The organism is Kitasatospora sp. NPDC001159, from assembly GCF_053598235.1.
In genome coordinates this window covers 57,672-112,034 of record NZ_JBSFJV010000008.1, presented here as the reverse complement: position 1 = coordinate 112,034, position 54,363 = coordinate 57,672, and the positions used below count along the sequence as shown (strand labels likewise).

Genomic DNA, 54,363 nt, shown 5'->3' with positions numbered 1-54,363 from the left:
CCGGGCGTCATCCCAGGGCGTAGACGGCGGTGGCGTGGGCGGCGGGTTCCTCGGTGTCCTCGGCGGTGAGGGTGACGTCGAGGAAGGCGATCCGCCGGCCGAGCTTGGTGACCCGGGCGAGTACCAGGACGTCCTGGCCGACGACCGCACGTTGGAAGCTGGTGGACTGCTGGACGGTGGTCATCGGGCCGAAGCCGCCGCGCGCCGCCGAGACCGCGACCACGCACGCGGTGTCGGCCGCGGCCATCATCGCCTGACCGGACAATCCGCCACCCTCCCGGGCGAGTTGGCCGGACCAGGGCAGTCGCAGCACGGCGTGCCGCTCGCCGGTCTCGACGGCGGACAGGCCGAGCGCCTGCACCCAGGGGGCGAAGTTGTCGGTCAGGAGCTCGTCCGCCTCGGCGGTGGTGAGGGTCATCCAGCCATTGTGTCAAGAGCGTTGGCGCGGTGTCAGGAACCAGGACTTCGGGATCGAGTCGGGCTCGGACCGGACCGGCCGGTAACTTTGGTTGTCGAAATCGTCATAGGTAACTAAAGTTGTCGCCATGACGATCGTGGAGATCACCCCTGAGGAACAGGCGGAGCTGGCCGTGGCCCTGCTCGACGCGCTCAACCCTCTCGCCGCCGCCGTGCGCTCCCGCGCGACCGGGCTGCCCGAGGAGCGGATGTGGCACGCGGACCCGGCCGAGGTGGCACTCTCGGTGCTGTCCGCCTGGAAGCTGGTGGACACCGAGGTCAAGCGGCTCACCGCGATCGCGGCCGGCACCGCCGGTTCCTACGGCGCCAGCTACGAACAGCTGGGCACCGCCTGGGGCATCACCCGGCAGGGTGCCCGGAAGAAGTGGCCGGAGGCCGTCAGCCGTCCGTCGGCGCGGCCTGACTCGCTCGAACTGTTCGGTGGAACCGCGGAGTTGCTGCGGGACGAGGCTGCCGAGAGCTGGCGCTGGACGGCCGTCGGCGCCGACGGGACGACCGGCGCGGCGGCCGCCGGCCACCCGACCCGGGAGGAGGCCGCAGCGCACGCCGGGGCCTTCCTCGCCGGGCACGCGTAGCTAATCCGAGGCCGGCAACTCCCGGGCGATCAGCTCCGCCAGGTGCAGGGCCCTTCGGCCGTCGGCGAGTTGGGCGATCTGGGTGCGGCAGCTGAAACCGTCCGCCAGCACCACCGTCTCCGGCCCGGCCGCCCGGACCTCCGGCAGCAGGACCCGCTCGGCGATCGCCTCGGACACCTCGAAGTGGCCCTCCTCGAAGCCGAAGTTGCCCGCCAGCCCGCAGCAGCCGGAGTCCAGCACCCGGTTGTGCAGGCCCAGTCGGGCCCCGACCCGGCGGTCGGCGGCGCTGCCGAGCACCGCGTGCTGGTGGCAGTGGGTCTGGGTGACGGCGTCCAGCGGGATCCGGGGGAGCGGCGCGTCGGGGGCGTACTCGTCGATGAACTCGGCGAAGGTGCGGGTGCGTTCGGCCAGCGGGCGGCCGTCCGCCCCGAGCAGCCGGGGCAGGTCCTCGCGCAGGGTGGCGGTGCAGCTGGGGTCCAGACCGACCACGGGGGTGTCGGCCGGGAGCCCGGCGGCCGCCAGCGTCCTCAGGCTGCGCCGCAACACCCGGCGGGCGGTGCCGAGTTGGCCGGTGGAGTACCAGGTGAGGCCGCAGCAGACCGGGCCCTCGGGCAGCCGGACGTCGAAGCCCAGGTGCTCCAGCACCACCATGGCCGAGCGCAGCACGTTCGGCTGCAAGTGGTCGGAGAAGGTGTCCGGCCACAGCAGCACCGGCCGGGCGCCCACCGGGGCCGGCCCGTCCGGATTGATGCTGCCGGCTCGGCGGCGCCGGTACCAGCGGGTGAAGGTCTCGGGCGGGAAGACCGGCAGCACCCGGCGCCGGTCGATCCCGCCGAGTCGCTTGAGCAGGGCGCCGGCCGGGGAACGGGCCAGGGCGTTGGCGGCGCCGGGCGCGAGCGCCACCGCGCGCAGCCACAGCGGCAGCCAGCCCATCGAGTAGTGCGACAGCGGGCGCGGCCGGTGCCGGTAGTGCTGGTACAGGAACTCGGTCTTGTAGGTCGCCATGTCGACGTGCACCGGGCAGTCGCTCGCGCAGCCCTTGCAGCTCAGGCAGAGGTCCAGCGCCTCCCGGACCTCCGCCGAGCGCCAGCCGTCCGGGATCGCATCGCCCCGGAGCATCTCGGCGAGCAGCCGCGCCCGGCCCCGGGTGGAGTGCCGCTCCTCGCCGGTGGCCATGTAGCTCGGGCACATCACCCCGGTGGTCGGGTCCACGCACTTGCCGACCCCCACGCAGCGGTGCACCGCCTTGGCCAGGCTGCCGTCGTCCTGCTCGTACGGCAGGGCCAGCGGCAGCGGGCGGTGCGGGGCGGTGACGAAGCGCAGGTCGGCGTCGAGCGGGCGAGGGTCGACCAGTGCGCCCGGGTTGAGCAGGTTCTCCGGGTCCCAGATCCGCTTGAACCCGCCGAAGAGATCGATGACCTCGGGCGGGTACATGCGCGGCAGCAGCTCGGAGCGGGCCTGCCCGTCGCCGTGCTCGCCGGAGAGCGAACCGCCGTACGAGACCACCAGATCGGCCGCCTGCTCCAGGAACTCCCGGAACACCAGCACCCCTTGGGGCTCGTCCAGCGGGAAGTCGATCCGCAGGTGCACGCAGCCGTCGCCGAAGTGCCCGTACGGGACGCCGCGCAGGCTGTGCCGGCGCAGCAAGGCACGCAGGTCCCGCAGGTAGTCGCCGAGCCGCTCCGGCGGGACGGCGGAGTCCTCCCAGCCGGGCCAGGCCTCGCCGCCTCCCGGCAGCCGGGTGACGATCCCGGCGCCCGCCTCCCGGACGGCCCACAGCTGGCGCTGCTCGACGGGGTCGGTGACCAGGGCGACGGCGGCCGAGCGCTCCCGGCGCACCGCGTCGGCGAGCTGGCGGGCCGCCCGGTAGGCCTCCACGGCCGTGGCGCCGCCGGTCTCCAGGAACAGCCAGCACTCGCCGGCGGGCAGCCGGTCCAGCGCGGGCGGGCGCGGGCCGGCCGCGAGCAGCGCGGCGATCAGGTCGGCCGCCATGCCCTCGGCGGTCAGCGGGCCCAGCGGCAGCAGCGCCGGGATCGCGTCCGCGGCCGCGCCCTCGTCGGGGTAGCCGGCCACCACCAGGGCGCGCGCGGGCGGGTCCTCGACCAGGCGGACGGTGGCGCCGAGCAGCAGCGCGCAGGTGCCCTCGGTGCCGGTCAGCGCCCGGGCGAGGTCGTGGCCGTGCTCGGGCAGCAGCGCGTCCAGCGGGTAGCCGGAGGTGCGGCGCGGCAGCTGTGGCATGCCCTGCCGGATGGTGGCGAGGTTGCGGTCGGTGAACTCCTGGAGTTCACGGTTCAGTTGGCCCGCCCGGCCGGGCAGGGCGCGCAGCGCCGCGCGCTCCTGCGCGCTGAGCCGGCCGCCGACGGTCAGCTCGGTGCCGTCCGCGAGCAGCAGCTCCAGCCGCTCGACGTTGTCCGCGGTGCGCCCCCAGGCGAGCGAGTGCGAGCCGCAGGAGTCGTTGCCGATCATGCCGCCGATCGTGCAGCGGCTGTGCGTTGACGGGTCCGGGCCGAAGCGCAGTCCGTGCGGCCTGGCGGCGCGCTGGAGGTCGTCCAGCACGGTGCCGGGCTGGACGCGCGCGGTGCGGGCCTGCGGGTCGATCTCCAGCACCGAGCCCAGGTGGCGGCGGAAGTCCAGCACCACCGCGCCCGGGCCGATCGCCTGCCCGCCGATGCTGGTCCCGGCCCCGCGCGGCACCACCGGCACCCGGTACTTGCGGCACAGCGCCAGCGCGGTGCGCACATCGTCCAGGTCCGCGGGCTTGACCACGCCGAGCGGCAACTGCCGGTAGTTGGAGGCGTCGTGGCTGTAGACGGTCCGCTCGGCGGCACCGAAGCGGACCTCCCCGAGCAGCACGGCGGCCAGCTCACGGGCCAGCTCGGCCCCGGGGACGGCGGACGGACGGCTCACCAGGGACCTCCCGGGCGGGTGCGACAGCGGCTCCGCCGATGATCGCAGCCCGGGTGCCGTACCGGTACCGGGCGCGACGGGGGTTCCGCCGACGGGGTGTCATGTGACATTCTCGGCAGACATGATCAACGACTCCACAACCGCGGACCCGGCTGGCGCCGACGCCTACCTCGCCCGCCTGCCGATCGGCGAGCGCCCGCCCGTCCCGACGGACGGCGCGCCGTCCTGGGACATCTTCCCGTACGAGGGCGAGCTGACCGTCCGGGTGCTGCAGCCGCCCGTCCTGCCCGAGCCGCCCCGCCAGGGCGAGGACGGCCCGGAGAGCTGCAAGCAGTGCGCCCGGCCGGACTCCGACTTCCTCTGGACCGACGAGCACTGGCGCCTGAGCAGCGCCGACGTGCCGAGCGGCCTGCCCGCCACCCTGCTGCTCCAGCCGCGCGCCCACCACGATTTGCTGGACCTGCCGGTCGAGCTGTCGGCGCAGCTCGGCCCGATGCTGCAGCGCGTCGAGCGCGCGGTGCTGTCGCTCGGCGGCATCGGCCGGGTCCACGTGAACCGCTGGAGCGACGGCGGCGCGCACCTGCACCTGTGGCTGATCGCCCGGCCCGAGGGCCTCACGCAGCTGCGCGGCTCCACCTTGCCGCTATGGATGGACGTGCTGCCGCCGCTGCCCGCCGAGGTGTGGGCCGAGCGCGCCCGCAGGATCGCCGCCGTGATGGCCGCGGCCGGCGGCACCGCGCATGTCTGAGGCCGGCTACTTCCGGCCGGTGAGGGTGCCGCGCGCGATGTGAGAGAGCTTGGCCACCTCGAAGGCCGGGTAGGCGCCGCCGGCCAGCAGCGAGAACTTGATCCCCTCCCGCCCGCCCGGCTTGCGGTGGCCGGGCGGCTGGAAGCGGCGGTGGTGCTCGGCGGCCCGGTGGAAGAACTGCGGGCGCTCGGCCCGGGAGACGCAGCCGGCGAGGTCGAAGACGAAAAGGTAGTGCCGGATCATCCGGACGAACAGCGCGTCGCGCACCGCGTACAGGTGCGGCTGGTCCTCCAGCAGCGCGAAGCTGCGCTCGTACTGCTCGAACAGGTCGAAGACGCTGCTGCCCGGGCCGCTGGCCGGGTGGACGGTCTCCCGGCGGCGCAGCTGGACGCACTCGCGCGGCACTACGGCGACCTTCCGGGCGCCGAGCAGCGCCGCGTGGACGACTGGCACCTCCTCGTACCTGCCGTCCGGGAAGGCGAGCTCCAGCTCCTCCCAGTGCCCGCGGCGGATCAGCCGGTCCCAGATCAGCGGCGGCGCGCCGAACAGCGCGGGCTGGTCGAAGGGGGCGAACACCTCGGGGCCGGTCTCGGCGAGCAGCGCCTCGGCCCCGCCGGGCCAGTCGCGGCCGTTGTGGCGCCGGGTGTGGCCGAACAGCAGCACGTCCACCGGACCGGTCTGCTGGAGCCGGTCGGCGAACGTCTGGAGTGCGTCCGGGGGCAGCAGGTGGTCGGCGTCGAGGAACAGCAGGTACTCGCCCTTGGCCCGGGCCGCACCCGCGTTCCGGGCCACCCCGACCCCGACCGCCGCGTTCAGGTGCAGCGCCGACACCCGCGGATGCTGCGCCGCGTACGCGTCGGCGAGCCCGCCCGGGGTCCCGGGGGAGGGGTCGGCGACCACGATCACCTCGACGTTCGCCAGGGTCTGGGCGAGCAGCGAGTCCAGGCAGTCGGCGAGCTGTCCGTGCTGGTCGTAGGCGGGGAGCACGACGCTGATCAGGGGTGAGGGCATGACGCCGGAGCGTAAGAGGGCGCGCGAACCGTGGCAAAGCCCTGACGGCGCGTAACTCGGGGCAATAGTGGCAAATCGTACTACCGTGCGCCATATCTTCACGCGGCCTTCTGGGCGTGCACACGCCGATCGGCAACGCGACCGGCCCGCGACGCGGGGTGCGTCGCGGGCCGGAACGTGTACGGAGGGGCGCCGAGCGGGTTCGACTCAGTACCAGTGGTGCGCCTGCCAGAACGACCACGCGGCGCAGGGGCTGCCGTAGCGGCTGTTCATGTAGTCCAGGCCCCACTTGATCTGGGTGACCGGGTTGGTGCGCCAGTCGGAGCCAGCCGAGGCCATCTTGGAGCCCGGCAGGGCCTGGACCAGGCCGTAGGCGCCGGAGGAGGCGTTGACGGCCAGCGGGTTCCAGCTGCTCTCGCGGAACACGATGTTGCTGAAGCACTGCAGCTGGCCGGCCGGCACGATCTGCGCGGCGATCTGCTGCGGGGTGCCGGAGTGGCTGTTGAGGTCCTGGCGCTGCTGGGAGCGCGAGGCGGCGGCGTCGGCCTGGGCCTTGGCGTCCGCCTGGGCCTTCGCCTCGGCCTCGGCCTGGGCCTTCGCGGCGGCCTGGGCCTTCGCCTCGGCCTCGGCCTGGGCCTTCGCGGCGGCCTGGGCCTGCGCCTGGGCGGCGGCGTCCGCCTCGGCCTTGGCCTGGGCGGCCTGCTGGGCAGCGGCAGCGGTGTCAGCCTGGGCCTGAACGCCAGCCGGCTTGCCGTCCACCGAGACGGCGGCTACCGGGGCGGCGGCCTCGGCGTTGTGCGCGGTCTGCGGGATGGCGAGGGCGGCGGTGGCGGCGCTGGCGACCACGAGGGTGGCGACGCCGGTGATCAGGGAGTTGCGGCGGGCATGGCTGAGCTGCATGAAGCGGACAATCCTTCCGTCGGGGACCGTGCCGGTGGCACCGGGCGGGCTTCGCGTGGGCTCCGGGTGAGCGAGCCCGCGCGGCCGTCCGGGACGGCCGTGGCGCCCCGGCGGCGACGGCGGGGCGGCCGGGCTGCGCGGCGGACTGGGCCGGCCGGCGCTGCCTGGCGACGGGCCATTCTTGGCAGGGCCGAGGATGGGTGGCAAAGGTGCTCGCTACTACGCCGAGTAGTGGCCGTGGGGCGGCTGCAGCGCAGTTCGGAGGGTGATTTATGGATATACGTCCGAATTGCGAATCTGTGGGATGAGCACATGAACAGGGGTGGCGGAACGCTAGCGGCAGAGGGCCGGTGGCCTGCGTTCTTCGGGCTGGAGGCGAGGGCAGGCGGAAGGGTGATGCCTGGCGGCGGAGGGCCTGTGGAAGTCGGAAGCGGGCCAACCACTATCCCGGGCCGTAGATGCGGAAACCCCTGTGGGCGGCCTCACATGTTCGGCTCGCCGACTTCGGCGCAGCGTGACTGGTTCGTCACGTGATCGCGGCGGCCGGGTCGATCGGAGCAGCCCGGTGGCTCGCCTTGGCGTGGGGGTTCGCTGATGCCGCGCCGCCTGAACACAGAACGTGACTGAAGGTCGCCTGCTGTGAGTGAGAGGCGGTCGCTGATCAAGCGAACGGACGGTGTCGACGGCATCGAGCCCGTCCCCTCCTCCGCCACGAGCTCCAAGGAGGCGAAGCGGACGCCGCCACCGCGGACGGCGGGCGGGCGGTGGCGTCTCCGTCGGCGGCGGCCACGGGTCCGACATCGGCAGCACCATCAGGGGCGGCTCCCCGAACCGGTGCGCGCCCGCCGGCTCCGTGCCGGGCTGCACCGCTGAGCCGCCGGGAAGCCTCAAGCCTCCCCGAACGGCACCGGGCCCGGGAGCCTCCGCAACGGCTCCCGGGCCCGGCGTTCCCGCGCGGTGCGGGCGGGTCAGGAGCCCGCCGCCACCGCAGCCCGCCGCCGTCGGCCCACCAGGGCCGAGGCGCCGATCACGATCGCCGCGGCGACCAGCGACAGGTACATCTGCTTGCGCCCGTCGGCGTCGGTGAACATGTACGCCATCACGAAGCCGATCATGCCGATGGCGACCCAGGTCAGGTACGGGTACAGCCACATCCGGACGGTGTGCCGCTCGGGCATCTCGCGCTCGATGATCTTGCGCATCCGCAGCTGCGTGGCGCAGATCACCAGCCAGACGAACAGCGCGACTGCCCCGGAGGAGTTGAGCAGGAAGGCGAACACGGTGTCCGGCGAGGTGTAGTTGAAGAAGACGGCGATGAAGCCGAAGACCACCGAGGAGAGGATGGCCACCCGCGGCACGCCGCGGTCGGTCACGGTCGCGAAGATCTTCGGGGCGTCGCCGCGCTGGCCGAGCGAGAAGGCCATCCGGGAGGCGGTGTACATCCCGGAGTTGAGGCAGGAGAGCACGGCCGTCAGCACGATCACGTCCATCACCTGGCCGGCGTGCGGGATGCCCACGTGGTCCAGCACGGCCACGTACGGGCTGGCCTTGACCTCGGCCGAGTCCCAGGGCAGCAGGGTGACCACGAGCAGGATCGAGCCCAGGTAGAAGATGCCGATGCGCCAGATCACGCTGTTGGTGGCCTTGGTGACCGCCTTCTCCGGGTCCTCCGACTCGCCGGCGGCCAGGGTGACGATCTCGCTGCCCATGAAGGCGAAGACCACGGTGAGCATGCCGGTGAACACCGCGCCCACCCCGTGCGGCAGGAAGCCGCCGTGGCCGGTCAGGTTGCTGGTGCCGACCGCGTGGGTGTCAGGCAGCACGCCGAAGGCGGCGAGGACGCCGATCACCAGGAACGCGGCGATGGCGACCACCTTGATGCCGGCGAACCAGAACTCGAACTCGCCGTAGGAGGCGACCGAGAACAGGTTGGTGGCGGTCAGCACCGCCATCACGATCAGCGCCCAGCCCCACTGCGGCACACCGGGCACCCAGTTGTTGAGGATCTTGGCGCCGGCGGTCGCCTCGACCGCGAGCACGACGACCCAGAAGAACCAGTACAGCCAGCCGATGGTGAACCCGGCCCAGCGGCCCAGCGCGCGGTCCGCGTACGCCGAGAAGGAGCCGCTCTGCGGGTCGGCCGCCGCCATCTCGCCGAGCATCCGCATCACCAGCACGACCAGCACGCCGGCCAGGGTGTAGGAGAGCAGGATGCCGGGGCCGGTGGCCGCGATGCCCGCGCCGGAGCCCACGAACAGGCCGGCGCCGATCACGCCGCCGATGGCGATCATCGACAGGTGGCGGTTCTTGAGCCCGGCCTTCAGGTGGCCGTCGCCGCCGTGTCCGACCGGTTCCGACCGGTGGGAGACCTTCGCGGCCATCGCAGACTTGGTGGTGTCCGCACTCATAAGGGGGTGCCCTGTGCCTTTCCGGCGCGGTGTGACCCTCGGCTCGTCGTGCCGGAGGGTGGGGGACAGACCCGCGCATTGCGGTGAAACCTAACTTCTACGCCCGGGTATCGGAACAATCGTTTGATAACTGTTCGCTCACCGGACACAAAGGGCCAGGTCAGAGTGGGTGTAGAGATGGCGGGAAAAGCTCAAATCTGACCATTCGTCAGGGTGGCGGAAGGTCGCCAAGCCCTGCGGGGATCCGGAACTCAGACCGGGTGGAGCTCCAGGACGGTGATCAGTTCGGCGTCCGCCGGTCGCCCGGTGAGACGGGCGGCCAGGATCCGGGGGATGTCGGACTCCTGGGAGTACCCGGGCAGCAGCGTCACCTCGGCCCGCCGCACCCCGGCCTCGCCGCGCACGGAGTACACCGCCCGGTACGAGGTCCGCTCCGGCGGCGGGACCTGGCCCCGGCCGTGACTCCTCCGGCTCCGGACGGTCATGGGCATCGACCTCCTCGGCCCATTGTGGGCACGGTGTGGCCGATCCCGGCAAACCCAGGCAGAGTGGGATTCTCGGGGCAAACTCGATGCCGCTCGGCCGTTTCAGGAGCGACCCCATGCAGACCACCTGGAAGGGGGCGATCAGCTTCGGGCTGGTCAGCATCCCCGTCCACCTCTACTCCGCGACCCAGGAGCACGACGTCCCGCTGCACCAGGTGCACGCCAAGGACGGCGGACGGGTGCGGATGAAGCGGTACTGCGAACGGGAGGAGCAGGAGGTCCCGTACGCCGAGATCGCCAAGGGCTACGAGTCGCCGGACGGCCGGACCGTCACCCTCACCGACGAGGACCTCGCCGACCTGCCGCTGCCCAGCAAGAAGATCATCGACGTGCTGGCCTTCGTGGACGCGGACGAGATCGACCCGCTGATGTTCTCCAAGGCGTACTACGTGGGCGCCGCCGACAAGGCGGCCGCCAAGCCGTACGCGCTGCTGCGCGACGCGCTGGTGGAGTCCGGACAGATCGCGGTCACCAAGATCGCGCTGCGCACCCGGGAATCGCCGGCCGTGCTGCGGGTGCACGACGGGACCCTGGTGCTGCAGACCTGCATCTGGCCCGACGAGGTCCGTCCGGCGGCCGGGATCGCGCCCGAGGAGAACGTCACCGTCCGGCCGCAGGAGCTCAAGATGGCGCGGTCGCTGATGGACACCCTCTCCGAGGACTTCGACCTGTCCCAGCTGCACGACGACTACCAGCAGGCGCTCCAGCAGGTGATCACCGCCCGGCTGGAGGGCGTCGAGCTCCCGCACGAGGAGGAGCCCGGCCCGGCGCCGGACAACGTGATCGACCTGATGGAGGCGCTGCGCAGCAGCCTCAAGCAGGCGAAGGGCGGACGCGCGCCGGCCGCGGAGCCGGAGGAGGAGCCGGCGCCCCGAAAGCGCGCCCCGGCGAAGAAGACCGCCGGGGCCGCCAAGAAGACCGCCTCGGCGAAGAAGACACCCACCCGTAAGTCCACGGCTCCGCGCAAGGCCTCCTGACCCCCGGGCCAGGCGTTCCGTCCCGTCCAGCATTGGAGGCGATCCCGATGGACCTGCTCACCTACAAGGAAGCCGAAACCGGCCCCGACGCCCCGCCGAATCCGAGCCTCGGGCACCGGGCCTGGCGCTGGCTGCTCAGCCTCAGCCCCACCGTCGTGACGTTCATGGTCGCGTTCTCGATCGGCCTGGGCATGGTCGGTGCTCAGACGAGCAGCATGACGGCGCTGGTGCTGATGGCGATCTTCTGGGGCCTGACGGTCATCGCGCTGGTCGGCGTCGTCGCCCGCTGGATGACGCCCGGCCGGGGCAGGCACCGGATGGCGGCCTCCTGACCCGGCCGGTGGTGCGGCGTCCGGGAGGGTTCAGCCGATCCACACCGTGGTGACGTTGCAGAACTCCCGGATGCCGTGCCCGGACAGCTCCCGGCCGAAGCCCGAGCGCTTGACGCCGCCGAAGGGCAGCGCCGGGTGGGAGGCCGTCATGCCATTGAAGAACACCCCGCCGGCCTGGATGTCGCGGACGAAGCGCTCCTGCTCGGTCTGGTCGTTCGTCCAGACGTTGGAGCTGAGCCCGAACGGGGTGTCGTTGGCGACCGCCACCGCCTCGTCCAGGTCGGCGACCCGGTAGACGGTGGCGACCGGGCCGAAGGTCTCCTCGTGGTGGATCCGCATCGCCGGGGTGATGCCGGTCAATACGGTCGGCTCGTAGAAGTAGCCGGTGTCCCAGCCCATCGGGCGGTCGCCGCCGCACTCGACCCGGGCGCCGTGGGTGCGGGCATCTTCGACCAGCTCCTCCAGGTCGTCCCGGCCCTGGCGGCTGGCCAGCGGGCCGACGTCGGTGCTCTCGTCCATCGGGTCGCCGACCCGCAGGGAGCGCATCGCCTCGGTGAAGGCGGCGGTGAAGCGGTCATAGACGTCGGTGTGCACGATGAAGCGCTTGGCCGCGATGCACGACTGGCCGTTGTTCTGCACCCGGGCGCGGACGGCGGTTCCCACAGCCGCGTCCAGGTCGGCGCTCGGCATCACCACGTACGGGTCGCTGCCGCCCAGCTCCAGCACCGCCTTCTTCACCTCGTCAGCCGCGGCGGAGGCGACCGCCCGCCCGGCCGGCTCGCTGCCGGTGAGGGTGACGGCGGCGACCCGGTGGTCCCGGACCACGCCCTCGACCGCGCCCGAGCCGATCAGCAGGGTCTGGAAGCAGCCCTCGGGGAAGCCGGCCCGCTGGAACAGCTCCTCGATCGCGAGCGCCGTCCGCGGGACGTTCGAGGCGTGCTTGAGCAGGCCCACGTTGCCCGCCATCAGGGCGGGCGCGGCGAAGCGGATCACCTGCCAGAACGGGAAGTTCCACGGCATCACGGCGAGGACCGGGCCGATCGGGCGGTAGCGGACGTAGGCGCGGGCGGCCCCGGAGTCGGCCACGTCGGCCAGGGCCGGGTGCTCGTCGGCGAGCAACTCCTCGGCGTTCTCGGCGTACCAGCGCATCGCCTTGGCGCACTTGGCGGCCTCGGCCCGGGCGGCGGCGAGCGGCTTGCCCATCTCCTCGGTCATGGTGCGGGCGACGGCCTCCTGGGCCTGGTCCAGCAGGTCGGCGGCCCGGCGCATCAGCTCGGCGCGGGCGGCGAAGGAGGTGTGGCGGTAGCTCTGGAAGGCGGCCTCGGCGCTGGCCAGCCGTCGCTCGATCCCGGCTGCGTCGAGCGGTTCGAAGGTCTGGACGGTCTCGCCGGTCGCGGGGTTGACGCTGGCGATGGGCATGCGGGGCTCCCTGGGGTCCGGGTCCGGTGCGTCTGCCCTCACACCCTCCCCGACGGCCCGCCCCCGGGCACGCCACCGTCGCCCGGCGTGTCCCGCCGGGGCGCGTTCGGGTGGCGGCGTCACTCCGGCAGCGACTCCACCCGGGCCGCCGCTTCCCGGGCCCGGGCCCCGGCCCTGGTCCGGGCGGCGGTCACCTGCCGGTTGGGGAAGCGGTGCAGGTACTCGGCCTCCAGCTGGCCGGTGCGCAGCGTGTGCCGCTTCAGCGCATCCTCCGAGCCGTACAGGAACGTCTCGTGGCGCGTGCGGTGCAGCTGCTCCAGCTCGTGCAGGAGGGTGTCGTTGCCCAGAGCGTGCGGGGAGATGCCCTCGGGCCGGATGTGCGTGTCGTCGGCGTGCCGCATCTTGGTACCTCCTCGGCGGAAGTCCCCTCCTACCGGGTGCCCGGTGCCCGGCGCCGGTACACCCGTTCGAGCGGGGTGGCGATGGAGGCCGGCGAGACCGTCAGCCGGCTCGGCAGCAGTATCACCTCCATCGCGCTGCCGCTGGTCGCGGTGCTGGCCCTGGGTGCCGGGCCGATCGCGGCCGGCCTGCTGACCGGTGCCGTCTGGCTGCCGTGGCTGCTGTTCGGCCTGCCTGCCGGGACGGCGGAGTGCTCGGCGCACTGGTGGCCCGGCCGCTCTGCAGGCGCCTGGGCACCGCGCGCGGAGTGCGGATCGTGCTGGTCACCGCCGCGCCCTTCGGTCTGCTGATACCGCTGGCCGGCCCCGGCCTCGGCGCCGCGCTCTACCTGGTCGGGCTGCTCGCGGTGGTCGCGGCGGTGGTGTTCGTCAACGTCGGTCTCAACAGCTTCCGGCAGTCCTACACCCCGCCCGCGCTGCTCAGCCGGGTGGGCGCCACCTCGATGTTCGCCAACCACGCCACCATCCCGCTCGGCGCCCTGGTGGGCGGCGGGCTGGGCGCCGCGATCGGACTGCGGGCCACCATGTGGGTGATGACCGGCCTGCTGGCGCTGTGCGGCGCGCTCCCGCTGCTGTCGCCGCTGCACAGCGTCCGGGAGCTGCCGACCACGCCCCCGCAGCCGGGAACGATCGTAGGATGAATTCCTCCGAATCTTCGGGTTCGCCCAACTACCTCCGGACAGGTCGCTGATGCCGCTTCCCAAGGCCGAACTCCACCTGCACATCGAAGGCACCCTGGAGCCCGAACTCGCCTTCGCGCTCGCCGAGCGCAACGCCGTCCAGCTCCCGTACGCCGACACCGAGGAGCTGCGGAAGGCGTACTCCTTCAGCGGCCTGCAGTCCTTCCTGGACCTCTACTACGCGCTGATGGCCGTGCTGCGCACCGAGCGGGACTTCACCGACCTCGCCGACGCGTACCTGGCTCGGGCCGCCGAGCAGGGCGTGCGGCACGCCGAGATCTTCTTCGACCCGCAGGCGCACACCGCCCGCGGCGTGCCGCTCGGTGTGGTGATGGACGGGCTGACGCGGGCACTGTCACGCAGCGAGGAGCGGTACGGCATCAGCACCCAGCTGATCATGTGCTTCCTGCGCGACGAGTCCGCCGACTCGGCGCTGGAGACCTTCGAGGCCGCCCGCCCGTACTTCGACCGGATCACCGGCATCGGCCTGGACTCGGCCGAGGTCGGCAACCCGCCGGCGAAGTTCCGCGAGGTCTACCGCCGCGCCGCCGAGGCCGGCCTGCGGCGCGTCGCCCACGCGGGCGAGGAGGGCCCGGCCTCGTACATCACCGAGGCGCTGGACGTCCTCGGCGTGGAGCGGATCGACCACGGCCTGCGCTGCCTGGAGGACGACGAACTCGTCGCCCGCCTGCTCCGCGAGCAGATCCCGCTCACCCTCTGCCCGCTCTCCAACGTCCGCCTGCGCTGCATCGACACCCTCGCCGACCACCCGCTGCGCGAGATGCTCGACGCCGGCCTGCTGGTCACCGTCAACTCCGACGACCCGGCCTACTTCGGCGGCTACGTCGAGGACAACTTCCGGGCCGTCCGCCAGGCCCTCGCCCTCGACCAGGAGACCACGCGCCGACTGGCCGCCAACTCCTTCCGGGCCTCCTTCATCGACGACCGGCGCCGGGCCGAACTCCTCGCCGAGGTCGAGCGGTTCAGCTTCGCCCCGGCCGAGGGCTGACGGAACCGACGGAACCGACGGGCGTGGCGGAGCCCGCCGCCGCGCCCGACCGTTCGAGGAGGGGCCGCCGCCCCCGGCACCAGGACGGAGGCGGCGAACGGGAATCAGATCAGGGTGCTCCAGTAGTACCAGAACCGGTTGAGGATCAGCAGCGCGATCACCGCGTACCAGAGCGCCGGGACCACCCAGTGGTAGCGCGCGGCCTCCCGGACCACCGCCCGCATCCGCCGGCCCACCGGGATCACACCGCTGCGCAGGTCGTGCAGGGTGGTGTACCAGAACAGCGGGACCATCGCCGCCCAGACCACCATGCAGTACGGGCAGAGCGCGCCGATCCGGTACAGCGCCTGGTACATCAGCCAGGTCACGAAGCCGATCCCGAAGACCGTCCCGGCCTGCAGGCCGAGCCAGAACCAGCGCCGGTACGCCGCCCCGGCGAGCAGCCCGGCGCCGACCGCGACGACGACCCCGAAGCCGACCAGGCCGATCAGTGAGTTGGGGAAGCCGAAGGCCTCCGCCTGGTCGCTGCGCATGATCGAGCCGCAGCTGATGATCGGATTGATGTTGCAGCTGGGGACGTACGACGGGTCCTGCAGCAGCCGGATCTTGTCCAGGGTGAGGACCGTCGAGGCGAACAGCCCGACCGCACCGCCGATCACCAGCAGCCACGCGAACGGACGGCCCGCGCCGTGGGTCCGCGCGGCGGGCGCGGCGGCCGTCACCCGGTCACCTGCTTGACCAGCGCGGTGAACTGCTCGGGGGAGGCGGCCTTGCCGTTGGTGAGGACGTCCAGCTTCTTGCCGTCCAGCCTGACGGTCGGGGTGCCGGTCACGTCGCTCTTGTTGAACTCCTCGTTGACCTTGGCCGCCCACGGAGCGTAGGTGCCGTCCTGGACGGCCTTGACGAAGGCGTCGGTCTTCAGGCCCGGCACCTGGCCGGCCAGGTCGAGGATGCGGTTGACGTCGCCGAAGGCGTCGCTGCGCTCGTCCGGCTGGTTGGCGTAGAGCACGTCGTGGAACTGCTTGAACTTGTCCACGCCCTCGTTGAGCGCGGCGCCGGCGGCGGCCAGCGCGGTGCGCGAACCCTTGCCGCCGAGGTTCTTGTCCAGGAACGTCGCCAGGTGGTACTCGACCTTGTAGGTGCCGTTGTCGGCGAGTTGCTGGACGGTCTTGCCGGTGGTGGTCTCCAGCTGCTCGCAGAACGGGCAGCGGAAGTCCTCGTAGACCTCCAGGGTGTGCGGGGCGTCGGCCTTGCCGTAGGTGATCACGGTGCCGTCGGTGCCGGTCGCGTTGGCCGGGACGACCAGCGGGCCGTTCGCGCCGGCGTCCGACGAGGCGCCGGAGGAGCCGCCGACGGCGAAGGCCACGCCCGCCGCGAGGGCGAGCACGGCGGCGGAGGCGGCGCCGACCACCACCCGGCGGCGGATCCGGTCGGAGCGCTCGGCCTGGGCGCGGGCGGTGTGCATGCGCTCGGTGGCGGTGGTCTTCTTTCCGGTGTTGCGGGTGTTGCTCATGAGGTGTCGTCCTGTGCTCTCGTGTGCTCTCGGGCATGCGGAGGTGCGGGCGCGACGGATCAGGGTCAGCGCCGGGGAGAGAGGACCGGCCGAGCGAAGGGTCTGCTCAGACGGCCAGGGCGAACACCGGCGGACCGCGCCGGACAGCCGGACGGACGACCACGTCCTCGGCCGGGACCAGCGGGCGGCTGGCCGGGGGGAACGGCACCCGCGCCACCGGCCGGGCCGGGACGGGCGCGGCGAGCAGCAGCAGCAGCCAGCGGGCGGCCGCCGGGGAGTGCCGGTGCAGGAACTCGCCCAGCACCCGGACGGCATCGACGAGGCTGGCCAGCGCCGCGTCCGCGCGGCGCAGCCAGAACGCACCGGCCAGCGCGATCACCGTGTGCAGCAGCAGGAGCAGCAGGACGCCGGTCTGCGGGGAGACCCCGTGGCCGAGCAGGAACCCGCCGAGCGAGCCACCGCCGCACAGCAACGGCTGGAAGCCGTGCGCGGCGCCGGGCGGCAGGGAGGGACAGGTGCTCTGCGCCAGGTCGAACAGCCCGCTGACTCCCAGCTCCAGCGGCAGGAACACCGCCGCGATGGCCGGGTAGCCGCGCTCACGGCCGGCCAGCGCGAAGGCGACGGCGAACACCGCGACCGAGGCCAGACACATCGTGCCGACCGGCAGCGCCCGGCCGGTGACCAGCACCTGGCCGAGCCCGGCGAGCAGCACGACGAGCGCGGCGAAGACCGCCGCGCGGAGCGTCCTGGTGACCCGTCCGATGTCCATGGCATCCGAGTCTGCCACAGGTCGAACGCGGAACGGTCCGGTGGAGGGCGGGCTGTGAAGAGCCTCACCACCCTTGCTGAGCTGGGCTTATGTGACTCTTACGGGTGCTCGTGAGAGTCGCGCAGGTGGCCGTCGGCGGCGCTCACCCGGGCCTCGACCAGCTCCCGGAAGTGCTCCAGATCCCCGCGCACCGCCCGCTCGATAGCCCCGGCCTGGGCGAAGCCGCGCGGTCCGCCGAACTCGTGCTGCACCGCCTCCGGGTCGTACTCCACCCGGATCTGCAGCCGGGTGCGCCGGGCGTCGAGCGGCAGCAGCGCGAAGGCACCGCTCAGATGGGCGGAGCTCAGCGTCCGCCAGGCCATCACCCGGCCCCGCCCGCGATCGGTGATCTCGGTGTCGACGGAGAGCTCGGCGTCGCCGACCCGCACCCCGAGGTGCGCGAGGTTGCGGCCGTGCGGGTGGGCGCTGCGGACGCCGTCGACGAACTGCGGGTACTCGTGCACCCGGTGCAGCTGATCCCAGGCGACGAGGACGGGGGCGGCGATGTCGATCTGTTCCTCAAGCGTGCTCATACGCCCTCCTCGCTGCGCTAGGTAGGCGCTTCGCACAACGCGCGCCCTCGATGACTCGCTCGCTGCGCTCGCTCATTGCGGCGCCTCCTCGCGTCCCAGCCTGCTCTTCGGGGGAGGGGGAGGCAAAGCGGGGAGCTGGGTGGGGGACGCGGCGTCGGGGAGGACGGCCGACGGAGGGAGGAGGGGGTGGCGCGAGGCGGGGAGGCAAGAGGCGGGGAGGCGAAGGGGCCGGGCGGTGCGCGGGGCGGGCGGGTGGGGCGGGGGTGCGGGAGACTGGACGCATGCCGGAGCTGCCCGAGGTGGAGGCGTTGAGCGCCTTCCTGTCCGAGCGGCTGACCGGGCGGGTGATCGCCCGGGTGCAGCCGGTGGCGGTCAGCGCGCTGAAGACGTACGACCCGCCGGCGACGGCGCTGGAGGGGCGGACGGTCGGGCCGGTGAAGCGGCGAGGGAAGTTCCTGGACATCGAGGCCGGCGGGCTGCACCTGGTGGTCCACCTCGCCCGGGCCGGCTGGCTGCGCTGGAAGGACAGCCTGCCCGCCGAGCCGCCGCGCCCGAGCCCGAAGAACCCGCTGGCGCTGCGGCTGCGGCTGGAGGGTGAGGCCGGGGACGGCTTCGACCTGACCGAGGCGGGGACGAAGAAGGGGCTCGCGGTCTATGTGGTGAAGGATCCGGCCGAGGTGCCGGGCGTCGCCGGGCTGGGCCCGGACCCGTTGGACCCGGGCTTCACGCTCGACGACTTCGCCGCCCTGATGCGGGGCGACCGGCGCCGGCTCAAGGGCGTGCTGCGGGACCAGAGCGTGCTGGCGGGCGTGGGCAACGCCTACTCGGACGAGGTGCTGCACGCGGCCCGGATGTCGCCGTACAAGCTGGCCGCCAGCCTGACCGAGGAGGAGACGGCGCGGCTGTACGAGGCGCTCGGCAGCACGCTGCGCGACGCGGTGGAGCGCTCGCACGGGCTGGCGGCGGGGGAACTGAAGGCGGAGAAGAAGCTCGGGCTGCGGGTGCACGGCCGGACCGGCCAGCCCTGCCCGGTCTGCGGGGACACCGTGCGTGAGGTGTCCTTCTCGGACTCCTCGCTGCAGTACTGCCCGACCTGCCAGACCGGGGGCAAGCCGCTGGCGGACCGGCGGCTGTCGCGGTTGCTGAAGTGACACCCCGGGCGGGACGGTCCGCGGACCGCCCCGCCCGGGCGAGCTCAGCGCTTGATGGCGACGCCGCCCCAGTAGTACGCCGCCTTCGGGTCCGCCGGCGGCTCGCCGTCCGGGCGCCAGGCCAGGACCGGGGCGACGCCCGGCTCGACCAGCTCCCAGCCGTCGAAGAAGCGGAGCACGTCGTCGTAGCCGCGCGGCACCAGGGTCATCCCGCCGGCCCGGGCGGCCTCGGCGACCTTGCCGACCGCCTCCGGGTCGAAGTCCGGGGTGGGGGTGGTGAGGGCGATGCCGCTGCCGACGGGCAGGGCGTCGCGCAGCGCGGCGACGCGGCCCCCCGGGTCGTCCTCGTCGGCGATCAGCATCAGCACGGCGATCATCAGCAGGCCGACCGGCTGGGTGAGGTCCAGGGTGGAGGTGAGCGCCGGGTCGGCGAACAGCTCCTCGGGCTTGCGCAGGTCGGCGTGGATGTAGGTGGTGCGGCTGGCCGGGCCGGAGACCATCAGGGCGCGGGCGTGGGCGAGCACGATCGGGTCGTTGTCGACGTAGACCACCCGGGTGCCGGGGCTGACGGCCTCGGCGATCTCATGGGTGTTCGGCGAGGTGGGGATGCCGGTGCCGAGGTCGAGGAACTGGCGGATGCCGTGCTCCCGGGCCAGGTAACGGACGGCTCGGCCCTGGAAGGCGCGGTTGGCCCTGGCCATCTCCTTGACGCTCGGCACGGCCTCCTTGATGGCCTGCCCCATGGCGCGGTCCGGCGGGAAGTTGGTCTTGCCGCCCAGCCAGTAGTCGTAGACGCGCGCCGAGTGCGGGGTGGTGGTGTCGACACCGAAACGTTCCCACTGGCTCGGCCCGGCGGGGTCCTCGTCCTGTGGGCCCTGCTGGGGGAAGTCCTGACTTGTCGTCATGGCCACGTCCTCTGATGGCAGATCATCACACTGAGGAAGGCACAGCGTAGCGGCCCTGACGGGAGGCCGGGCGTCCGGTCGGGGAAGAGTCGGGGCGGCGCCGGGCACGGGGGTGTGCGACAGGTCGTCCTTGGGCTGTCGGAGTGGTGATCGGGGCCGTCGGAGTTGCGCTCGGAGAGCGGCGGTGACTCGCGGGGCAAGCATCCAGCATGCTGTCTGATCGTCAGATTAATGCTCCGAATACGTCTCGGATCACTTCGCGCAGGTTGCTGCTGGTCGCCGCCGGGATGTCCCTGCTGGGTGCGGCCACCGGCTGCGAGAGTCCCTGGAGCGACGGGGACGCCGCCTCGCCCTTGGCCGTGCCCTCACCGGCGCCGCCCTCCGCCCCCGCCCCTGCCCCTGCTTCCGCCTCCCCGTCCGGCTCTTCGTCCGCCGCCGCGGACGAAGAGCCCGTGCGCCGGGTGCTCACCGACGCGGAGAGCAAGCCGGTGTACGAGCTGGACGCGGGGCGACGGGTGGTGGCGCTCACCATCGACGACGGCCCGGACCCCCGGTACACGCCGGCCGTGCTGGCGCTGCTCCAGCAGTACGGGATCCGGGCGACCTTCTTCCTGGTCGGCGAGAACGTCGTCGAGCACGCGGCCCTGGTGAAGGAGATCGCCGACCGCGGCCACCACGTCGGCAACCACACCTGGACCCATCCGGACCTGCGGCACATGCCCGAGGACGCGGTCCGGGACGAACTGGAGCGCACCTCCGACCTGCTGCACCGGACCACCGGTCGGCAGCCCACCTGGTTCCGCGCGCCGGGCGGGGACTGGTCGCCGGTGTCGCTCAAGGTGGCCGCCGACCTCGGGATGCGGAACATGGCCTGGTCGGTGGACCCGCGGGACTGGGCCCGGCCGGGCACCTCGGCGATCACCGACCGGATCCTCAAGGGCACCCGGCCCGGGGCGATCGTGCTCAACCACGACGGCGGCGGGGACCGCTCGCAGACGGTGGCGGCGCTGAAGGCGTATCTCCCGGTGCTGATCGACTCGGGGTACCTCTTCACGGCGCCGCCGAACTGACATGCGAATTCAGGCTGTCGGGCGCCTGATATCGGCAGGCATTGGCCGGTGGCGCGGGTAGCGGCTTTGCCGTCTAAACCACTCGAAAGGGTGGTTTGGGAGAACCGTTTCTGCGGATTCTGGGCCTCTAGGGTGATCTCGCACCAATCCCTCAGGTACCGCGCGTACCACCTGAAAGGCCCTCACCCATGCGTCTCCGCAACGCCGCGCTCGCCGTCGCCAGTGCCGTCGCCCTCGTCCTCGCCGTTCCGATGTCCGCCAACGCCGCCACCGGTGATTTCCTCTACAAGGTCGGCCCGTTCCCGGGCGTTCCGGCCGGGATCGCCGACCCGGGGAGCGGCAAGTGCATCGACCTTCCGTTCACCACTGAACAGGACCCGGGCTTCGCTCCGGAGAACTTCACCAACTCCACGGCGACGGTGTTCCTCGACTTCGCCTGCTCGGGTGACGTCTTCTACGTGATGAACCCCGGCAAGAGGCTCGGCGACCGACTGAAGCTGCGCTCCGTGGTCTTCTCCTGACCCTCGGACCCCTCTCCGATCCGGCCGCCCCCTTCTCCGACCCGGGCCGGCGACGCGCGGGGCGGTTCGGCGACGGCCTGGAACCGTCGAGCTGCCCGCCAGGACGGCATGCGCGTAGCGTGACAGGGAGGGGGACGCCGTCCCGGCCACGGAGGAGGAGCGATGTCCGTACCGGAACTGGATGTGGGGAAACAGGAGGACTTCGCCGGACGCGTGGTGGAAGTTCTGAACGATGCCTGCCTGGGACTCCTGACCAGCATCGGGCACCAGACCGGGCTCTTCGACGTGATGGCCGGGCTCGCGCCGTCGACCAGCGAGGAGATCGCACGCGCCGCCGGGTTGAACGAGCGCTACGTGCGCGAGTGGCTGGGCGGCATGGTGGTCGCCGGGTTCGTCGAGTACGACCCGGGGCAGCGCACCTACTCGCTGCCGCCCGAGCACGCGGCGTCACTGACCAGAGCGGCCGGCCCGGAGAACATGGCGGGCATGATGCCGTTCCTCGCCATGATGGGTGAGGTCGAGCAGGAGCTGCTCGGCCACTTCCGCACCGGCGGCGGAATGCCGTACTCGGCGTACCCGCGCTTCCGGCGGCTGCAGGCGGAGGAGACCGCCCAGGTGTACGACCAGGCGCTGGTGGACGCGATCGTGCCGCTCGCGCCCGGGCTGACCGAGCGGCTGCGGGCCGGGATCGACGCGCTGGACGTCGGCACCGGGCAGGGGCACGCCGTCACCGTGCTCGCCAGGGCCTTCCCCGAGAGCCGGTTCACCGGCATCGACATCTCCGCCGAGGGCGTCGCCGCCGCCCGCGAATCGGCGACCGGCCTCGGCCTCCACAACGCCTGGTTCGAAGTCGCCGACTCCGCCGAGCTGACCGGCCGGTACGACCTGGTGACCGCCTTCGACGTGATCCACGACCTGGCCCGGCCGACCCGCACGCTGGCAGCGATCGCGGGCGCGCTGCGGCCCGACGGCGTCTTCCTGATGGGCGACATCTCGGCCAGCAGCAAGCTGGAGGAGAACATCGACCATCCGCTGGCGCCCGCGCTGTACACCTTCTCGACCTTCTACTGCATGCCGGTCTCGCTCGGCGAGGGCGGCGAGGGGCTCGGGACCGTCTGGGGCGAGCAGACGGCCCGGCGGATGCTGGCGGAGGCCGGGTTCCGGTCGGTGGACGTGAAGCGCGTCGAGAATGACGTGCTGAACCTGTACTACGTGGCGCGGCCGGACGGTGCGGCGGGCGGCTGAGCGGACCGTCCCGGTTCCGGTTGGGCCGGGGGTGGCCGGGGGCGGGCCGGGTGGCGGGGTGGCCGCGGTCGGGCGGTCGGCGTAGCTTCGAACTGTCCGGCCCGGTCGCCGGCGCCCCGCCGTGCCCAGTGCGGCCCGTCAGTGCCCGTGGTCGGGCGCCGCAGCCTGGGCAGAGCGAAGGAGGGCCTGGGATGACCGGCAACGGTTACGCACACCCCGAGGCGCTGGTCCGCACCGAGTGGCTGGCCCACCACCTGGACGACGGGACGATCCGGATCGTCGAGGTGGACGAGGACACCACCGCCTACGACCGGGACCACATCCCCGGCGCGGTCGGCTGGAACTGGACCACCGACCTGCACAGCCAGGTCGGCCGGGACTACGTCGACCGCGAGGGCGTCCAGCACCTGCTGCGGGCGGCCGGGGTGGAGGACGACACCACCGTGGTGCTGTACGGCGGCAACAACAACTGGTTCGCCGCGTACGCCTACTGGCTGCTGCGACTGCGCGGCTTCGGGCCGGTGCGGCTTCTGGACGGCGGGCGCAAGAAGTGGGAGCTGGAGGGGCGGGAGCTCACCCGGGAAGTGATGGACTACCAGCACACCGGCTACCGGCTGACCGGGCCGGAGCGCCCCGAGCTGCGGGCGCTGCGGGACGAGGTACTGGCCAAGGCCGAGGTGTTCGCCAAGCCGGGCGCGGACGCGGTGCTGGTGGACGTCCGCTCCCCGGCGGAGTTCCGGGGCGAGCTGATCGCGCCTCCGCACCTGCCGCAGGAACAGGCCCAGGTGCCCGGGCACATCCCGGGGGCGGTGAACGTGCCCTGGTCGCAGGCGGCCAACGACGACGGGTCGTTCCGGTCGGCGGAGGAGCTGCGGGCGCTGTACGGGGGCAAGGGCGTGGAGGCGGAGCGCGAGGTGATCGCCTACTGCCGGATCGGCGAGCGGTCGGCGCACACCTGGTTCGCGCTCACCGAGCTGCTGGGGTACCCGCACGTGAAGAACTACGACGGCTCGTGGACGGAGTACGGCTCGCTGGTCCGGGCGCCGGTGGCGCTGGGGGCGTAGTGCGCCGCCGTTCGGGTGGGGCGGCTGTGGGGCGTGAGTGACGGGTGGGGCGTGCGGCGGTGCTGTGGCGCCGTCATTTCGGCGTGTTTCTTTTCATGAACATCTCACGATCGGGGAGTGGGCCGCGGTCCACCGGGACAAGGATCGATCCAACCCATCGTTCCGGTGATCCTGGAGGACCACGTTGCGCAAGAGGCTGATCGTCTCTGCTGCCAGTGCCCTGAGCCTGTTCCTGGCCGTCCCCGCCTCCGCCGCCGACTTCCAACCCGGCGCAGCCGGGGTCGGCGACTCCTACTACCCGACCTACGGCAACGGCGGATACCGCGTCTCGCACTACGACATCCGCCTGAAATACCAGCCCACCACCGACGAACTGGAGGGCACCACCACCATCCTCGCCACGGCGACCCAGGACCTGTCCCGGTTCAACCTCGACTTCGCGCTGAACGTCTCGGAGGTCCGGGTCAACGGGCGGCCCGCGACCTTCGCCACCAGCGGCGAGCAGGAACTGGAGATCACCCCGGCCCGGCCGCTGGCCAAGGGCAGCCAGGCCACCGTGGTGGTGCGCTACAAGGGCGTGCCGTCCACCGTGAAGAAGTACGGCTTCACCGCCTGGCTGCGCACGCCGGACGGCGCGGTGGCGGCGGGCGAGCCCGAGTCGGCCTGGTGGTGGTTCCCGAGCAACGACCACCCGAGCGACAAGGCCACCTTCGACGTCTCGGTGCAGGTGCCGGACGGCAACCAGGTGATCAGCAACGGCATCCTGACCGGCGCCACCTCGCAGGCCGGCTGGACCCGCTACAGCTGGCGGGAGAGCAAGCCCCAGGCGACGTATCTGGCCACGCTCGCGGTCGGCAAGTTCGACATCAGCACGGACACCACGCCGAGCGGGCTGCCGGTCTACAACGCGTACAGCAAGGACCTCGGCGACAACGCGGACGCGGCCCGGGCCAGCGTCGAGCGCACGGGTGAGCTGGTGGACTGGCTGAGCGGCATCTTCGGCGACTACCCGTTCAGCTCGGTCGGCGGCTACGTCCCCAACGTCCCGACCGGCTTCGCCCTGGAGGCCCAGACCCGGGTCTTCTACAGCCCCCGGCAGTTCGCCAAGGGCGCCAACACCTCGGTGGTCGTCCACGAGCTGGCCCACCAGTGGTACGGCGACAGCGTCTCGCTCTCCCGCTGGAGCGACATCTGGCTGAACGAGGGCTTCGCCCGGTACGCGCAGTTCCTCTGGTCCGAGCACGAGAACGAGGGCACCGCGCAGGAGCTGGCCGACTACGTCTACGCCTCGCACCCGGCCGGCGACCCGTTCTGGACCGTCAAGCCGGGTGACCCGGGCCCGGACAACCAGTTCGCCAGCGCCGTGTACGACCGGGGCGCGGTGGCCATCCAGGCGCTGCGCAACACCGTCGGGGACGAGAAGTTCTTCCAGATCCTCAAGGGCTGGCCCACCGAGCGCCGCTACGGCAACGCGACCATCCCGGAGTTCCAGGCGTACGCGGAGAAGGTCTCCGGGCAGAAGCTCGGCGACCTCTTCAACACCTGGCTGTTCACCGCCGCCAAGCCGGCCGTCGGGCCGGTGCCGGCGGGCACCGCGGCCGCCGCCTCGCTGGCGCCGGGGGCGGACCGGGGTGACGGGCAGCTACCGGTGGAGCCGAAGTCCTGGAAGAAGATCCAGGACAGCACCGCGCTGCACGACGCCGAGCGCTGACGCCGCACTGGTGCTCAGCAGCCCGGTGAAATGACGGGTACGGCCCGGTCGCTCATGGACGTGAGCGGCCGCGCCGTGCCGCTCCGGGGCCGTCGGCCGCCAGCAGTTCGGTGAGGCGGCGGACGGCGAAGGGTATGAGGTCGCGGACCGGGATCAGTCGGCAGGGCGCGTTGCCGACCAGCACCTCGCGGATGCCGGCCCGCTCCTCGAACTCCCGCCCCACGACCGGGAAGTGGGTGTCGTTGTCGTTGCCCACGTCGGGTGTCTCGATCCAGACCCGCTCGCCCTGGATCGCCATCGGGAAGCGGCGCAGCTTGAGCCGGCGGTTGGGGGCGAAGGTCTCGGCGTAGTGCAGGAAGGTGTTGCGGTTGTGTCCGACGCCGATCAGCAGCACGTACCCGCCGAGGTCGTGCAGTGCGCCGAAGGGCGACTCCCGGCCGACGGCGAAGCCGAGCGAGCGGCGGGCCGTGACCTCCCGGGCGTGGGCGCCGACGGCGGCGACCGAGGCCTGTGGGTGGGCGCTGCGGAGGCTCTCCGGCAGGGCGCGCAGCGCCTCGGCTATCGCGCCCATCCGGGACGGCAGCTCGGGGTGGAACAGCGGGACGGCGGCCCGGAGTTCGGCGACCTCGGGGGTGGGCAGGCCGGCGTGGTCCGGCGCCGGGTCGCAGACCGTGCCGGTGGTGAAGGTGGGCACCGCGACGGTGCCGCCCGGCCCGACCGCCTCGCGCAGGCTGGCCACCACGGCCTCCGCGCCGCCCTCGACCCGGCCGAGGCTGGAGAGCGAGGAGTGCACGATCAGCGACATGTCCTCGCGGACGCCGACCCGGCGCCAGCCGTCCGCGAGGTCGGCGGTGGTGAGCGGGCTGGTGCCCGGTGTGGTCATGGGTCCCCCTGGGGTGACGGTGTCGCTGGTGGTTCCGGCGCCGGTCAGGGCGCCGTTGGAGCTGGTCCGATCATTCGCGCCCGACCATAGCCGGTGGCACTGACAATCGGTCAGGAGGGTGGCACCCTCCGTCAGCTGGCGGCCGCGTCGCAGGTCAGCGGGCCGCCGCCGCGGACGAGGATCCGCATGGGCTCCAGGCTAGGGCCCGGTGTCAACCGGTTTGGTCAGACGGTGTGCGGGAGCTTCGGGCAGTCGGTGGAGCCGGTGGCCTCCTGGCCGGGGAGATGGGTCGGGTCCAGGGGGTGAGCGGGGTGGCGCGGGCCGTACTCGGGATGCAGGAACTTCGTCGAGTGGTCACCCTATGGCTCTCCGATGTGCGTCGGTCGGTACGTCGGTGCCGGTGCGTCGGGAGCGCGGGTGCTGCTGGGGAGAGTGCGGCGTACCGCCCGCCGGGCGTCGAGGGGCCGGTGCGTCGTGGTCGATCGAGGGGTCCCGGGTTCTGCGGCTTCCAAATTTCTCTCGATGTGAAGTATCTTGATGTCGAGATTGATGTGATCGCGAAACGGGGGACCGGTTCATGCGGGGGAACGGACTGTTGGCGCAGCTGCGGCGGCCGCCGGGCGGGCGGGACGCGCGGATCATGCTGCTGGCCGAGGGTGCGGACCGGACCGGGACCGGGGTGTGGGCGGCCGCCTCGGTGCTCTACTTCACCTACGTCTGCGGGATGGACGCGGGGCGGCTCGGTCTGCTGCTCGGGGTCGGCGCGGTGGCGGGGATAGCCGGATCGCCGCTGGCCGGCCGGGCGGCCGAGCGGCTGCCGGTGCGCGGGCTGCTGATCGGCTGCCACCTGCTGCGGCTGGGGACCATGGGCCTGCTGCTGGTGGTCGACCACTTCGCCGCGCTGCTGGCGGTCGTCGCCCTGACCTGCCTGGCCGAGCGGGGCGCCAAGACCCTGGAGATGCTCTTCGCCACCCGGGTCGCGGGCGAGCGGCGCGGCACCTACCAGGCACTGTTCCGCAGCGTGGCCAACGCCGGGTACGCGGTCGGCGCGGGCGTCGCGGCGGTCGGCCTGGCGGTGGGGACGACGACCGCCTACCGCGCGCTGATCCTGGCCAACGCGCTCTCCTACGTCCTGGCCGCGGCGATGATCTGGCGCACCGAGGAGCCGGACGGCCGCGGGCTGGTGGCGGCGCCCGAGCCCGCGGAGGCGGGCGGTGGGCCGGCGGGCGGTGCGCCGGCGGACGCGCCGAGCCCCTGGCGGGACCGCGGCTACTTGCTGTTCGTCCTGCTGGACCTGCCGATGTGTCTGGACGACTCGATCCTCAACGTCGGTCTGCCGCTGTGGCTGATCCACCACACCGACGCGCCGCACGCCCTCGTCCCGGTCTTCCTGACCCTCAACACCGTGCTGGTGGTGGTGTTGCAACTGCGGGTCTCCGCCTGGGCCGAGCGGTCGCGCGGGGCGACCACGGCGGTCGGCTGGTACGGGGTGATCCTGCTCGCCACCTGCGTGCTGATCGCGCTCTCCACGGGTGGCGGCCCGTGGATCGCCTCGATCGCCCTGCTGGCCGCCGCGGCGCTGGTCACCCTGGCCGAGCTGATGCGCTCGGTCAGCTCCTGGGAGTTGGCGGTCAGCCTGGCGCCGCCGCGGGCCCGGGCCTCGTACCTGGGGGTGGCGGGGATGTCCCAGTCGGTGCAGAAGTCGGTGGGGCCGATGCTGCTGACCAGCGCGGTGATGGCGGCCGGCCCGGTCGGCTGGCTGGCCCTCGGGGCCGCGTCCACCGGCCTCAGCGCGGTGCAGCGCCGGGCGAGCCTGCGGCGGCTGGCGGCGGTCGAGCCGGAGCGGGTCGCGGTCGGTGCCGGTGCCGGCATCGGATGAGGGGAGGTGCTGGCCCAGGGCCCTCCGCCCGCCTGGCAGACCCAGCCGCCCTTGACGTACGACGAGGAGTCGGCGCGCAGCTATCCGCTGGGCAACCTCAACTGCGGGCTGGTCCACGGCATTCCCGGCCCGTTGGCGATCACGGCCCTGTCGTCTGCCCGCGGCGTCGAGGTCGGGTGCTGCCGACGGTGTGCGGGTGCGAGTCAGCCGCGGTCGGCGGTGATGAGGTGGTAGTCGAGGAGGCCGTCGCGCCAGGCGGTCAGGAAGTGGCGGGTCCAGTGGGCGGGTGGGACGGAGCCGGCGAGGTAGCGGTCCAGACCTGGCCAGACGTCCGGGCCGATGGACTCGGTGGTGACGGTGGTGAAGCCGGCCCCGGCGAGGTCGGTGGTGAAGTCGTCCAGGGGATGGGCGACGTCCAGGCCGTCGGCGAAGCTGGCGAGTAGGATCTTGAGGCGCTCGGCTGCATCGGCGCCGGGGGCGGTGAAGAAGGTGGTGACCACCAGTCGGCCGCCGGGGCGCAGGACGCGGGCGGCCTCGCGGGCGAAACTGGTGAGTTCGCGGAAGTGCTGGGCGGCCTCGACGGAGTACAGGCCGTCCAGGGAGGCGTCGGGGAACGGGAGTTCGTCGGCCGAACCCAGGATGTAGGCGAGCCGGTCCGGATAGGTGGCCAGGGCCTTGGCGTTGACGGCGCGGGCGCGTTCGATCTGGTCCGGATGGATGTCCACACCCGTCACCGCCGCGAAGCGGAACTCCCGTAGGGCGAGGGCCGCGCCGAGGCCGCGGCCGCAGCCGACCTCGGCCAGGCGCAGCTGCTCGCGTGGCTCCGGGAAGGCGCGAAGCACCCGTCGGTAGAGCTGCTCCTGGCTGCGCACCCGGTCCTCGGGGGTCGGGGCGGTGAGGTCGATCCCTTGCCAGTCGCCGAAATTGATGAATCCGCCTGCGAAGCTGGCAGCCTTGGCCAGATCGTCGGTGCCGTAAGTCCGGCGCACGGTCGGGGGGATGTGGTTGTGGTCCATGGGCCGCTGGGTCTCCTGCTCGATGGGCGCCCGTCCGTCGGACGCGCCGAGGTACGTACCCAAACCGGTGGCGGTCCGAACACGTTACGTGACGGGCGGAGTTCGGTGGGGCGGGCGTCAGCCGGTCGAGTTGCGGCCGCCCGGGGTGGGCGGGGCCCAGGCGGGTGGGGCGGCGGCGTCCTTCGGTGGAAAACGCAGTGTCGGACCGGACGGTCGGTTCGCTACAGTCCGCTGGGGTTACCAGGTGATCACCGACGAACAGGAGCGGAGCCAGATGAGCACCGACACCCGACCCGTACCGGCGCTGACCGGGGGCGAGCGCGAGATGCTGCGCGGCTTCCTGGACTTCCACCGGGCGACCCTCGCGATGAAGTGCGAGGGCCTCACCGACGAACAGCTGCGGCAGCAGTCCAGTCCGCCGTCCACGCTGAGCCTGCTCGGGCTGGTCCGCCACATGGCGGAGGTCGAGCGGACCTGGTTCCGCAAGGTGATCAACGGCGAGGACATCCCGCTGGTCTGGTCCGAGGACGGTGACTACCAGGCGGCGTACGACGCCGCCGACGCCACTCGCGCCGAAGCCTTCGCCGCCTGGCAGGCCGAGGTCGAACACTCCCGCCGCATCGAACTCGCCGCCCCCTCCCTCGACGTCACCGGCTACCAGCCCCGCTGGGAGGCCGAGGTCTCGCTGCGCCTGGTGATCCTGCACCTCATCCACGAGTACGCCCGGCACAACGGGCACGCCGACTTCCTGCGCGAGGCCATCGACGGCACCGTCGGCGCGTAGCCGCTGACCCGCGCCCTACCAGCCGAGGAGGTGGGTGCGGGTGGTGAGGGCGATGAGGATGGATTCGGTCGTGGTTTCGGGGGTGAGGGCGGAGGTGTCGAGGGCGTGGGGGGCGGTGGGGGAGGACGGGTCGGACGCGAGGATGACGTAGTGGAGGGCGGCGCCGGTGGCGCGGCTCTCGCGGCGGAAGGTGGCCAGGGTCGGCGGGGTGGCCGGGCACTCGACGATGACCTGGTAGCCGCCGGTGGCGTAGGCGAAGGCGGCCTGGGCGGCGGCCGCGAAGGCCGTGGTGTTCTGGCGCGCGGCCTCCGGGAGGTGCGGCGGGAGCTGGCCGTTGCGGATGACCCGCAGGAAGTCGTCCGTCCGCAGGTGGACGCTCGGGTGCAGCTCCCGGGCGAGCAGGCCCGCGACCCGGCCGCCCCCGGCCCCGGTGGGGTCGACGAGGACCAGGACTCCCCCGGCGCCCCGGCCGCCCCCGAGCTCCGGCCCACCTACGGTCGTACGGTTCACAGCTGCTGATCCCTTCGCGGGCCGGGGACGGACGGGTAGCCGGGACGAGACGGTCGGAGTGCGAAGAAGCCGGTCGGCCGGGATGCGGACAACCGACCGCCTCATTCCTACGACTGATGCGTTTCGGGGATCAACCTAGTCCAAACGGGTGCCCCGAGTCGTCCCCCCTCCGCCCTGCGGGCGGGGCGGACCGGGCCGTCAGCGCTACCCGACGCGCAGCACGATCGGGTTGGTGAGCGCCGCCATCGGCCCCCAGGGCAGATCCTCGCCCATCGAGTTGCCCCTGCCCGGGGTGCCGTCCGCCTTCGGGTGGCGAACCTCGGCCCGGACGTAGGCGGCGAGCGAGGCGGTGGTGCGCCATACCACCGTGCCGGAGCCGTCGGCGGGCAGCGATTCCTGGTGCCGCTGCCCCTCGTCGGTGAGGAAGCGGACCGTACCGCCGGGCACCCCGGAGACGGTGAGCCGGACGTCCAACGGGGCGTCGGCCGGGACGGTCAGTTCCTCGCCGATGCCGGCCTGGCGGCCGGTCCCGGTGACGGTGAAGTCCAGCCGCACGGTGACGGACTCGGCGAGCCAGCTGCGCCCGGCGCGCAGCCCGTCCAGGACCGCGTCCCGGGTGAGGTCCTCGGCGAGGACGACGTTGTGCGGGGAGCCGATCACCTGGGGGGCGCTGTGGGCGTCGCTGTTGCCCATCGCGGGCAGCCAGGAGCGCCCGCCGCGCAGGGCGACGGCGAGCTGGGAGCCCCAGGTGTCCACGGCCGACTCGTCGTCGTACGTCCAGGGCCCGTTCCACACCTCGACGGCACCGGCCTGCTCGTAGCCGAACTTCCACTGGCAGGCGACGTACGGGCAGTACGGGTGCGCGGGTACCACCAGGCCGCCGGAGCGGTGTACCTGGCGGACGAAGCGCGGGTACTCCTCGTCGCGGGAGCGGTAGCGCCAGTCGACGAAGTGTCCGGCCTCCAGGCCCAGGGCCAGCCAGTGGCCGTTGCGGGTGGTGATCTCCTCACCCGGCAGGATCAGCAGGTCCGGGCCGGTCAGCGGGCCCCAAACGGCGTGCGAGGAACTGGTGTTGTGGTCGGTGGAGACGATGAAGTCCAGGCCGGCCGCGCGGGCCCCGGCGGCCACCTCCTCGGGCGGGCACCGACCGTCGGAGTGGACGGTGTGCAGGTGGCAGTCGCCCCGGTACCAGGCCCGGCCGCGGCCGCGGGCCCGCTCCGGCGGGTAGTGCGGGGTGAACTCCGGGCTGGGGGCGCCGAATCGGAGGATCACCTGGAGCCGGTAGTCCAGGCCCTGCGGGGCGATCTGGTACGGGCCGAGGACGACGTGCCAGGTGCCCGGGTTGATCGGGCCGGGGAGGTAGCCGGGGGTTGCGGTGTCGCGGGCGATCGCGAACTCGGTGCGGAAGCCGCCGGACCAGCCGCGGAAGCCGTCACCGCCGAGGTCGGTGCCGCGCTCGTCGAAGATGCCGATGTCGCAGGAGTTTCCGGGAGTGCCGGCCGGGACCTGCGGCTTGTCGAGCCGTAGGAGACCGCGATCTCACGGACGCCGTCGGGGACTTCGACCGGGAGGTAGACGAAGTCGGGGGCACCGGTGGGGAGGTGGCCGGTGAGGGTGAGGGTCCGGTCGGCCTGCCCCGCGGCGGCCGCCGCCGCCCCGGTGGCGGCGAGACCTAGGGCGGTGGCGGCGCCGGTGGCGAGGCCGGTGCGGAGCAGGTCGCGGCGGGCGGGGTGGGCCGGTTGTCCGGACTGCTTCGGCTGGGGCGGTTCGGTCGGTTCGGCGGGCATCGGGGCCTCCGGGCTGGGGTCGGCGGATCCGCTGGCTCGCCTACCCCGGGTGGTGAACCCGGGGTGAGGCGGAGCCCACCGGGGTGGGGCGGGCCGGTGAAAGGGGCCCGGGCGCAGGCGCGGGCGAGTTGCGGGGAGTGACGCTTGGTCGGTTCGTAGTCTGTGACACGTGATGACGGGTCGGGAGGCTGGTGTGGCACTGAGTCGGCGGGCGCTGTTGGCGGCGGCGGCGGTCGGTGGCGCGCTGGCGGGGTGCCGGACCAAGCGGGTCGCCGAGGAGGGCGGATCGGCCTCGCCGACAGTCTCCGCTGCGGCCTCGCCGTCCGCGACGCCGCCGGTCACGCCCTCAGCCACGCCGTCTGCCGGGCCGTCCGCGACTGCCTCCGCCGCGCCCGCCGCTCCTGCGGCGGCCCGGGAGCCGACCCGGGCCGAGGTGGTTCAGCGCTACGGCGACAGGGCCTCGAGCGACTGGGGCCTGGAGGTCGCCGGGGTGATGACCTCACTGCCCGAGGGCGGGGCCGCCATGGCGCTGACCTTCGACGCCTGCGGCGGCCCCGGCGGGAACGGCTACGACGCCGAGCTGATCGACTTGCTGCGCGATCGCGGCGTCCCGGCCACGCTCTTCCTGAACGCCCGCTGGATCGACGCCAACACGGACGTGTTCGAGCAGCTCGCCGCCGATCCGCTGTTCGAGATCGGCAACCACGGCACCGTGCACCGCCCGCTCTCGGTCACCGGCCGGTCCGCCTACGGGATCGCCGGCACGGGCGACGTCGGCGAGGTGTACGACGAGGTCGTGGGAAACGCCCACAAGCTGGCCGGGCTGCTCGGGCACCCGCCCCGGTTCTTCCGCTCCGGCACCGCGCACTACGACGACGTCGCCGCCCGGGTGGTCGCCGACCTGGGCGAACGCGTCGCGGGCTTCACCGTGAACGGGGACGGCGGGGCCACGCTCAGCGCCGCCGAGGTGCGGCGGGAGGTGGCGTCGGCTCCGCCCGGGGCGATCGTCATCGGCCACATGAACCGCCCGGGCGGCGGCACCGCCGCCGGGGTGGCGGCGGCGGTGCCGGGGCTGCTCGGGTCCGGGCGGCGGTTCGTCCGGCTGTCCGACGTGATGTGAGGCTGTCGGCTGTCCGGTGAGCGGGACTCGGTGCGAGCCCGGCGGGGAGTGTCGGCCCTGCGGCTTACGCCAGGCGGAGGCCGTCCGGGTGCTCTTCCTCGATGATCCGCACCAGCCAGTCGAAGACCGTCGGCCCCTTGCCCGCCCGGGCGGCGGACAGCTCGGCGCCGACGTGCTCGCGGTTGGCGGGGTGGCAGCGGGTGAGCCGCAGCTCCAGCTGGCGGACCGTCTCCGGGTAACCGAGGTTGTGGCGGGAGACCTCGTGGTCGCGCCACTCGATGACGTAGTCGCCGTCCTCGGGTGTGCCGTAGCCGCCGCGCAGGCAGTCGGCGAAGGCGTCGAGGTTGCGGCCGAAGTAGCCGTCCACGCCCATCTCCCGGCCGACCACGTCCCAGAAGTCGTCCAGGTTGCCGATCCTGCTGCCGTCGATCACATAAGTCACCGTCACGGGGTCGAGGATATGCCCGGGAGGCGCACGGGCCGGCGACGCACGGGTTACGGCTCGACGGCGATCGCGGTGGCGAGCAGCCCGTCGCGGACCGCCCAGCGGCCGTCGAAGCCCTCGATCCGGCGGCCGCCGACCATCGGGCCGGGGACCAGCAGCCGGGCGGAGAAGGTGCCGTCGGGGGAGAGGTCGAGCTCGGCCTCGTGGAAGTCCAGCCACAATTCGGTCAGCGGGAACCAGGCCTTGTAGACCGACTCCTTGGCGCTGAACAGGATCCGGTCCCACGGGGTGCCCGGGTGCTCGGCGGCGAGCTTCGTCAGCCGCTGCTGCTCGACCGGCAGGGCGATGGCGTCGAGCACGCCCTCCGGGAGCGGCAGCGCGGGCTCGGCGTCGATGCCGACGGAGGCGAGAGTGCCTGCCCGGGCGACGGCGGCGGCGCGGAAGCCGTCGCAGTGGGTGAGGCTGCCGGTCACGCCGTCCGGCCAGCTCGGGGCGCCGCGCAGGCCCGGGACGAGCGGGCGGTACGGGACGCCGAGCCGGGCCAGGGCGGCGCGGGCGCAGTGGCGCACGGTGGTGAACTCGCGGCGGCGCTTGTCGACGGCCTTGGCGACGACCGCCTCCTCGGCCGGCTCCAGCCGGGCCTCCGGCGGGTCGTCGTAGGCCACCTCGGTCACCACGACGTCCGGCAGCAGGTCCCCGATCACGCGTTCCCCCCTCGGTCGGTCGCGCGGGCGGGCGCCGCGCGGGACGAGCGTAACCCGGGTGGGCGGCCCCGGTCCGTGGTCTTGGCGAACCGAGGCTGTCCGTATCGGTGACTTGGGCCCGGGCTACTGGCCGAGCAGCCGGGCGAAGTCCAGCCCGGGGCTGCCGAGCGCGGGCAGTGTGCCGAGGTCGGTCACGCCGCCGACCGGGGTGCTGTAGCCCTGGTTCACCTCGCGGGGCGCGGCGATCGAGGGCGCGGCGATCGCCGGGCTCAGGACGACTGCGAGGAGCAGCGCGGCGAGTGCGGTGCGCATGTGACATGGCCTCCGGCGCCAGCGGGGGTGACGCCCTGTCAACACGCCGCACGGCACGGCGGGCACGTATCTTCGCTCCTTCGGTCGCATGAGTAAAGCTTCTTGCCTTGTGTTCATGACAACAGTAGAGAGGTCTGGACCATCCCGAGGCGGGGCGCATACGTTCCTTTTACCCGGGTGGCCGCTGGGGCGGGTGGTTCGTCGAACTGCGCTGCGAAATGGGCGACTTGCGATTGTCATGCCCATGGCTACTCAAGGTCTCATCGAACCGGAGGGAACGAACCATGCGCGCCATCGGCAAGAACCTCAGGATCCTCGCGGGCGCCCCGCTCGCCGCCGCAGCTCTCATCGCCCTCACGGCCGGCTCCGCCAGCGCCGCGATACCGATCAACAAGCCCATGACCGGCAAGGCCACCTACTACACCGACGCCGGCTACGGCGCCTGCGGCACCCAGATCAACGCGTCCACGCAGATGCTGGTCGCCGTCCCGCACACCTGGTGGACCTCCGCCAACCCCAACAACGACCCGCTCTGCAAGGGAATTTCGGTCAAGGTGACGTACCAGGGCAAGACCGTCACCGTCCCGGTGAAGGACCAGTGTCCCTCCTGCGACTCCACCCACATCGACCTCAGCCAGCCCGCCTTCGCCAAGCTGGCCCCGCTCGACAAGGGCGTGATCAACGGCCTCACCTGGCAGTTCGTCAAGGCCGGTACGAACGGCAAGACCGTCGAGCTGTCCGAGCCGATCACCGGCTCGACCATCGGCTGAGGCCGCTGACCCGGGGGCTCCCGGCGCCGCGGTGCCCGTCCCTGCCGGTGTGCGGGGGCGGGCTCACCGCCGTGCGGTGGTGGCCACAGGGTTCTGAGGTGCCATGGCGAGCAGCAGTTGGACCGCCGGGGACGCCGTCCGCGGGTTGTGGGCCAGTCCCAGGGTGACGCTGGGAACCGGGCGGGTCAGCCTGCGCAGGCAGACGCCGGGTATCCGGAAGACCCGGGCCCGCCCCTCGGGAATGGGCGCGATGCCGTAGCCGGCCGCCACGGCCAGCAGCAACTGCTCGTCGTCCGGCTCCTCGCGCACGATCCGGGGCGGCCCGTCAGGCCACAGCTGGCCGGTGATGGACGCGTGCATCCCGGGGCCGTTCTCGCGCGGCCACAGCACCACCGGTTCGTCGCGGATGCGGCTCCGGCTGACCCTGGCGCGGGCGGCGGCGAGCGGGTGATCGGTCGGCACCGCCAGCAGCAGCTCCTCCTCGGCGATGACGCGGCAGGACAGTTCGGGGATGTCCAGCGGAGGTCGGACGAAGGCCGCGTCCAGCCGCCCCGCGAGGAGTTCGGCCACGTTGTGGGCCGTCCAGCCGGTCTGCAGGGTGATGTCCACCTGGGGGTACCGCTCGCGGAACTCGGTCATCAGGGTGTCGCAGACACCGCCGCGCGCGGAGCGGGTGTACGCCACCCGGAGGCTGCCCTGCCGACCCTCGACCACGGCCTTGATCCGCCGGTCGGCCTCGGCCATCTGACGCATCACCTGCCGGGTCTCCTCGGCGACCGCGTTGCCGATCGGGGTCAGCGTGCACCCCTTGCTGGTGCGCTCGACCAGTCGCACGCCCAGCTGCCGTTCCAGGGCCATGATCTGTTGGCTGAGCGCCGGCTGGGCCACGCGTAGTCGGCGGGCCGCCCGGGTGAAGTTCAACTCCTCGGCCAGTACCGAGAAGTAGCGCATTCGGCGAAGGTCCACCGGCCGATGATAGGGGCGCCGACGGGCGATAGGGCCGGCTTATCGCCACCCGACAGAACTGGTCTTGGACGCCCCCCGGTCCGTCCCGCTTTCCTGGTTCCAGCCGCCGCGGTCGGCGTGCGGCGGCACCCCGGGAGGAGTGGATCGGTGTGGACGTCGTCGTGATCGGCAGCGGGGTCATCGGGCTCACCACAGCGCTGCGTCTGCAGGAGAAGGGGCTGGAGGTCGTCGTGGTGACGGCGGACGGACTGTTGTCGACGACCTCGGCCGTGGCGGCGGCGGTCTGGTACCCGGTCGGTGTGGCGGCGGGCGACCGGGTCGCGGGCTGGTCCGCGGCGACCTACGCCGAACTCGCCCGCCAGGCCGACGACGGCGCACCCGGCGTCGTCATGCGCGACACCTGGATGCCGGCGCACCGGCGGCAGCCGGAGGCCCTGCCCTGGTGGGCGGCCGCCGTCCCGGACCTGCGTCGCCTGGAGCCGGCCGAACTCGCCCCGGCGTACGCGGACGGCTGGCGGTTCACCGCCCCGACGGCGGAGATGCCGCTCTACCTGCCCTGGCTGCTCGGCCGCTTCCTGGACAACGGTGGTGACGTCGTCCACCGGCGCCTCGACACCCTCCACCAGGCCCGCGCCTGGGCGCCCGTCGTGGTCAACGCCAGCGGACTCGGCGCGCGGCAGCTGTGCGACGACCGGGAGATGCGGCCGGTGCGCGGACAGCTCGTCCTGGTGCGCAATCCAGGGCTGCGGGCCTCCCTGCGGATCCAGGACGACCCGGCCGGGTACACCTACGTCCATCCCCGGAGCAGGGACGTCGTGCTGGGCGGCACCTTCGAGGAGGAGGACTGGGGGCTCGGGTCGGACCCGTTGACGGCCGAGGCGATCCTCGCCAGGTGCGCGGTGCACGTCCCCGAACTGCGCGAGGCCGAGATCATCGGCCATCCGGTGGGACTGAGGCCCGATCGCCGGGGCGGGGTCCGGCTGGAGGCCGAGACGGCCGGTGCCGGCGGTGCGGCGGTCGTGCACAACTACGGCCACGGCGGCGCGGGGGTGACGCTCAGCTGGGGGTGTGCGGACGCTGCGGCGGAACTGGCCGCGGCGGCGGTGGGCTGAGGCGGGTACGGGTACGGGTGCGGCCGCCGGATCACCCGAGCGCGCCGGCTGCTGGGCCTATCTGACGGTTCGTTGGCCCTGGCCGCGCCGCCGGGAAGGTCCCGGGGTGTGGAGCCCTTCGGGAAGGTCGTGCATGCGGACCTGCCGGTGGCGAAGCAGTGAGCGACGAGGGCGGATCAGCGACCCGGTGCGGGTGTGGCTAGCGTGTGGGGTCTCCGTGCCCGGCCTGGTGGTGGTGACCGCGCTCTGGGGGACGATGGTCTGCCGGTGGTGAGAGGGGAGTCCGGAAGATGTCCGAGGCGAAGAAGCCGATGTTGTACGTCGTCGTGTGCGCGGCGGGAGTGGCTGACGGGGTGGGGGAGTTGATCTCCGCGGCGCAGGGGCGGGGGTGGGAGGTCGGCGTGGTGGCGACTCCGCTGGCCATGGGGTTCATGGACTCCGCCGCGATCGAGGCGCAGACGGGGTATGTGATCCGCTCGGCCTGGCGGAAGCCGGGGGATGACCGGCCGCTGCCGGACGCGGACGCGATCGTTGTCGCTCCGGCGACCTTCAACACGATCAACAAGTGGGCCGCCGGCATTGCTGACACACTCGCGCTCGGCATCCTCTGCGAGGCGTACGGGCGGGGCACTCTGACGGCCGTGCAGCCGCGCGTCAACGAGGCGCTGGCGAAGCATCCGGCGTACGTGGAGAGCCTGGTCCGGCTTCAGGGGATGGGGGTGCGTTTTGTGGACAACGCTCCCGAGGCGTACACCTGGACGCGGGTGCTCGACCTGCTGGAGGGCTGACAGGGCGGCTGGCCCGGCAGGGATCCTGCCATTCCTGGGCGGGCGTGCTCGGCGTCCCCGGCACCGGTGCGCCACCGTGGAGCTGGACCGGGTGAGCGGGCTCGGCTGGGCGGGCGGGTACGTCGGGAGCGGGGTCACCACCGCCAACCTCGCCGGACGCACCCTGCGTGACCTCGTGCTGGGCGGGGACACCGAGCTGACCCGGTTGCCCCGGGTGGGCCACACCGTGCGCCGCTGGGAGCCGGAGCCGCTGTGCTGGCTCGGGGTGCCCGCGGTGTACGCCGCCCACCACGCGGCTGGCCGGCAGGAGGCGTCCGGGCGGGCCACCACCTCGCCGATCGCCAGGGCGGCGGACCTGGTCTCCGGGCGAATCTGACGGGCCGTTCGGCGGATGCGTGCGGCTGGGCTGCCGTACGGTCCGCCGTGAGCCGCACACCGTTGAGGGCGTGCTGAGTCGAACCCTCCCCGCCCTGTGGCTGGCCCTGCTGCTCTGCGCGCCGGCAAGCCGCGCGTACGCCACCTCGTCCGACGGGGAGGTGGTCGCCGTGGACCAGGCGTCCCGCCGCGTCCTCGTCCTGGAGGCGACTGATGAGCCGATGGACTATCAGGGACCGGACCGCCCGCCCGTCGTGTGGTCCTGGGGGGCCGACCGGGCGCCCGACCTCGGCGACCTCGACCCCGCGCACAGCTGGACCAACCCGGACGAGGCGAAGGGCCGGGTCCTGGAGAACCACCGCTACCTGCTGACCACCGCCTCCGGCGGGCTCGCCGCGGTCGTCGACACCGCCACCGGCCGCAGCCGCTGGGCGGCGGACCTCGGCGACGCCGTCAACCCGCACAGCATCGAGCTGCTCCCGGACGGCAACGTCGCGGTCGCCGCGAGCGGCGGCGGCTGGGTGCGGCTGTACGCCGCCTCGCAGGGCGCCCGGGTGACCGCTCACGCGACCTTCCGCCTGCCCGGCGCGCACGGGGTGTACTGGGACGAGCGGACCAGCCTGCTCTGGGCGCTCGGCGACGACGCCCTGACCGGGCTGCGGATCGGCGGCACCCCGGTCGAGCCCACCCTGAGCGCCGTCCGGAGCGCCCCGCTGCCCGACCGGGGCGGGCATGACCTCGCGCCCGCGCTGGGCGCGCCGGGCCGGTTCTGGGTGAGCACGCTGAACGGTCTGTGGCAGTACGACCCGGCCGCCGACGGGTTCACCCTCGTCCGTCTGGCCGATCCCGTCGCGGAGCAGGACGTCAAGAGCATCGGCGACGCCCCCGGCACCGGGCGGCTGCTCACGGTGGCCCCTGATCACCGTGGCCCGTGCGACTGGTGCACCTCGGTGATCCGGCTGCACCGCCCGGAGGGGACCTGGACGCTGGGCGGGACGCAGCTGTACAAGGCGCGCTGGTGGGCCGCCTGATACCAGATCAGTGACGGACAGTAGTCGATCTTGCGCGGCGGGTCGGCGATACCACCCGTTCTGCTTACCGCGTTCGGCTGATGGGGCATATTGTGTACTCCTGCAAACTACTCCAATAGAAGTCAGTTTCCCCTCACCGTCCTGAAACCATCTGCGGACCCGCGCCGACTGGGATAGCGTCGACGGTGTCGGGGGGTCGACGCCGAGCCGGTGTATTCGAACGTTAGTTACCGGGCCGTAACGGCCCGAATTGGTCCTGGAGAAAAGCATGCGGAACCTGCGGAATTCACTTCCGGAAAACCGGTCGGATGTCATCGACGATCTGCAGCTCGCGGTGGATTCGCTGTCCGCCTTCCCGGCCCGGAACGCGGCCAGCGGGGCCGATGTCACCGAGCGGCTCGCGGCGGTCGCTGAACTCTGCCGTTCGGTCGACGCGGTGCTGGACAGCCTGGTCGTCCAGGCGGCCGCCGAGGCCGCCGAGGAAGGGTGGACCGCGGCCCGGATGGCGGCCGAACACTCCGGTTACTACGCCAGGTTGCGGCGCGCGCTGCTCCCCGCCGGGGTCTCGGCCGGGCTGACGCAGCAGTGAGCACGGTGTACGCCCGCGCCCACGTGCTGTCCTGCCCCACCCGGTGGAGCGACGTCGACGAGAACGGGCACATCAACAACGCCCGGCTGGTCGGCTACATCCAGGAGGGGATTTACGACCTGTTCTGCCACCACGCGACCGCCGTCCGGGAATCGCTGTTCCCGTCCGGATTCATTATCGCACGGCACGAGATCGACTACCTGGAACAGTTGCACCACGGGCCGGAGCCATTGGCGGTGCGACTGACGGTGGAACGGCTCGGCCGGAGTTCCGCGCAGGTCGAGGTGAATGTCTGTCGGGAACAGCTCACCTTTATGCGGGCCCGGACCGTGGTGGTCGCGCGGGACCGGGAATCCGGTCGATCGCGCAAACTCACCCAGAACGAACGCCGTTTTCTGTCGGCGTTTATGCCGGACACGGCGCGTGGCGACGCCCTGGCCGTCGGCGTGCAGCCGACCGTGCCGCCCCAGCGGGTGGCGACCCGCTCCGGCGGCGGGGTGGTCCCGTCGCGCGGCTCGCGTAGGCGGTGTCGGGCCTCGGCGGGCTGACCGCCGCTCGATCCCGTGAGTTCCCGTGCCGGTGACGGTTCGGGTCGGCGGCGTGATCGACAACGGCGTCGATCCGTCCGTCCGGCCCCGGCCCTCGGCCAGCGCGTTCGTGCCCGGAAGTCCCCCCGCCGAGATCGGCGGGCATCGGCCCGGTCGGACCGCAGTACGCTGATCAGCACGGGAGCCGGTACGTCCGGTCTCCGGCGGTCACGGGCTGCGATGAGGCGTCGCGCAGGCGGTAGGGGGCCTCGGACCATCGGCCGCCGCCGGTGCGGCCGGATCCCGCCGACCGGAAGGAGGACGCGATGGCCATCTCTTGGGAGGACTTCCTCGCCCGCGTCGTGGAGCGCGGCGAGTACCGGGGCCAGGCGGAGGCGGACCATGCCGCCCGGGTCGTGCTCGGCCTGCTCGGCGAGCATCTGGTGGGATCCGAACGGACCGAACTCGCCGACGCGCTGCCCACGACGCACGCCTCGCTGCTGCGCGACGCCCAGCCGGCCACCGCGCCGCTGACCGCCGAGCGCTTCGTGGACGCGGTGGTCGGCTGGATCGACGGGGCGACGCCGGCCACCGCCCAGTGGGACATCGGGGCGGTGCTCAGCACCGTGGCCGACCTGGTTCCGGGGGAACTGATCGACCGGGTGATCGAACAACTCCCGGAAGGCTACGACCTGCTCTTCGGCCACCTGCTGCCGGCCTGAGCGCCCCTTCGCGCTGAGGACCGCTTCCCCGGCCTGAGGAACCTCCCCGGCCTGCGGGCCCCTCCACAGGCCTGCACGGGCTACCGACCCGTGGTGGCCCGGAGCGGAGGATGGGAACGCGGAGGTCTCGGCGTCGCGGTGAGGACCTCGGGCGGTCCCGTGCGGAAGGACGTGACCGCCGGCAGGCCGTCGACGTCGATGTGCTTGGCGGTGAGCCCGCAGCGCAGCACATTGTCCGAGCTGGCCATCAACTCGACGCCCGTGCCCCGGAGATACGCGTGCGGCACCCCGGCGTCCAGGGTTGTGGAGCAGGGCGTAGGGCGGCATGGCGCGGGTCTCCGAACGGGGTGGTGCCGGCGGGCGGTCAGCGGCAGAGCGCCGCCGCGCCGATCAGCCCGGCATCGGTGCCGAGTTCGGCGCGGCGCACGTCCAGGCCGCGGATGTACGAGAGGGCGGCGTAGCGGTCCAGGTGCCGGGCGAGCGGGGTGAACAGCACCTCCCCGGCGGTGGCGACGCCGCCCCCGACCACCACCCGGTCGAGGTCGACCAGGGCGGCCGTGGCGGCGATCCCGGCGGCCAGGGCCTGGGCGGCCCGGTCGAAGGAGGCCAGCGCGATCGGGTCCCCCGCCCCGGCGGCAGCGGCGACCGCCCGGGCGGTGCGGTCCTCGCCGTCCGGGCGCCAGCCCTCGGCGAGGGCCCGGCGGGCGATCGCGGTGCCGCTGGCGAGGCCCTCCAGGCAGCCGCGCGAGCCGCACGGGCAGAGCTCGCCGTCCAGGTCGACGCTGATGTGGCCGAGGTGCCCGGCGTTGCCGCTGGGGCCCGGCCGGACGGCGCCGTCCAACACCAGCCCGGCGCCGACGCCGGTCGACACCACCAGACAGAGCGCGTTGGCGGCGCCCCGGGCCGCGCCCTGCCAGTGCTCGGCGGCGGCCATCGCGACGCCGTCCCCGGCCAGCCGGACGGGCAGCGCACGAGCGGCCACCGCCGGGTGCGCGGCGACCTCGGCGACCAGCGGGAAGCCGCGCCAGCCGGGGATGTTGACCGGGCTGACGGTGCCGCCCGCGAGGTCGACCGGGCCGGCGCTGCCGATCCCGACGGCCGTCACGGCGGCCCACTCGGCCGTACCGGCGAGCTGGTCCAGCACCTTGTGCACGACGGCGAGCACGGCCGGGCCCGGCTCCCGGGCCGGGGTGGGCAGCTGGAGCCGGTGCCGCAGCCGTCCGGCGCCGTCGACCAGCGCGCCGGCGATCTTGGTGCCGCCGATGTCGACAGCGGCGAACAGTGGGGTGAGCGGCACGGTGGGCTCCAGGAGGTGGGAGTCGGCGGCGCCCCGGCCGCGCGGGGCCGGGGCGCTTTTACGGTACGTCGGTCAGCTGGCCGTGCTGAGCCGCAGGGTGACCAGTTCGAACGGCCGCAGCGCCAGCTGCACCGCACCGTCCTCCACCGTGACCTCGCCGCGGGTGCCGTCCCAGGGCCGCTCCAGCAGGTCGCAGGGGGCGGCGCCGGCCAGCGGGAAGGAGGTGGTGAGCCGGCCCCGGGCGCGGCCGCCGCCCGCCTCGTAGACCCGGACGATCAGGTCGCCGCTGCGGTCGTCGGCGAGCTTGACCGCGCTGACCACCAGCGCGTCGACGTCCAGCTCGACCAGCGGCGCGATCTGCTCGGAGCTGCCGGTGACCCGCCGCTCGGGCAGGCCGATCCGGTAGCCCTCGCGGACGGCGTCGGCGATCGCCGCGCCCGGGACCAGGGCGTGCCGGAAACGGTGCGGGCCCTGGTCGGTCCTCGGGTCGGGGAAGCGCGGGGCGCGCAGCAGCGAGAAGCGGACCGTGGTGGTGGTGCCGCCGTCGCCGTCGCGCACGGTGCGGGTGACGTCGTGGCCGTAGGTCGAGGCGGTCACCAGGGCGACGCCCCAGCCGGGCTCGTCCAGGTGGACGAAGCGGTGGTTGCAGGCCTCGAACTTGGCGGCGTCCCAGCTGGTGTTGGTGTGGGTGGGCCGGTAGAGGTGGCCGAACTGGGTCTCGGCGGCGTAGCGCTCGGTGTGGATGTCCAGCGGGAACGCGGCCTTGAGGAACTTCTCGGTCTCGTGCCAGTCCACCTCGGTGTCGATGTCGAGGCGCTGCTCGCCGGCCCGCAGGGTGAGCGTCTGGACGACGGTGGAGGAGCCGAAGGAGCGGGCGATCCGGACCGAGGCCTGATCGGTGGTGGCCGAGGCGGTGAGCGAGTCCACGCCGGTCAGGTCGGTGACGGTGTTGCGGTAGAACTGGTCTACGTCCCAGGCGTCCCACATGTTGGGGAAGTCGGGGTGCAGCTGGAGCAGGTTGGCCCGGCTGCCGGGGGCGACGGTCTCCCGGCCGCTCGCCGTGTCGACCACCGAGCCGATCAGGCCGTCGGCGTCGACCACCACCTCCAGCAGACCGTTGCGCAGGGTGAAGCCGCCACCGTCCACCGGGGCCACCGAGCAGGCCGTACCGCCCGGGACGACGACTGCCGCCCCGCCTGCCGGAACGGCCGAACGCGCGTGCGGCGCCGCGTTGAACACCAGCTCGCGCCCGCCCGAGGCCGCACCGGCCAGCGCCTGCTGGGCCGCTCCGATCAGCCCCTCCAGCTCCCGCGCCAGCGCCGCGTAGGTGGCCTCGGCCTCCCGGTGCACCCAGGCGATCGAGGAGCCGGGCAGGATGTCGTGGAACTGGTGCAGCAGGACGGTCTTCCAGATCCGGTCCAGTTGTTCGTACGGGTACTCGGCGCCGGTGCGCAACGCGGCGGTGGCGCACCAGAGTTCGGCCTCGCGCAGCAGGTTCTCGCTGCGCCGGTTGCCCTGCTTGGTCCTCGCCTGGCTGGTCAGGGTGGCCCGGTGCAGCTCCAGATAGAGTTCGCCGACCCAGACCGGCGGGTTCGGGTACTCGGCCTCGGCCTTGGCGAAGAACTCGGCGGGCTTCTCCCAGCGGACGGTGGCGGAGCCCTCCAAGTCCCTCATCCGGGCGGCCTTGGCGACCATCTCACGGGTCGTCCCGCCGCCGCCGTCGCCCCAGCCGGTCGGGGCCAGCGAGTGCCGGGCCACCCCCTTGTCCTTGAAGTTCCGTGCCGCGTGGGCGATTTCGCTGCCCTTCATGGAGCAGTTGTAGGTGTCCACGGGCGGGAAGTGGGTGAAGATCCGCGTCCCGTCGATGCCCTCCCAGAGGAAGGTGTGGTGCGGGAACCTGTTGACCTGGCTCCACGAGATCTTCTGGGTCAGCAGCCACTTCGAGCCCGCGTTGCGGATGATCTGCGGTAGACCGCCGGTGAAGCCGAAGGTGTCCGGCAGCCAGGCCTCGTGGTTCTCGACCCCGAACTCCTCCAGGAAGAACCTCTTGCCGTGCACGAACTGGCGGGCCATCGCCTCCGAGCTCGGCATGTTGGTGTCGGACTCCACCCACATGCCGCCGGCCGGGACGAACCGCCCCTCGGCCACCGCCTTGCGCACCCGCGCGTACACCTCGGGGCGGTGCTCCTTGATCCAGGCGTACTGCTGCGCCTGGGACATGGTGTAGAGGAAGTCCGGCTCGTCCTCCAGCAGGGCGGTCATGTTGGCCGTGGTGCGGGCCACCTTGCGGACGGTCTCGCGCAGCGGCCAGAGCCAGGCCGAGTCGATGTGGGCGTGGCCGATCGCGCTGATCCGGTGCGCGGACGGCACGGCGGGCGCGGCCAGGACCGCCGTCAGCTCCGAACGGGCCAGCGCCGCAGTACCGTTGACGTCCTGCAGGTCGACCGCGTCGAGGCAGTGCTCGACCGCGCGCAGGATCTCCCAGCGGCGGGCGCTCTCCACCGGCAGCTCGGCCATCAGCTCGCCGAGCACCTCCAGGTCCAGCGACAGCTGCCAGACGGTGTCGTCGAAGACCGCCAGGTCCATCCGGGCCAGCCGGTACTGCGGCCGGTCGCCCGCCGTCTCCCGGTCGCCCAACTCGGTGGGCAGGAAGGGGTGGTAGTCCAGGATCACCGGGTTGGCGGCGGCCTCGACGTGCAGCAGCACCCGCTCGCCGCCGGCCGCCGGGGCGGCGATCCGCACCCACTGGTTGCGCGGGTTGAGGCCCTTCACCGGACTGCCGTCCGGGCGGTAGACCAGGCCCTCGCACTGGAAGCCGGGCATGTTGGCGTCGAAGCCGAGGTCGATCAGCGCCTCGACCGTCCGCCCGGCCCAGGCCTCGGGCACGGTGCCGGCCACGGTCAGCCAACTGGTGCCCCAGGGCGCGCCCCAGGCGTCGCCGACCGCGATCGGGGTGCGTGGCGCGGCCAGGCCCTCGGCGACCGGGACGGGCTCGCCGGGGGCGGTCCAGATGCCGACCTCCAACGGGACGGACTCGGGGTAGACCGCCGGGAGGATGCGCTCCTCCAGGACGCGCTTGAGGCGGGACTCGACCAGGGTGCGGTCATCGTGCATGTCGGCAGGCTCCGTTGCGTGGCGAGGGTCAGCGGTGTCTCGGTGGGTCGGCGGTGCCGCTCGGGTCGGCGGTGGTCTGAGGGCCGGCGGCGTCCAGGTGGGTGGGTGGTGCTCAGGGAGAACGTACGTCGGAGGGGTGGACGACCTCGGTGATGCCGCGCGCGGCCAGGTGTGCCCGGTCCCCGGCGCGCTCGGCGAGCACGGCGGTCGGGCGGGCACCCGCCTCGGCGAGGCGCATGAACGCCTCGTAGACCGGGCCGCCGGGGCCGCAGACCGAGCGGCGGGGGGAGGTCACCTCGTCGTCGGTGGCCACTACCACGGCGGTGCTGCGCGGCTTGGGCGGCTGCCAGGAACGGCGGGCCTCGGCGGCGGCCTCGGCGAGCCGGGCGCCGGCCGGCTTGACCCGCCGCTCGGTGGTCAACAGGCCGAGGCTGTACTCCAGTTCGGGGAAGTCGGCGAGCGATCGGTCCACGTCGTGCGAGCACCACCAGGTGACGCCCCACAGGTCCGGGCAGTCCAGCACGGCCGCCACGGTGGCGCCGGTGAACCGGGCCGCGTCCTCGGCGGTGATGTGCGGGGCGGGCGCGCCGACCTCCTGCAGCCAGACCGGGCGGGCCGGGTCGTCAGCCCAGGCCTTGGACAGCTCCACCAGGTACGCGGCGTGCTGGGTGGTGGCGGTGGAATGGGCGCCGTGGCGCTGGGCGGTGCCGTTGAACACCCAGGAGTGCACGGCGGTGGCGGCGCCCAGCCGGGCCGAGTGCCAGGGCGTGAACGGGTGCCCGTCCAGGTACCAGGCGGCGTCGTAGGAGGCGTGCAGGTGCAGGCGTCCGGGCGCGCCCTGCTCGCAGGCGGCGAGCATCCGGCGCAGCCAGGCCTCCGCCTCGGCGGGGGTGACCCGGTCCGGGTCGGGGTGCGGGGCGCCGGAGAACTGGTTGATCTCGTTGCCGAGCGTCATCCCGAGGAAGTTGGGCCGCTCGCGCAGCGCCTCGGCCAGCGTGCGCAGATAGGCCGCCTGGCCGTCGAGCACCTCGGGGTCGGTGAAGATGTTCCGCCGGTGCCAGGTCCGGGTCCAGGACGGCAGGAAGTCGAAGCTGGACAGGTGCCCCTGCAGGCCGTCCACCGCGACGTCCAGTCCGCGCTCACCGGCCGCGTCCACCAGGGCGGTGAGCTGCTCGACGGCGCGCGGGCGGATCAGGGTGCGGTTGGGCTGGAACAGCGGCCAGAGCGGGAAGGCCCGGACGTGGTCCAGGCCGAGGGCGGCGATGGAGTCGAAGTCGGCGCGCACGGCGTCGAGGTCGAAGTCGAGCCAGTGGTGGAACCAGCCGGCGCTGGGGGTGTAGTTGACGCCGAAGCGCGGAGTGGTGGTCACGGAGGGCTTCCTCAACTTGGTTGGGGCATACGGACGGTGTCTTCGTCCTTGGGGGCTCACCCCTTGACGGCTCCCTCCTCGACGCCCTTGAAGAAGAAGCGCTGGCACACGGCGAACACCACGACGATCGGCAGGAAGGCGATCATGGTGCCGGCCGCGATCAGCCGGGGGTTGGCGGAGAAGGTGCCGTTCAGGTACTGGAGCCCGACGGTGAGGGTGTACTTCTGCGGGTCGTTGAGCACGATCAGCGGCCAGAGGAAGTCGTCCCAGGCGCCGATGAAGGTGAAGATGACGATCACGCTGAGCATGCCGCGCACATTGGGCAGGCCGACGTGCCACAGCCGCTGCCAGACGTTGGCGCCGTCGACCAGCGCGGCCTGGTCGAGCTCGGCCGGTACGGCGGCGAAGGCGGTGCGCATCAGCAGCACGTTGAGCATCGCGATCGCGCCGGGCAGGGCGACGCCGGCCAGGCTGTCGGCCAGGCCGAGGCTGCGCACCAGCACGTACTGGGAGACGATGGTGACCTCGCCGGGCAGGACCAGGGTGGCCAGGAACAGGCCGAGCATCAGCTTGGCACCGCGGAAGCGCAGCCGGGCGAGCGCGTAGCCGGCGAGGGTGCAGCCGACCACGTTGCCGGTGATGCAGACGGCCGCGACGATCACCGAGTTGAGGGCGTACGTCCACACCGGGATGGTGTCGGCGACCTTGCCGTAGTTGCCGAGGGTCGGCTGGTCGGGCAGGAAGCTCGGGGTGCGGGTGTAGACGTCCTCGGCGGGGCCCTTGAGGGAGGTGGACAGCTGCCACAGGAAGGGGCCGATGACCAGCAGCAGGACGAGGATCAGGAGCAGGTAGCGGGCGACGGTCTGGGCGGGGGAGGGGGTGTTGAAGCCCCTGGAGCCCCGCGCGGCCTTGGTGCGGACGGTGGTCATGGGGTCAGGCCGCCTTCCGGTTCAGCCGCATCAGGAACAGCATCGGGCCGAGGGTGACGGCGAACAGCAGCAGGCTGAGCGCGGAGGCGTAGCCCAGGTGGCCGTTGAAGCCGCGGCTGTACATCTGGATCAGCATCACCACCGACATGTCCCGGCCGCCGGGCCCGCCCTGGCCGTTGGAGAGCACGTACAGCTCCGAGAAGACGCGCAGCGAACTGACCGAGATCAGGGCCGAGATCAGCACCATGGTCGGCCGCACCCCCGGCAGCGTGACGTGCCAGAACCGGCGCACCTGGCTCGCACCGTCCACGGCCGCCGCCTCGTGCAGCTCGCGCGGGACGTTGGCGAGGGCGGACAAGTAGATGACCATGTAGTAGCCGAGACCCTTCCAGACGGTCAGGGCGATCGCACTGAACAGCAGCAGCCAGCGGTCGGTGAGGAAGGAGACCGGGGAGCCGGCCAGTCCGCTCTGCTGGAGCAGGCCGTTGACCAGGCCCCGGTCGTCCAGCACCCAGCCCCAGATCAGTGCCACCACCACGGCCGAGGCGATCACCGGGGTGTAGAACGCGGTGCGGAAGAAGGTGATGCCGGGGATGCGCCGCTGGACCAGCAGGGCGAGCAGCAGCGGCAGGACGGTGAGCAGGGGGAGGCAGACCAGCATGAACACGATGCTGTTGAGCAGAGCGTCGGCGAGCTGGTCGTCGTCGAGCAGGCGGCCGTAGTTCTCCAGGCCGGTGAACTGCCCGCCGCCCAGGGGCTTGGCGTTGGTGAGGGACAGGATCACCGTGTTGACGGCCGGCCAGAGGTTGAAGACGGCCAGCCAGACTATCGCGGGCCCGGCGAGCAGCCAGGGGGTGAACCAACGCCGGTGGGTCATGCCGTTGCCTTTCGGGGGCCTCGGCCCTGCTGGGGCCCGGGGTGGTGCGGGCCTGGGGCCTGGGTACGGGTCGTTCCCGGGGGCGGCGGGTGTGTGTGTGTGGGAGACCCGCCGCTTCGCCGGTACGGTCCTCGGAGCGGGTGGTCAGCCCTTGAGCAGCTTGTTGCACTGCTCGACGGCGGTGTTCAGCGCCTGCTTGGAGCTGGTGTCGCCGCTGATGGCCAGCGCGAACTGCTGCTTGATGATCGTGCCCATGGCGTCGTCCACCTCGACCGGCTGGATCAGCTTGGCCTTGGCGAGCGAGGTGAAGGTGATCACCTTGGCGTCGCTCGCGTTGGTGCCGTCGCTCTTGCTGAAGAACGGGTCGTTCGCGGAGGCCTTGGTGGACGGGAAGACGCTGGTCAGGTGGGCGAAGGCGGCCTGGTTCTCGGGGCTGGTGACCCAGCGGGCCAGGGCGACGGCGGCGGCCGGGTTCTTGGTGTTCTTGGGGATGGACAGGCCCTGGACGTACAACGGCGGGGTGGCCATCGCGGGGGAGGGGACGACCTTCGGGGCGAGGGTCGGGTTGTCGGTGGCGAGGCTGGTGATGAAGTTGCCGCCGCCGGTGGTCCAGGCCGCGGTGCCGGAGCTGAAGAGCTTGGAGTTGCCGGCGTAGGTGTCGGTGAGCACGCCGTTCGGCATCAGTCCTTCCTTGAAGGCGTCGCGGTACTTGTCGAGCAGCGCGGCCGCTTCGGGGGTGTTGAAGGTGAAGGACTTGCCGTCGTCGGCCATGATCTTCACGCCGATGTTGTACAGGTCGCCCAGGCCCGGCTTGCGGCTCATCAGGTAGCTCTGGCCGCCGGACTTCTCCTTCATCACCCGGGCCTGGGCGATCAGTTCGTCCAGGGTGGTCGGGGGCTTCTTCGGGTCCAGGCCGTACTTCGTGAGGAGCTCTGAACTCCAGTAGTTCACATCGGTGTTGAGATACCAGGGGTAGCCGAAGGTGCCCTGGTAGCCGTTGTAGCGGTAGGCCTCCACGCCGCCGGCGACGTACTCGTCGGCGAGCTTGGGGTCGGCCTTGGCGACGTCCAGCAGGACGTCCTTCCTCGCCAGCGGGAAGGCGAAGTCCGGCGGGAGGTTCACCACGTCGGGCAGGGTGCCGGCGGCGGCCTGACTGAGCACCTTGTCGGCGTAGCCCTCGCCGGGCTGGTCCAGCCAGTCCACCTCGACGCCGGGGTACTTCTTCTTGAAGCCGTCGATCACGCCCTGCATGTAGTCGGTGAACTTGGGCTTGAGCGCCCAGGTCTGGAGCGAGACCTTGCCCTTGACCTCACCGGTGGCGGCCGCACTCGCCACGCTGTCGCTGTTCTTGCCGTCTCCGGAGCCGAGTCCGCAGCCGGCGAGGGCCACCGCGGTGAGGGCTGTTGTTGTCAGTGCCGCCCAGATTCTTCGCATGAGGGTCTCCCGGTCCTGGGGTGGGTGGGGGATGGTGCGGAATATCAGAATCGGCATAACTAAACCGGTCTAGCTATGGCAGGGACTATGCTCCCGCCTAAACTTGGCTGTCAAGAGAAGGAGTCGGGTTCCGTGGGCAGACCGACGATCGCCGACATCGCCCGCCGGGCAGGTGTCTCCAAGGGCGCGGTGTCCTTCGCGCTCAACGGCCGCCCGGGGGTCAGCGAGGCGACCAGGGCGCGGATCCTGCGGGTCGCCGAGGAGATGAACTGGCGCCCGCACAGCGCCGCGCGCGCCCTCGGCGGGGCCAAGGCGGACGCCGTCGGCCTGGTGATCGCTCGCCCGGCCCGCACCATCGGCGTCGAGCCGTTCTTCAGCCAACTGCTCTCCGGCCTGCAGGCCGTGCTCTCGGCCAGCTCGGTCGCGCTGCACCTGATGGTGGTCGAGGACACCGCCGCCGAGATCGAGGTCTACCGGCGCTGGGCCTCCGAGCACCGGGTGGACGGCTTCATCGTGGTGGACCTGCAGGTCAGGGACCCACGACTGCCGGTGCTGGACGCACTCGGGCTGCCCGCCGTCGTGCTCGGCGGGCCCGGCAAGGGCGGCAACCAGCTGCGGATCTGGGCCGACGACCGGGAGGCGATGCTCTCCATCGTCGACTACCTGGCCGCCATCGGGCACCGCCGGATCGCCCACCTGGCCGGGCTGCCGCATTTCCAGCACACCCAGCGGCGGATCCGCGCGCTGCGCGACGCCTCGCGCCGGCTGGGGCTGGAGGAAGCGGTGTCGGTGCCGACCGACTTCAGCGACGCCGAGGGCGCGGCGGCCACCCGCACCCTGCTCTCCCGGCCCAAGCGGCCCACCGCGATCGTCTACGACAGCGACGTGATGGCCGTCGCCGGGCTCGGCGTGGCGGGGGAGATGGGCGTCGCGGTGCCCGGCGAGCTGTCCATCGTCTCCTTCGACGACTCGGTGCTCGCGCGGATCGTCCACCCGCCGCTGACCGCGCTCAGCCGGGACACCTTCGCACTCGGCGAGCAGGTCGCGCGCAGCCTGCTGGAGGCGGTGGACGAGACCGGGCCCGGGCGGGACCTGCAGATGCCCACGCCCCGGCTGACCGTACGGGAGTCGACCTCGCCGCCCTCACCGGTCGGGGTGGTTGCTGCGCGAGTCGTTGACACGGGTCCTGAACCGGTTTAGCCTCGCTGCGCCGAGGGGGTCCGACCTGCGCACCGTCCGCTGTCATGTTCGCTGAATTTCCCCCTCTCGATGAGCACCGCCACGCCCGCATGCGCCCGGGCCTGCCGCTGCCGGTGGGCCCGGCACCACCCACTCCGCTCGATCGGAGCCACCGCATGTCAAGACGTCTCCCCCTGCTGCTCGGCGCAGCCCTCGCGACGGCCGCGCTGACCGCCACCCCCTCCGCCTGGGCCGAACCGAGACCGGCTCCGGCGCCCGCCGTCACCGCCGGCTCGGGCAGCCAGCCGTACGCCTCCTACTGGTACCCCAGCCCCATCCTGAACTGGGATCCGGCCACCGACCCGGACGCCCGGTTCAACCGCTCCCGTGTCCCGCTGCAGCCGCGCACCAGCGACCCGGCCCTCGCCGCGAACCCCAACGCCCATGCGGGCGAGGGGAAGATCGCTTCGCTGGTCTCCTTCGCTCCCACCTCCAACAACCCCTCCCAGGGCTCCGCCGACCCGAACTACTACGCCTTCGGCTACTGGCAGTACGTCGACAAGCTGGTGTTCTGGGGCGGCTCGGCCGGCGAGGGCCTGATCCTCGCCCCCAACCCGACCGTCATCGACGCCGCCCACCGCAACGGCGTCAAGGTCTACGGCACCGTCTTCTTCCCGCCCGCCGCGTACGGCGGACAGCTCCAATGGGTGCGCGACTTCGTCCAGAAGTCCGGCAACCGCTACCCCGTCGCCGACAAGCTGGTCCAGGCCGCCCAGTACTACGGCTTCGACGGCTGGTTCATCAACCAGGAGACCGGTGGGGGCGACACGGGCCTCGCCACCGAGGTGCGCAACCTGATGCAGTACACCAAGGCGCAGAGCGGCACCGACTTCATGTGGTACGACGCGATGACCACCTCCGGCGCGGTCGACTGGCAGAACGCCCTCACCTCGGCCAACTCTCCCTTCCTGCAAGATGGTTCGAAGCGCACCTCGGACGCGATGTTCCTCAACTTCGGTTGGACGGCGGATGGCCTGGACTCCTCCCGGACACTGGCCCGGCAACTCGGCCGCAGCGAGTACGAGCTGTACTCCGGAATCGACACCGAGGCCAACGGCTACAACACCTCCGTCGACTGGAACACCCTGTTCCCGGCCGGGCAGCCGCACACCACCTCGCTCGGCCTCTACCGGCCCGAGTGGACCTGGAAGTCCGCCACCGACCGCGCCGACTTCTACGCCAAGGACGCCCGTTACTGGGTCGGCGCCAACGGCGACCCCTCGAACACCGACCTCTCCGGCAGCTGGCCCGGCCTGGCCGGCTACGTCGCCGAGTCCTCGCCGATCACCGCCAAGCCCTTCGTCACCAACTTCAACACCGGACAGGGCGACTTCTACAACGCGGGCGGCACCCGGGTCGCCACCGGCGGGTGGAACAACCTCTCACTCCAGGACGTCCCGCCGACCTACCGCTGGGTGGTCAACTCCAGTGGCAGCAAACTCAGTCCGTCCGTCGACTTCACCGACGCCTACCAGGGGGGCTCCTCGCTGCGGCTGACCGGCACCCTGGACGCCACCAACACCGTGCGGCTGTACGAGACCAGCCTGCCGGCCGCGCCCGACACCAAGCTGGACCTGGTGGTCAAGACCCCGGCCGCCGGCCCGACCAAGCTCAAGGCCGCCGTCTCCTTCACCGACTCCCCGGGCAGCTTCACCACCGTGGACGTCGGCGGCAACTCCGGTACCGGCTGGGAACGTCACACCCTCGACCTCTCCCCGTACGCGGGCCGCACGATCTCCCAGCTCGCCCTGCAGGTGGACGGCTCCGACCCGGCGTACGACCTCCGGGTCGGCCAGGTCGCCCTCTACGACGGGGCGACGGAGACCCCGGCCGCGCCGAAGGGGCTGACCGTGCTCGGGGCGAGCGATGTCACCCCGGGCGCCAGCCAGTCGCTGCGGCTCTCCTGGACGGCCGCGCCCGGCGGAAACGTCCACCACTACGAGGTGTACCGGCGCAATGCGGACGGCAGCCGGAGTTTCCTGGGTGCCACACCCAGCGACGCCTACTTCGTCGGGAGGCTCGACCGGGCCGGGAGCGAATCCACCACCACGCTGGACGTGGAGGCGGTGTCCACCACGTATGGGCGCTCCACCACCACGTCCACCACGGTGAGTTGGACCGGCACGCCGTCGACCTCGACCAACCTGGCGCTGTACCGGCCGGCGACCGCCTCCGGCCAGTGCAACGCCAACGAGCGGCCGGCCAAGGCCGTCAACGGTAGCGTCAGTGGTGGGAACGGCGACAAGTGGTGCACGCTCACCTCATCCAAGTGGCTTGAGGTGGACCTCGGTTCGGTGAAGAAACTGAACAAGTTCGTGGTCAAGCACGCCCAGGCGGGCGGCGAGAGTGCCTCGTACAACACCCGGGACTTCTCCATCCAGGTCCGCTCCAGCACCACCGACCCCTGGACGACCGTCGCCACCGTGACCGGCAACACGGCCGGCACCACCACCCACCCGGTGACCGCCACGGCCCGTTACGTCCGGCTGGTCGTCACCAAGCCGACCCAGAGCGCCGATCCGGCCGCCCGTGTCTACGAGTTCGAGGCCTGGGGAGTCTAGTCCCGCCCGCTTCTTCGGATCCCCGGAAAGGAACCACCCCGTGCCGGTCACCACCATCACCGCCGTGGAGAGCACCGACCTGTTCGTCGGCCCCGAGGACGCTCCGCGCCAGATCCTGCGGGTGACGATCGAGGGCCCGGCCGCCCGGATCACTGTCAGCGGCCCGGGCGTCCGCGGCGAGGCGACCGGCACGGGACTGGTCGAAGTCCCGTTGGAGGTCACCGGCGCGGCCGTCGGCTCCCAACTTCCGGTCACC

Annotated in this window: 52 protein-coding genes and 3 pseudogenes (1 of these 55 cut by a window edge); 27 read left to right on the top strand and 28 right to left on the bottom strand. The window is 72.5% G+C overall.

The genetic code is table 11. The features are described 5' to 3' along the window. Positions 1 to 7: 7 nt before the first annotated feature. A complete protein-coding gene (locus ACWC9T_RS06900; RefSeq protein WP_449820006.1) occupies positions 8 to 418 on the bottom strand; it encodes a PaaI family thioesterase in 411 nt (136 codons plus the stop codon). Between the two features lie 127 nt (positions 419 to 545). Between ACWC9T_RS06900 and ACWC9T_RS06895 the strand changes: the two genes are divergently transcribed. Further along, a complete protein-coding gene (locus tag ACWC9T_RS06895; protein WP_449820005.1) occupies positions 546 to 1,052 on the top strand; it encodes a hypothetical protein in 507 nt (168 codons plus the stop codon). Here the strand turns inward: ACWC9T_RS06895 and ACWC9T_RS06890 are convergent, their stop codons facing one another. After that, positions 1,053 to 3,959, bottom strand: a complete 2,907-nt coding sequence (locus ACWC9T_RS06890; protein ID WP_449820004.1) for an FAD-binding and (Fe-S)-binding domain-containing protein — start codon at positions 3,957 to 3,959, stop codon at positions 1,053 to 1,055. Between the two features lie 121 nt (positions 3,960 to 4,080). Here ACWC9T_RS06890 and ACWC9T_RS06885 point away from each other — a divergent pair, with 121 nt between their 5' ends. Beyond that, on the top strand, positions 4,081 to 4,707 hold the full coding sequence (locus ACWC9T_RS06885) for an HIT family protein (RefSeq protein WP_449820003.1): 627 nt from the start codon (positions 4,081 to 4,083) through the stop codon (positions 4,705 to 4,707). A 6-nt stretch (positions 4,708 to 4,713) separates the two neighbouring features. Here the strand turns inward: ACWC9T_RS06885 and ACWC9T_RS06880 are convergent, their stop codons facing one another. The 4 genes from ACWC9T_RS06880 to ACWC9T_RS06865 form a co-directional block, all read right to left on the bottom strand. Further along, positions 4,714 to 5,718, bottom strand: a complete 1,005-nt coding sequence (locus tag ACWC9T_RS06880; protein ID WP_449820002.1) for a glycosyltransferase family 2 protein — start codon at positions 5,716 to 5,718, stop codon at positions 4,714 to 4,716. A gap of 207 nt (positions 5,719 to 5,925) precedes the next feature. Next, positions 5,926 to 6,618 (bottom strand): aggregation-promoting factor C-terminal-like domain-containing protein, encoded by a 693-nt coding sequence (locus ACWC9T_RS06875; protein WP_449820001.1) that lies wholly within the window; start codon positions 6,616 to 6,618, stop codon positions 5,926 to 5,928. Between the two features lie 968 nt (positions 6,619 to 7,586). After that, positions 7,587 to 8,999, bottom strand: coding sequence for an amino acid permease (locus tag ACWC9T_RS06870; RefSeq protein ID WP_449820030.1), 1,413 nt, complete (start codon positions 8,997 to 8,999; stop codon positions 7,587 to 7,589). 278 nt (positions 9,000 to 9,277) lie between these two features. After that, positions 9,278 to 9,511, bottom strand: a complete 234-nt coding sequence (locus ACWC9T_RS06865) for a hypothetical protein (protein ID WP_449820000.1) — start codon at positions 9,509 to 9,511, stop codon at positions 9,278 to 9,280. Positions 9,512 to 9,627: 116 nt separating this feature from the next. Here ACWC9T_RS06865 and ku point away from each other — a divergent pair, with 116 nt between their 5' ends. Together ku and ACWC9T_RS06855 are read left to right on the top strand one after the other, a co-directional pair. Continuing rightward, positions 9,628 to 10,548 carry a non-homologous end joining protein Ku gene (gene ku, locus ACWC9T_RS06860; protein WP_449819999.1) on the top strand — a complete coding sequence of 307 codons (921 nt, stop codon included), beginning with the start codon at positions 9,628 to 9,630 and terminating at the stop codon, positions 10,546 to 10,548. A 47-nt stretch (positions 10,549 to 10,595) separates the two neighbouring features. Further along, positions 10,596 to 10,880 (top strand): hypothetical protein, encoded by a 285-nt coding sequence (locus tag ACWC9T_RS06855; protein ID WP_449819998.1) that lies wholly within the window; start codon positions 10,596 to 10,598, stop codon positions 10,878 to 10,880. A gap of 30 nt (positions 10,881 to 10,910) precedes the next feature. Here the strand turns inward: ACWC9T_RS06855 and ACWC9T_RS06850 are convergent, their stop codons facing one another. Both ACWC9T_RS06850 and ACWC9T_RS06845 read right to left on the bottom strand, forming a co-directional pair. Next, complete coding sequence (locus tag ACWC9T_RS06850) at positions 10,911 to 12,299, bottom strand: NADP-dependent succinic semialdehyde dehydrogenase (RefSeq protein WP_449819997.1); 1,389 nt, start codon at positions 12,297 to 12,299, stop codon at positions 10,911 to 10,913. 119 nt (positions 12,300 to 12,418) lie between these two features. Then, a complete protein-coding gene (locus ACWC9T_RS06845; RefSeq protein ID WP_449819996.1) occupies positions 12,419 to 12,700 on the bottom strand; it encodes a DUF6158 family protein in 282 nt (93 codons plus the stop codon). Here ACWC9T_RS06845 and ACWC9T_RS06840 point away from each other — a divergent pair. The 3 genes from ACWC9T_RS06840 to ACWC9T_RS06830 are packed head-to-tail and all read left to right on the top strand — an operon-like array spanning position 12,692 to position 14,446. Continuing rightward, the gene (locus ACWC9T_RS06840; RefSeq protein ID WP_449819995.1) at positions 12,692 to 13,048 is read left to right on the top strand and encodes a hypothetical protein; all 357 of its coding nucleotides are present in this window, start codon (positions 12,692 to 12,694) and stop codon (positions 13,046 to 13,048) included. The genes ACWC9T_RS06845 and ACWC9T_RS06840 overlap by 9 nt on opposite strands. After that, positions 13,015 to 13,398 carry a hypothetical protein gene (locus tag ACWC9T_RS06835; RefSeq protein WP_449819994.1) on the top strand — a complete coding sequence of 128 codons (384 nt, stop codon included), beginning with the start codon at positions 13,015 to 13,017 and terminating at the stop codon, positions 13,396 to 13,398. Before ACWC9T_RS06840 ends, ACWC9T_RS06835 begins: the two co-directional genes overlap by 34 nt. A gap of 49 nt (positions 13,399 to 13,447) precedes the next feature. Further along, the gene (locus ACWC9T_RS06830) at positions 13,448 to 14,446 is read left to right on the top strand and encodes an adenosine deaminase (RefSeq protein WP_449819993.1); all 999 of its coding nucleotides are present in this window, start codon (positions 13,448 to 13,450) and stop codon (positions 14,444 to 14,446) included. Between the two features lie 104 nt (positions 14,447 to 14,550). On the opposite strand, the gene ACWC9T_RS06825 is transcribed toward ACWC9T_RS06830, so the two are convergent. The 4 genes from ACWC9T_RS06825 to ACWC9T_RS06810 all read right to left on the bottom strand — a co-directional run bounded on the left by ACWC9T_RS06825 (position 14,551) and on the right by ACWC9T_RS06810 (position 17,300). Further along, positions 14,551 to 15,168, bottom strand: a complete 618-nt coding sequence (locus ACWC9T_RS06825; RefSeq protein WP_449819992.1) for a vitamin K epoxide reductase family protein — start codon at positions 15,166 to 15,168, stop codon at positions 14,551 to 14,553. Beyond that, positions 15,165 to 15,959 carry a DsbA family protein gene (locus tag ACWC9T_RS06820; protein ID WP_449819991.1) on the bottom strand — a complete coding sequence of 265 codons (795 nt, stop codon included), beginning with the start codon at positions 15,957 to 15,959 and terminating at the stop codon, positions 15,165 to 15,167. The genes ACWC9T_RS06825 and ACWC9T_RS06820 overlap by 4 nt, the downstream gene beginning before the upstream one ends. 106 nt (positions 15,960 to 16,065) lie before the next feature. Then, positions 16,066 to 16,728: a hypothetical protein gene (locus ACWC9T_RS06815; protein ID WP_449819990.1), complete on the bottom strand. Its 663-nt coding sequence runs from the start codon at positions 16,726 to 16,728 to the stop codon at positions 16,066 to 16,068. Between the two features lie 98 nt (positions 16,729 to 16,826). Further along, on the bottom strand, positions 16,827 to 17,300 hold the full coding sequence (locus ACWC9T_RS06810; RefSeq protein WP_449819989.1) for an SRPBCC family protein: 474 nt from the start codon (positions 17,298 to 17,300) through the stop codon (positions 16,827 to 16,829). A 281-nt stretch (positions 17,301 to 17,581) separates the two neighbouring features. On the opposite strand from ACWC9T_RS06810, the gene ACWC9T_RS06805 reads away from it, so the two are divergent. Continuing rightward, the gene (locus ACWC9T_RS06805) at positions 17,582 to 18,451 is read left to right on the top strand and encodes an Fpg/Nei family DNA glycosylase (RefSeq protein ID WP_449819988.1); all 870 of its coding nucleotides are present in this window, start codon (positions 17,582 to 17,584) and stop codon (positions 18,449 to 18,451) included. 44 nt (positions 18,452 to 18,495) lie between these two features. Here ACWC9T_RS06805 and ACWC9T_RS06800 read toward each other — a convergent pair whose 3' ends face one another. Then, positions 18,496 to 19,356, bottom strand: coding sequence for an SAM-dependent methyltransferase (locus ACWC9T_RS06800; protein ID WP_449819987.1), 861 nt, complete (start codon positions 19,354 to 19,356; stop codon positions 18,496 to 18,498). 266 nt (positions 19,357 to 19,622) lie between these two features. Here ACWC9T_RS06800 and ACWC9T_RS06795 point away from each other — a divergent pair, with 266 nt between their 5' ends. From ACWC9T_RS06795 to ACWC9T_RS06775, 5 genes are all read left to right on the top strand, one after another. Then, positions 19,623 to 20,426 carry a polysaccharide deacetylase family protein gene (locus tag ACWC9T_RS06795; RefSeq protein ID WP_449819986.1) on the top strand — a complete coding sequence of 268 codons (804 nt, stop codon included), beginning with the start codon at positions 19,623 to 19,625 and terminating at the stop codon, positions 20,424 to 20,426. Between the two features lie 188 nt (positions 20,427 to 20,614). Beyond that, positions 20,615 to 20,947, top strand: coding sequence for a hypothetical protein (locus ACWC9T_RS06790; RefSeq protein ID WP_449819985.1), 333 nt, complete (start codon positions 20,615 to 20,617; stop codon positions 20,945 to 20,947). Between the two features lie 162 nt (positions 20,948 to 21,109). Then, on the top strand, positions 21,110 to 22,192 hold the full coding sequence (locus ACWC9T_RS06785; RefSeq protein ID WP_449819984.1) for a class I SAM-dependent methyltransferase: 1,083 nt from the start codon (positions 21,110 to 21,112) through the stop codon (positions 22,190 to 22,192). Positions 22,193 to 22,383: 191 nt separating this feature from the next. Beyond that, on the top strand, positions 22,384 to 23,256 hold the full coding sequence (locus ACWC9T_RS06780; RefSeq protein WP_449819983.1) for a sulfurtransferase: 873 nt from the start codon (positions 22,384 to 22,386) through the stop codon (positions 23,254 to 23,256). A gap of 184 nt (positions 23,257 to 23,440) precedes the next feature. Beyond that, complete coding sequence (locus tag ACWC9T_RS06775) at positions 23,441 to 24,967, top strand: M1 family metallopeptidase (protein ID WP_449819982.1); 1,527 nt, start codon at positions 23,441 to 23,443, stop codon at positions 24,965 to 24,967. Positions 24,968 to 25,019: 52 nt separating this feature from the next. Here the strand turns inward: ACWC9T_RS06775 and ACWC9T_RS06770 are convergent, their stop codons facing one another. Beyond that, positions 25,020 to 25,850: an aminoglycoside N(3)-acetyltransferase gene (locus tag ACWC9T_RS06770; protein ID WP_449819981.1), complete on the bottom strand. Its 831-nt coding sequence runs from the start codon at positions 25,848 to 25,850 to the stop codon at positions 25,020 to 25,022. Positions 25,851 to 26,427: 577 nt separating this feature from the next. Between ACWC9T_RS06770 and ACWC9T_RS06765 the strand changes: the two genes are divergently transcribed. Then, positions 26,428 to 27,729, top strand: a complete 1,302-nt coding sequence (locus tag ACWC9T_RS06765; protein ID WP_449819980.1) for an MFS transporter — start codon at positions 26,428 to 26,430, stop codon at positions 27,727 to 27,729. Positions 27,730 to 27,932: 203 nt separating this feature from the next. Here the strand turns inward: ACWC9T_RS06765 and ACWC9T_RS06760 are convergent, their stop codons facing one another. Beyond that, complete coding sequence (locus ACWC9T_RS06760; RefSeq protein ID WP_449819979.1) at positions 27,933 to 28,745, bottom strand: class I SAM-dependent methyltransferase; 813 nt, start codon at positions 28,743 to 28,745, stop codon at positions 27,933 to 27,935. Positions 28,746 to 29,019: 274 nt separating this feature from the next. Between ACWC9T_RS06760 and ACWC9T_RS06755 the strand changes: the two genes are divergently transcribed. Further along, positions 29,020 to 29,529 (top strand): DinB family protein, encoded by a 510-nt coding sequence (locus ACWC9T_RS06755; protein ID WP_449819978.1) that lies wholly within the window; start codon positions 29,020 to 29,022, stop codon positions 29,527 to 29,529. Between the two features lie 15 nt (positions 29,530 to 29,544). Here ACWC9T_RS06755 and ACWC9T_RS06750 read toward each other — a convergent pair whose 3' ends face one another. Beyond that, positions 29,545 to 30,039, bottom strand: coding sequence for a hypothetical protein (locus tag ACWC9T_RS06750; RefSeq protein WP_449819977.1), 495 nt, complete (start codon positions 30,037 to 30,039; stop codon positions 29,545 to 29,547). A gap of 204 nt (positions 30,040 to 30,243) precedes the next feature. After that, positions 30,244 to 31,826, bottom strand: a pseudogene (locus ACWC9T_RS06745) (CehA/McbA family metallohydrolase). A 193-nt stretch (positions 31,827 to 32,019) separates the two neighbouring features. Here ACWC9T_RS06745 and ACWC9T_RS06740 point away from each other — a divergent pair. Further along, positions 32,020 to 32,946 (top strand): polysaccharide deacetylase family protein, encoded by a 927-nt coding sequence (locus ACWC9T_RS06740; RefSeq protein ID WP_449819976.1) that lies wholly within the window; start codon positions 32,020 to 32,022, stop codon positions 32,944 to 32,946. 64 nt (positions 32,947 to 33,010) lie between these two features. On the opposite strand, the gene ACWC9T_RS06735 is transcribed toward ACWC9T_RS06740, so the two are convergent. From ACWC9T_RS06735 to ACWC9T_RS06725, 3 genes are all read right to left on the bottom strand, one after another. Continuing rightward, entirely contained in the window at positions 33,011 to 33,394 is a 384-nt protein-coding gene (locus ACWC9T_RS06735; protein WP_449819975.1) for a barstar family protein, read from the bottom strand. A 47-nt stretch (positions 33,395 to 33,441) separates the two neighbouring features. Next, positions 33,442 to 34,095, bottom strand: coding sequence for a 4'-phosphopantetheinyl transferase family protein (locus ACWC9T_RS06730; protein ID WP_449819974.1), 654 nt, complete (start codon positions 34,093 to 34,095; stop codon positions 33,442 to 33,444). 123 nt (positions 34,096 to 34,218) lie between these two features. Further along, the gene (locus ACWC9T_RS06725; protein WP_449819973.1) at positions 34,219 to 34,407 is read right to left on the bottom strand and encodes a hypothetical protein; all 189 of its coding nucleotides are present in this window, start codon (positions 34,405 to 34,407) and stop codon (positions 34,219 to 34,221) included. Positions 34,408 to 34,691: 284 nt separating this feature from the next. On the opposite strand from ACWC9T_RS06725, the gene ACWC9T_RS06720 reads away from it, so the two are divergent. After that, complete coding sequence (locus tag ACWC9T_RS06720; protein ID WP_449819972.1) at positions 34,692 to 35,177, top strand: cysteine/serine endopeptidase inhibitor; 486 nt, start codon at positions 34,692 to 34,694, stop codon at positions 35,175 to 35,177. Between the two features lie 63 nt (positions 35,178 to 35,240). Here ACWC9T_RS06720 and ACWC9T_RS06715 read toward each other — a convergent pair whose 3' ends face one another. Then, positions 35,241 to 36,143 carry a LysR family transcriptional regulator gene (locus tag ACWC9T_RS06715; RefSeq protein WP_449819971.1) on the bottom strand — a complete coding sequence of 301 codons (903 nt, stop codon included), beginning with the start codon at positions 36,141 to 36,143 and terminating at the stop codon, positions 35,241 to 35,243. A 149-nt stretch (positions 36,144 to 36,292) separates the two neighbouring features. Between ACWC9T_RS06715 and ACWC9T_RS06710 the strand changes: the two genes are divergently transcribed. The 7 genes and pseudogenes from ACWC9T_RS06710 (at position 36,293) to ACWC9T_RS06680 (ending at position 41,287) form a co-directional block, all read left to right on the top strand. After that, the gene (locus ACWC9T_RS06710; protein WP_449819970.1) at positions 36,293 to 37,255 is read left to right on the top strand and encodes an FAD-dependent oxidoreductase; all 963 of its coding nucleotides are present in this window, start codon (positions 36,293 to 36,295) and stop codon (positions 37,253 to 37,255) included. Between the two features lie 290 nt (positions 37,256 to 37,545). Next, entirely contained in the window at positions 37,546 to 38,043 is a 498-nt protein-coding gene (locus tag ACWC9T_RS06705; RefSeq protein ID WP_449819969.1) for a flavoprotein, read from the top strand. Between the two features lie 29 nt (positions 38,044 to 38,072). After that, positions 38,073 to 38,419: pseudogene (locus tag ACWC9T_RS06700) on the top strand (FAD-dependent oxidoreductase); the annotation flags it as partial. Positions 38,420 to 38,489: 70 nt separating this feature from the next. Further along, positions 38,490 to 39,449, top strand: a complete 960-nt coding sequence (locus ACWC9T_RS06695; protein WP_449819968.1) for a DUF6528 family protein — start codon at positions 38,490 to 38,492, stop codon at positions 39,447 to 39,449. A gap of 268 nt (positions 39,450 to 39,717) precedes the next feature. Next, the gene (locus tag ACWC9T_RS06690; RefSeq protein ID WP_449819967.1) at positions 39,718 to 40,038 is read left to right on the top strand and encodes a hypothetical protein; all 321 of its coding nucleotides are present in this window, start codon (positions 39,718 to 39,720) and stop codon (positions 40,036 to 40,038) included. Then, a complete protein-coding gene (locus ACWC9T_RS06685) occupies positions 40,035 to 40,586 on the top strand; it encodes an acyl-CoA thioesterase (RefSeq protein WP_449819966.1) in 552 nt (183 codons plus the stop codon). Before ACWC9T_RS06690 ends, ACWC9T_RS06685 begins: the two co-directional genes overlap by 4 nt. A 305-nt stretch (positions 40,587 to 40,891) precedes the next feature. After that, a complete protein-coding gene (locus ACWC9T_RS06680) occupies positions 40,892 to 41,287 on the top strand; it encodes a DUF2267 domain-containing protein (protein ID WP_449819965.1) in 396 nt (131 codons plus the stop codon). Between the two features lie 140 nt (positions 41,288 to 41,427). On the opposite strand, the pseudogene ACWC9T_RS06675 reads toward ACWC9T_RS06680, so the two are convergent. From ACWC9T_RS06675 to ACWC9T_RS06645, 7 genes and pseudogenes are all read right to left on the bottom strand, one after another. Beyond that, a pseudogene (locus tag ACWC9T_RS06675) lies at positions 41,428 to 41,586 on the bottom strand (mannose-6-phosphate isomerase, class I); the annotation flags it as partial. Positions 41,587 to 41,651: 65 nt separating this feature from the next. After that, entirely contained in the window at positions 41,652 to 42,584 is a 933-nt protein-coding gene (locus ACWC9T_RS06670) for an ROK family protein (RefSeq protein ID WP_449819964.1), read from the bottom strand. Positions 42,585 to 42,656: 72 nt separating this feature from the next. After that, a complete protein-coding gene (locus ACWC9T_RS06665) occupies positions 42,657 to 45,698 on the bottom strand; it encodes an alpha-mannosidase (protein WP_449819963.1) in 3,042 nt (1,013 codons plus the stop codon). 112 nt (positions 45,699 to 45,810) lie between these two features. Then, positions 45,811 to 47,067, bottom strand: coding sequence for a glycoside hydrolase 5 family protein (locus tag ACWC9T_RS06660; protein WP_449819962.1), 1,257 nt, complete (start codon positions 47,065 to 47,067; stop codon positions 45,811 to 45,813). 56 nt (positions 47,068 to 47,123) lie between these two features. Further along, positions 47,124 to 47,996, bottom strand: coding sequence for a carbohydrate ABC transporter permease (locus ACWC9T_RS06655; RefSeq protein ID WP_449819961.1), 873 nt, complete (start codon positions 47,994 to 47,996; stop codon positions 47,124 to 47,126). 4 nt (positions 47,997 to 48,000) lie between these two features. Beyond that, entirely contained in the window at positions 48,001 to 48,873 is an 873-nt protein-coding gene (locus ACWC9T_RS06650; RefSeq protein WP_449819960.1) for a carbohydrate ABC transporter permease, read from the bottom strand. A gap of 144 nt (positions 48,874 to 49,017) precedes the next feature. Next, positions 49,018 to 50,307 carry an ABC transporter substrate-binding protein gene (locus ACWC9T_RS06645; RefSeq protein ID WP_449819959.1) on the bottom strand — a complete coding sequence of 430 codons (1,290 nt, stop codon included), beginning with the start codon at positions 50,305 to 50,307 and terminating at the stop codon, positions 49,018 to 49,020. Between the two features lie 132 nt (positions 50,308 to 50,439). Here ACWC9T_RS06645 and ACWC9T_RS06640 point away from each other — a divergent pair, with 132 nt between their 5' ends. The 3 genes from ACWC9T_RS06640 to ACWC9T_RS06630 all read left to right on the top strand — a co-directional run. Next, positions 50,440 to 51,507: a LacI family DNA-binding transcriptional regulator gene (locus ACWC9T_RS06640; protein WP_449819958.1), complete on the top strand. Its 1,068-nt coding sequence runs from the start codon at positions 50,440 to 50,442 to the stop codon at positions 51,505 to 51,507. A 155-nt stretch (positions 51,508 to 51,662) separates the two neighbouring features. Next, positions 51,663 to 54,107 carry an endo-beta-N-acetylglucosaminidase gene (locus ACWC9T_RS06635; protein WP_449819957.1) on the top strand — a complete coding sequence of 815 codons (2,445 nt, stop codon included), beginning with the start codon at positions 51,663 to 51,665 and terminating at the stop codon, positions 54,105 to 54,107. 40 nt (positions 54,108 to 54,147) lie between these two features. Further along, a protein-coding gene (locus ACWC9T_RS06630) for a glycoside hydrolase family 38 N-terminal domain-containing protein (RefSeq protein ID WP_449819956.1) crosses the window boundary here: on the top strand, positions 54,148 to 54,363 show its beginning. It continues 3,969 nt past the right edge of the window; 216 of the gene's 4,185 nt are visible here — the first part of the coding sequence; the start codon lies at positions 54,148 to 54,150; its stop codon lies off the right edge, out of view.

What these genes read in the sequence shown, in the direction of transcription:
- ACWC9T_RS06900 (WP_449820006.1), bottom strand. Translation starts at nt 418, where the DNA reads ATGACCCTCACCACCGCCGAGGCGGACGAGCTCCTGACCGACAACTTC.
- ACWC9T_RS06895 (WP_449820005.1), top strand. Translation starts at nt 546, where the DNA reads ATGACGATCGTGGAGATCACCCCTGAGGAACAGGCGGAGCTGGCCGTG.
- ACWC9T_RS06885 (WP_449820003.1), top strand. Translation starts at nt 4,081, where the DNA reads ATGATCAACGACTCCACAACCGCGGACCCGGCTGGCGCCGACGCCTAC.
- ACWC9T_RS06880 (WP_449820002.1), bottom strand. Translation starts at nt 5,718, where the DNA reads ATGCCCTCACCCCTGATCAGCGTCGTGCTCCCCGCCTACGACCAGCAC.
- ACWC9T_RS06875 (WP_449820001.1), bottom strand. Translation starts at nt 6,618, where the DNA reads ATGCAGCTCAGCCATGCCCGCCGCAACTCCCTGATCACCGGCGTCGCC.
- ACWC9T_RS06870 (WP_449820030.1), bottom strand. Translation starts at nt 8,999, where the DNA reads ATGGCCGCGAAGGTCTCCCACCGGTCGGAACCGGTCGGACACGGCGGC.
- ACWC9T_RS06865 (WP_449820000.1), bottom strand. Translation starts at nt 9,511, where the DNA reads ATGACCGTCCGGAGCCGGAGGAGTCACGGCCGGGGCCAGGTCCCGCCG.
- ku (WP_449819999.1), top strand. Translation starts at nt 9,628, where the DNA reads ATGCAGACCACCTGGAAGGGGGCGATCAGCTTCGGGCTGGTCAGCATC.
- ACWC9T_RS06855 (WP_449819998.1), top strand. Translation starts at nt 10,596, where the DNA reads ATGGACCTGCTCACCTACAAGGAAGCCGAAACCGGCCCCGACGCCCCG.
- ACWC9T_RS06850 (WP_449819997.1), bottom strand. Translation starts at nt 12,299, where the DNA reads ATGCCCATCGCCAGCGTCAACCCCGCGACCGGCGAGACCGTCCAGACC.
- ACWC9T_RS06845 (WP_449819996.1), bottom strand. Translation starts at nt 12,700, where the DNA reads ATGCGGCACGCCGACGACACGCACATCCGGCCCGAGGGCATCTCCCCG.
- ACWC9T_RS06830 (WP_449819993.1), top strand. Translation starts at nt 13,448, where the DNA reads ATGCCGCTTCCCAAGGCCGAACTCCACCTGCACATCGAAGGCACCCTG.
- ACWC9T_RS06820 (WP_449819991.1), bottom strand. Translation starts at nt 15,959, where the DNA reads ATGAGCAACACCCGCAACACCGGAAAGAAGACCACCGCCACCGAGCGC.
- ACWC9T_RS06815 (WP_449819990.1), bottom strand. Translation starts at nt 16,728, where the DNA reads ATGGACATCGGACGGGTCACCAGGACGCTCCGCGCGGCGGTCTTCGCC.
- ACWC9T_RS06810 (WP_449819989.1), bottom strand. Translation starts at nt 17,300, where the DNA reads ATGAGCACGCTTGAGGAACAGATCGACATCGCCGCCCCCGTCCTCGTC.
- ACWC9T_RS06805 (WP_449819988.1), top strand. Translation starts at nt 17,582, where the DNA reads ATGCCGGAGCTGCCCGAGGTGGAGGCGTTGAGCGCCTTCCTGTCCGAG.
- ACWC9T_RS06800 (WP_449819987.1), bottom strand. Translation starts at nt 19,356, where the DNA reads ATGACGACAAGTCAGGACTTCCCCCAGCAGGGCCCACAGGACGAGGAC.
- ACWC9T_RS06790 (WP_449819985.1), top strand. Translation starts at nt 20,615, where the DNA reads ATGCGTCTCCGCAACGCCGCGCTCGCCGTCGCCAGTGCCGTCGCCCTC.
- ACWC9T_RS06785 (WP_449819984.1), top strand. Translation starts at nt 21,110, where the DNA reads ATGTCCGTACCGGAACTGGATGTGGGGAAACAGGAGGACTTCGCCGGA.
- ACWC9T_RS06780 (WP_449819983.1), top strand. Translation starts at nt 22,384, where the DNA reads ATGACCGGCAACGGTTACGCACACCCCGAGGCGCTGGTCCGCACCGAG.
- ACWC9T_RS06770 (WP_449819981.1), bottom strand. Translation starts at nt 25,850, where the DNA reads ATGACCACACCGGGCACCAGCCCGCTCACCACCGCCGACCTCGCGGAC.
- ACWC9T_RS06765 (WP_449819980.1), top strand. Translation starts at nt 26,428, where the DNA reads ATGCGGGGGAACGGACTGTTGGCGCAGCTGCGGCGGCCGCCGGGCGGG.
- ACWC9T_RS06760 (WP_449819979.1), bottom strand. Translation starts at nt 28,745, where the DNA reads ATGGACCACAACCACATCCCCCCGACCGTGCGCCGGACTTACGGCACC.
- ACWC9T_RS06755 (WP_449819978.1), top strand. Translation starts at nt 29,020, where the DNA reads ATGAGCACCGACACCCGACCCGTACCGGCGCTGACCGGGGGCGAGCGC.
- ACWC9T_RS06725 (WP_449819973.1), bottom strand. Translation starts at nt 34,407, where the DNA reads ATGCGCACCGCACTCGCCGCGCTGCTCCTCGCAGTCGTCCTGAGCCCG.
- ACWC9T_RS06720 (WP_449819972.1), top strand. Translation starts at nt 34,692, where the DNA reads ATGCGCGCCATCGGCAAGAACCTCAGGATCCTCGCGGGCGCCCCGCTC.
- ACWC9T_RS06705 (WP_449819969.1), top strand. Translation starts at nt 37,546, where the DNA reads ATGTCCGAGGCGAAGAAGCCGATGTTGTACGTCGTCGTGTGCGCGGCG.
- ACWC9T_RS06690 (WP_449819967.1), top strand. Translation starts at nt 39,718, where the DNA reads ATGCGGAACCTGCGGAATTCACTTCCGGAAAACCGGTCGGATGTCATC.
- ACWC9T_RS06680 (WP_449819965.1), top strand. Translation starts at nt 40,892, where the DNA reads ATGGCCATCTCTTGGGAGGACTTCCTCGCCCGCGTCGTGGAGCGCGGC.
- ACWC9T_RS06665 (WP_449819963.1), bottom strand. Translation starts at nt 45,698, where the DNA reads ATGCACGATGACCGCACCCTGGTCGAGTCCCGCCTCAAGCGCGTCCTG.
- ACWC9T_RS06655 (WP_449819961.1), bottom strand. Translation starts at nt 47,996, where the DNA reads ATGACCACCGTCCGCACCAAGGCCGCGCGGGGCTCCAGGGGCTTCAAC.
- ACWC9T_RS06650 (WP_449819960.1), bottom strand. Translation starts at nt 48,873, where the DNA reads ATGACCCACCGGCGTTGGTTCACCCCCTGGCTGCTCGCCGGGCCCGCG.
- ACWC9T_RS06645 (WP_449819959.1), bottom strand. Translation starts at nt 50,307, where the DNA reads ATGCGAAGAATCTGGGCGGCACTGACAACAACAGCCCTCACCGCGGTG.
- ACWC9T_RS06635 (WP_449819957.1), top strand. Translation starts at nt 51,663, where the DNA reads ATGTCAAGACGTCTCCCCCTGCTGCTCGGCGCAGCCCTCGCGACGGCC.